Annotated in this window: 48 protein-coding genes, 1 tRNA gene and 1 pseudogene (1 of these 50 cut by a window edge); 33 read left to right on the plus strand and 17 right to left on the minus strand. The window is 69.5% G+C overall.

Annotated features, from left to right (window positions below; genetic code table 11):
• Positions 1-47: 47 nt before the first annotated feature.
• The 4 genes from EOD42_RS20910 to leuB are packed head-to-tail and all read right to left on the minus strand — an operon-like array spanning position 48 to position 4,140.
• Positions 48-1,028, minus strand: a complete 981-nt coding sequence (locus EOD42_RS20910; RefSeq protein ID WP_127789528.1) for a Bug family tripartite tricarboxylate transporter substrate binding protein — start codon at positions 1,026-1,028, stop codon at positions 48-50.
• A 22-nt stretch (positions 1,029-1,050) separates the two neighbouring features.
• Complete coding sequence (gene leuD / locus EOD42_RS20915) at positions 1,051-1,635, minus strand: 3-isopropylmalate dehydratase small subunit (protein ID WP_127789529.1); 585 nt, start codon at positions 1,633-1,635, stop codon at positions 1,051-1,053.
• A gap of 1 nt (position 1,636) precedes the next feature.
• Positions 1,637-3,043 carry a 3-isopropylmalate dehydratase large subunit gene (gene leuC, locus EOD42_RS20920; RefSeq protein WP_127789530.1) on the minus strand — a complete coding sequence of 469 codons (1,407 nt, stop codon included), beginning with the start codon at positions 3,041-3,043 and terminating at the stop codon, positions 1,637-1,639.
• 5 nt (positions 3,044-3,048) lie between these two features.
• Positions 3,049-4,140: a 3-isopropylmalate dehydrogenase gene (leuB, locus tag EOD42_RS20925; protein ID WP_240655238.1), complete on the minus strand. Its 1,092-nt coding sequence runs from the start codon at positions 4,138-4,140 to the stop codon at positions 3,049-3,051.
• A gap of 157 nt (positions 4,141-4,297) precedes the next feature.
• On the opposite strand from leuB, the gene EOD42_RS20930 reads away from it, so the two are divergent.
• Both EOD42_RS20930 and EOD42_RS20935 read left to right on the plus strand, forming a co-directional pair.
• Positions 4,298-5,191 (plus strand): LysR family transcriptional regulator, encoded by an 894-nt coding sequence (locus EOD42_RS20930; RefSeq protein ID WP_164868055.1) that lies wholly within the window; start codon positions 4,298-4,300, stop codon positions 5,189-5,191.
• Positions 5,192-5,352: 161 nt separating this feature from the next.
• Positions 5,353-5,861: pseudogene (locus EOD42_RS20935) on the plus strand (transposase); the annotation flags it as partial.
• 274 nt (positions 5,862-6,135) lie between these two features.
• On the opposite strand, the gene EOD42_RS20940 reads toward EOD42_RS20935, so the two are convergent.
• The 3 genes from EOD42_RS20940 to EOD42_RS20950 form a co-directional block, all read right to left on the minus strand.
• Positions 6,136-6,225, minus strand: a tRNA-Ser gene (locus tag EOD42_RS20940).
• Positions 6,226-6,299: 74 nt separating this feature from the next.
• Positions 6,300-6,911, minus strand: coding sequence for a DedA family protein (locus EOD42_RS20945; RefSeq protein WP_127789532.1), 612 nt, complete (start codon positions 6,909-6,911; stop codon positions 6,300-6,302).
• Positions 6,908-8,575 carry an ArnT family glycosyltransferase gene (locus EOD42_RS20950; RefSeq protein ID WP_127789533.1) on the minus strand — a complete coding sequence of 556 codons (1,668 nt, stop codon included), beginning with the start codon at positions 8,573-8,575 and terminating at the stop codon, positions 6,908-6,910. Before EOD42_RS20950 ends, EOD42_RS20945 begins: the two co-directional genes overlap by 4 nt.
• A gap of 152 nt (positions 8,576-8,727) precedes the next feature.
• On the opposite strand from EOD42_RS20950, the gene EOD42_RS20955 reads away from it, so the two are divergent.
• From EOD42_RS20955 to EOD42_RS20965, 3 genes are read left to right on the plus strand one after another with little or no spacing between them, the layout of a single operon-like run.
• Positions 8,728-9,951, plus strand: a complete 1,224-nt coding sequence (locus EOD42_RS20955) for an ABC transporter substrate-binding protein (protein WP_127789534.1) — start codon at positions 8,728-8,730, stop codon at positions 9,949-9,951.
• A complete protein-coding gene (locus EOD42_RS20960; RefSeq protein ID WP_206020422.1) occupies positions 9,948-10,310 on the plus strand; it encodes a hypothetical protein in 363 nt (120 codons plus the stop codon). The genes EOD42_RS20955 and EOD42_RS20960 overlap by 4 nt, the downstream gene beginning before the upstream one ends.
• Positions 10,307-11,149: an alpha/beta fold hydrolase gene (locus EOD42_RS20965; RefSeq protein WP_127789535.1), complete on the plus strand. Its 843-nt coding sequence runs from the start codon at positions 10,307-10,309 to the stop codon at positions 11,147-11,149. The genes EOD42_RS20960 and EOD42_RS20965 overlap by 4 nt, the downstream gene beginning before the upstream one ends.
• Positions 11,150-11,399: 250 nt before the next feature.
• Here the strand turns inward: EOD42_RS20965 and EOD42_RS20970 are convergent, their stop codons facing one another.
• The 3 genes from EOD42_RS20970 to EOD42_RS20980 all read right to left on the minus strand — a co-directional run bounded on the left by EOD42_RS20970 (position 11,400) and on the right by EOD42_RS20980 (position 18,257).
• Positions 11,400-12,281 (minus strand): transglutaminase family protein, encoded by an 882-nt coding sequence (locus EOD42_RS20970; protein WP_127789536.1) that lies wholly within the window; start codon positions 12,279-12,281, stop codon positions 11,400-11,402.
• Positions 12,278-14,755, minus strand: coding sequence for a circularly permuted type 2 ATP-grasp protein (locus EOD42_RS20975; RefSeq protein WP_127789537.1), 2,478 nt, complete (start codon positions 14,753-14,755; stop codon positions 12,278-12,280). The genes EOD42_RS20970 and EOD42_RS20975 overlap by 4 nt, the downstream gene beginning before the upstream one ends.
• 115 nt (positions 14,756-14,870) lie before the next feature.
• The gene (locus EOD42_RS20980) at positions 14,871-18,257 is read right to left on the minus strand and encodes a transglutaminase family protein (protein WP_127789538.1); all 3,387 of its coding nucleotides are present in this window, start codon (positions 18,255-18,257) and stop codon (positions 14,871-14,873) included.
• Positions 18,258-18,456: 199 nt separating this feature from the next.
• Here EOD42_RS20980 and EOD42_RS20985 point away from each other — a divergent pair, with 199 nt between their 5' ends.
• From EOD42_RS20985 to EOD42_RS20995, 3 genes are read left to right on the plus strand one after another with little or no spacing between them, the layout of a single operon-like run.
• Positions 18,457-19,710: a phytanoyl-CoA dioxygenase family protein gene (locus EOD42_RS20985; RefSeq protein WP_127789539.1), complete on the plus strand. Its 1,254-nt coding sequence runs from the start codon at positions 18,457-18,459 to the stop codon at positions 19,708-19,710.
• A 4-nt stretch (positions 19,711-19,714) separates the two neighbouring features.
• Complete coding sequence (locus EOD42_RS20990; protein WP_127789540.1) at positions 19,715-20,770, plus strand: malate/lactate/ureidoglycolate dehydrogenase; 1,056 nt, start codon at positions 19,715-19,717, stop codon at positions 20,768-20,770.
• Positions 20,767-21,849, plus strand: coding sequence for an aminotransferase class V-fold PLP-dependent enzyme (locus tag EOD42_RS20995; protein WP_164868056.1), 1,083 nt, complete (start codon positions 20,767-20,769; stop codon positions 21,847-21,849). The genes EOD42_RS20990 and EOD42_RS20995 overlap by 4 nt, the downstream gene beginning before the upstream one ends.
• A gap of 261 nt (positions 21,850-22,110) precedes the next feature.
• On the opposite strand, the gene EOD42_RS21000 is transcribed toward EOD42_RS20995, so the two are convergent.
• On the minus strand, positions 22,111-24,096 hold the full coding sequence (locus EOD42_RS21000; protein ID WP_164868057.1) for a molybdopterin-containing oxidoreductase family protein: 1,986 nt from the start codon (positions 24,094-24,096) through the stop codon (positions 22,111-22,113).
• 123 nt (positions 24,097-24,219) lie between these two features.
• Between EOD42_RS21000 and EOD42_RS21005 the strand changes: the two genes are divergently transcribed.
• The 3 genes from EOD42_RS21005 to EOD42_RS21015 all read left to right on the plus strand — a co-directional run bounded on the left by EOD42_RS21005 (position 24,220) and on the right by EOD42_RS21015 (position 27,100).
• On the plus strand, positions 24,220-25,404 hold the full coding sequence (locus EOD42_RS21005) for an LLM class flavin-dependent oxidoreductase (RefSeq protein WP_127789543.1): 1,185 nt from the start codon (positions 24,220-24,222) through the stop codon (positions 25,402-25,404).
• 81 nt (positions 25,405-25,485) lie between these two features.
• Positions 25,486-26,319, plus strand: coding sequence for an ABC transporter permease (locus EOD42_RS21010; protein ID WP_127789544.1), 834 nt, complete (start codon positions 25,486-25,488; stop codon positions 26,317-26,319).
• A gap of 4 nt (positions 26,320-26,323) precedes the next feature.
• Positions 26,324-27,100: an ABC transporter ATP-binding protein gene (locus EOD42_RS21015; RefSeq protein WP_127789545.1), complete on the plus strand. Its 777-nt coding sequence runs from the start codon at positions 26,324-26,326 to the stop codon at positions 27,098-27,100.
• Here the strand turns inward: EOD42_RS21015 and EOD42_RS21020 are convergent, their stop codons facing one another.
• A complete protein-coding gene (locus EOD42_RS21020) occupies positions 27,101-27,706 on the minus strand; it encodes a TetR/AcrR family transcriptional regulator (RefSeq protein ID WP_127789546.1) in 606 nt (201 codons plus the stop codon).
• 144 nt (positions 27,707-27,850) lie between these two features.
• On the opposite strand from EOD42_RS21020, the gene EOD42_RS21025 reads away from it, so the two are divergent.
• Together EOD42_RS21025 and EOD42_RS21030 are read left to right on the plus strand one after the other, a co-directional pair.
• Positions 27,851-29,014, plus strand: coding sequence for an efflux RND transporter periplasmic adaptor subunit (locus EOD42_RS21025; RefSeq protein ID WP_127789547.1), 1,164 nt, complete (start codon positions 27,851-27,853; stop codon positions 29,012-29,014).
• An 81-nt stretch (positions 29,015-29,095) separates the two neighbouring features.
• On the plus strand, positions 29,096-32,269 hold the full coding sequence (locus tag EOD42_RS21030) for an efflux RND transporter permease subunit (protein ID WP_127789548.1): 3,174 nt from the start codon (positions 29,096-29,098) through the stop codon (positions 32,267-32,269).
• A gap of 256 nt (positions 32,270-32,525) precedes the next feature.
• On the opposite strand, the gene EOD42_RS21035 is transcribed toward EOD42_RS21030, so the two are convergent.
• Both EOD42_RS21035 and EOD42_RS21040 read right to left on the minus strand, forming a co-directional pair.
• The gene (locus EOD42_RS21035) at positions 32,526-32,972 is read right to left on the minus strand and encodes a hypothetical protein (RefSeq protein WP_127789549.1); all 447 of its coding nucleotides are present in this window, start codon (positions 32,970-32,972) and stop codon (positions 32,526-32,528) included.
• 96 nt (positions 32,973-33,068) lie between these two features.
• Positions 33,069-33,341: a hypothetical protein gene (locus EOD42_RS21040; protein ID WP_127789550.1), complete on the minus strand. Its 273-nt coding sequence runs from the start codon at positions 33,339-33,341 to the stop codon at positions 33,069-33,071.
• A 169-nt stretch (positions 33,342-33,510) separates the two neighbouring features.
• Between EOD42_RS21040 and EOD42_RS21045 the strand changes: the two genes are divergently transcribed.
• Entirely contained in the window at positions 33,511-34,821 is a 1,311-nt protein-coding gene (locus EOD42_RS21045) for a hemolysin family protein (protein WP_127789551.1), read from the plus strand.
• A gap of 124 nt (positions 34,822-34,945) precedes the next feature.
• Positions 34,946-35,248: a 50S ribosomal protein L28 gene (rpmB, locus tag EOD42_RS21050; protein WP_127789552.1), complete on the plus strand. Its 303-nt coding sequence runs from the start codon at positions 34,946-34,948 to the stop codon at positions 35,246-35,248.
• 99 nt (positions 35,249-35,347) lie between these two features.
• Here rpmB and EOD42_RS21055 read toward each other — a convergent pair whose 3' ends face one another.
• Together EOD42_RS21055 and EOD42_RS21060 are read right to left on the minus strand one after the other, a co-directional pair.
• The gene (locus EOD42_RS21055; RefSeq protein ID WP_127789553.1) at positions 35,348-36,850 is read right to left on the minus strand and encodes a hypothetical protein; all 1,503 of its coding nucleotides are present in this window, start codon (positions 36,848-36,850) and stop codon (positions 35,348-35,350) included.
• Between the two features lie 30 nt (positions 36,851-36,880).
• On the minus strand, positions 36,881-37,360 hold the full coding sequence (locus EOD42_RS21060; RefSeq protein WP_127789554.1) for a GlcG/HbpS family heme-binding protein: 480 nt from the start codon (positions 37,358-37,360) through the stop codon (positions 36,881-36,883).
• 68 nt (positions 37,361-37,428) lie between these two features.
• Here EOD42_RS21060 and EOD42_RS21065 point away from each other — a divergent pair, with 68 nt between their 5' ends.
• The 13 genes from EOD42_RS21065 to serS all read left to right on the plus strand — a co-directional run bounded on the left by EOD42_RS21065 (position 37,429) and on the right by serS (position 49,411).
• A complete protein-coding gene (locus tag EOD42_RS21065) occupies positions 37,429-38,085 on the plus strand; it encodes a GntR family transcriptional regulator (RefSeq protein ID WP_240655239.1) in 657 nt (218 codons plus the stop codon).
• Positions 38,086-38,318: 233 nt separating this feature from the next.
• Complete coding sequence (gene rpiB, locus EOD42_RS21070; protein ID WP_127789555.1) at positions 38,319-38,765, plus strand: ribose 5-phosphate isomerase B; 447 nt, start codon at positions 38,319-38,321, stop codon at positions 38,763-38,765.
• Positions 38,762-40,060 carry a serine hydroxymethyltransferase gene (glyA, locus tag EOD42_RS21075; protein ID WP_127789556.1) on the plus strand — a complete coding sequence of 433 codons (1,299 nt, stop codon included), beginning with the start codon at positions 38,762-38,764 and terminating at the stop codon, positions 40,058-40,060. The genes rpiB and glyA overlap by 4 nt, the downstream gene beginning before the upstream one ends.
• Before the next feature lie 125 nt (positions 40,061-40,185).
• Entirely contained in the window at positions 40,186-40,638 is a 453-nt protein-coding gene (nrdR, locus tag EOD42_RS21080; protein WP_127789557.1) for a transcriptional regulator NrdR, read from the plus strand.
• 33 nt (positions 40,639-40,671) lie between these two features.
• Entirely contained in the window at positions 40,672-41,745 is a 1,074-nt protein-coding gene (ribD, locus tag EOD42_RS21085; protein WP_127789558.1) for a bifunctional diaminohydroxyphosphoribosylaminopyrimidine deaminase/5-amino-6-(5-phosphoribosylamino)uracil reductase RibD, read from the plus strand.
• Positions 41,745-42,353 carry a riboflavin synthase gene (locus tag EOD42_RS21090; RefSeq protein ID WP_127789559.1) on the plus strand — a complete coding sequence of 203 codons (609 nt, stop codon included), beginning with the start codon at positions 41,745-41,747 and terminating at the stop codon, positions 42,351-42,353. The genes ribD and EOD42_RS21090 overlap by 1 nt, the downstream gene beginning before the upstream one ends.
• Positions 42,350-43,471 carry a 3,4-dihydroxy-2-butanone-4-phosphate synthase gene (gene ribB / locus EOD42_RS21095; protein ID WP_127789560.1) on the plus strand — a complete coding sequence of 374 codons (1,122 nt, stop codon included), beginning with the start codon at positions 42,350-42,352 and terminating at the stop codon, positions 43,469-43,471. The genes EOD42_RS21090 and ribB overlap by 4 nt, the downstream gene beginning before the upstream one ends.
• Before the next feature lie 229 nt (positions 43,472-43,700).
• Positions 43,701-43,988: a hypothetical protein gene (locus tag EOD42_RS21100; protein WP_127789561.1), complete on the plus strand. Its 288-nt coding sequence runs from the start codon at positions 43,701-43,703 to the stop codon at positions 43,986-43,988.
• A 108-nt stretch (positions 43,989-44,096) separates the two neighbouring features.
• Positions 44,097-45,314 carry a 3-sulfinopropanoyl-CoA desulfinase gene (acdA, locus tag EOD42_RS21105; protein ID WP_127789562.1) on the plus strand — a complete coding sequence of 406 codons (1,218 nt, stop codon included), beginning with the start codon at positions 44,097-44,099 and terminating at the stop codon, positions 45,312-45,314.
• Between the two features lie 205 nt (positions 45,315-45,519).
• Positions 45,520-46,578, plus strand: a complete 1,059-nt coding sequence (locus tag EOD42_RS21110) for an ABC transporter ATP-binding protein (RefSeq protein WP_127789563.1) — start codon at positions 45,520-45,522, stop codon at positions 46,576-46,578.
• Between the two features lie 87 nt (positions 46,579-46,665).
• Positions 46,666-47,340, plus strand: a complete 675-nt coding sequence (tatB, locus tag EOD42_RS21115) for a Sec-independent protein translocase protein TatB (protein ID WP_127789564.1) — start codon at positions 46,666-46,668, stop codon at positions 47,338-47,340.
• 54 nt (positions 47,341-47,394) lie between these two features.
• The gene (tatC, locus tag EOD42_RS21120; protein ID WP_127789617.1) at positions 47,395-48,162 is read left to right on the plus strand and encodes a twin-arginine translocase subunit TatC; all 768 of its coding nucleotides are present in this window, start codon (positions 47,395-47,397) and stop codon (positions 48,160-48,162) included.
• Position 48,163: 1 nt separating this feature from the next.
• Positions 48,164-49,411 carry a serine--tRNA ligase gene (gene serS / locus EOD42_RS21125; RefSeq protein WP_127789565.1) on the plus strand — a complete coding sequence of 416 codons (1,248 nt, stop codon included), beginning with the start codon at positions 48,164-48,166 and terminating at the stop codon, positions 49,409-49,411.
• Between the two features lie 263 nt (positions 49,412-49,674).
• On the opposite strand, the gene EOD42_RS21130 is transcribed toward serS, so the two are convergent.
• Entirely contained in the window at positions 49,675-50,958 is a 1,284-nt protein-coding gene (locus tag EOD42_RS21130; RefSeq protein WP_127789566.1) for a M20 family metallo-hydrolase, read from the minus strand.
• Between the two features lie 112 nt (positions 50,959-51,070).
• On the opposite strand from EOD42_RS21130, the gene uraH reads away from it, so the two are divergent.
• The 5 genes from uraH to EOD42_RS21155 form a co-directional block, all read left to right on the plus strand.
• Positions 51,071-51,427, plus strand: a complete 357-nt coding sequence (gene uraH, locus EOD42_RS21135) for a hydroxyisourate hydrolase (protein ID WP_127789567.1) — start codon at positions 51,071-51,073, stop codon at positions 51,425-51,427.
• Complete coding sequence (locus EOD42_RS21140) at positions 51,427-52,605, plus strand: urate hydroxylase PuuD (protein ID WP_127789568.1); 1,179 nt, start codon at positions 51,427-51,429, stop codon at positions 52,603-52,605. The genes uraH and EOD42_RS21140 overlap by 1 nt, the downstream gene beginning before the upstream one ends.
• Positions 52,602-53,756: a YcaO-like family protein gene (locus EOD42_RS21145; protein WP_127789569.1), complete on the plus strand. Its 1,155-nt coding sequence runs from the start codon at positions 52,602-52,604 to the stop codon at positions 53,754-53,756. The genes EOD42_RS21140 and EOD42_RS21145 overlap by 4 nt, the downstream gene beginning before the upstream one ends.
• Before the next feature lie 91 nt (positions 53,757-53,847).
• Positions 53,848-55,809, plus strand: coding sequence for a BTAD domain-containing putative transcriptional regulator (locus EOD42_RS21150; protein WP_164868058.1), 1,962 nt, complete (start codon positions 53,848-53,850; stop codon positions 55,807-55,809).
• Positions 55,799-56,152: the 5' end (the start) of an NAD(P)-dependent oxidoreductase gene (locus EOD42_RS21155; protein ID WP_206020424.1), read on the plus strand. The gene runs 561 nt beyond the window's last position; the window shows 354 of its 915 coding nt (coding positions 1-354); it begins with the start codon at positions 55,799-55,801; its stop codon lies off the right edge, out of view. Before EOD42_RS21150 ends, EOD42_RS21155 begins: the two co-directional genes overlap by 11 nt.

Consider the following 56,152-nt stretch of genomic DNA (forward strand, 5'->3'; position numbering starts at 1 on the left):
GTCCAGGTGCCGCGTCGGCGGGTGAACTCGGCAGCGCGCTGTCCTGGTCAGCGCCGCGATGTGCGCTGCCAGTTCCGAATGGATTCCGTCAGCACCACACGCTCATGCGCGATCTTGGCCGCGAATTCCGCGGGGGTGGTGGGGTCGGTCTCGAAGCCGGAGGCGGTCAGGCGCTGCTTTACCGTCTCATCGCGCAGTGCCACCCCCATGGCGGCATTGGCCTTCTCGATCACCTCGGGCGCCAGCCCGGCCGGGCCGAACAGGCCGACCCAGCTGGTGACATCGAAGCCCGGGAAGCCGCTTTCGGCAAAGGTCGGCAGATCCGGCAGGGCGACGGACCGCCGTGCGCCGGTACTGGCGATATAGCGCGCCTTGCCCGCATTCACCGCCGGCTGCGCGGAGGATACCGTGATGCAGGCCACCTGCAGATTGCCCGCCGCCACGTCGTTGGAGGCCTCGGCGCCGCTGCGATAGGGCACATGTTCCACCGGCACGCCGCTGCGCTGGCCCAGCAATTCCCCGGAGAGATGCCCGGCACTGCCGATGCCGGAAGAACCGAAGATCACCGGCCGCCCGCTCTCCCGCGCCTCATCCACGAAGCCCGGCAGGGTGGTGGCGCGATACTGGTCGGAGACGATCCAGACCCAGGGCTGAATGGTCACACCCGAGATGTAGCTGAACGCGGTCTCATAGTTGATCGGAATGTTGGGCTGAAGCAGCGGGTTGATCAGGTGGTTCGGGCTGTCGAACATCAGCGTGTAGCCATCCGCCTCCGACCGTGCGACGGCCACGGCGCCGATGGTGCCGCCCGCGCCCGTGCGGTTCTCGATGACGACGGACTGGCCCAGTGCTTCCGACATCTTCGGCTGGATCAGCCGCGCCACCGTGTCGGCGGCGCCGCCCGCGCCGAAGTTGACGATCAGCCGCACCGTGCGGTTCGGGTAGGCACCCTGGGCCAGCGCGGGCGCGGCCAGGCAGGTGGACGCGGTAACCCCCAGCAGCGCCTGGCGCCGCGAAATCCTTATCATGACGTTTCCCTCGTTTTTCTTGTCAGCGGGCGGCTTCGAAAGCCGCGATCTTGTCCTCGAAGCTCAGCGTGAGATCGATCTCGTCCACCCCCTGCAGCAGCAGGCGCTTGCGGAAGGGGTCGATCTCGAAGCGGTGCGCCACGCCATCCACCCCGGTCACGGTCTGGGCCGCCAGGTCGATGGTGAAGGGCGCCCCCTGCATGGTGCCGGCCTGGGCGCGCAGCGTGGCCACCTGCTCGGCTGGCAGGACGATGGGCAGCAAGCCGTTCTTGAAGCAGTTGTTGTGGAAGATGTCCCCGAAGCTGGGCGCGATGACGCAGCGGAACCCATAGTCGTGCAGCGCGAAGACGGCCGATTCACGGGATGAACCGCAGCCGAAATTCTCATCCGCCACCAGGATCTGCGCGCCCCGGAAGGCCGGCTGGTTAAGGACGAATTCGTCGTTCTCGCTGCCATCCTCGTGAAAGCGCAGATCGTGGAACAGGCAGGTGCCGAACCCCTCCTCGCGCTTGCGGCGCAGGAAGCGGCCGGGGATCACGGCATCTGTGTTCACGTCGCGCTGGTTCATCGGTGCCGCGGTCGCGACCAGCGTGTCGAACTTCGCCATCTCAGCCTCCCAGCGCGCGATGGTCGGCGAAGCGGCCGGCGATGGCGGTCGCCGCCGCCGTCGCCGGGCTCACCAGATGGGTGCGGGCATCGGGGCCTTGCCGGCCCACGAAGTTGCGGTTGGAGGTGGAGGCGCTGCGCTTGCCCGGCGGCACCGTGTCGCCATTCACCGCCAGGCACATGGAACAGCCGGAGAAGCGCCACTCGAACCCCGCCTCGGTGAAGACGCGGTCCAGCCCCTCGGCTTCGGCCTGGGCGCGCACGAGGCCTGAGCCCGGCACGGCGATGGCCTTGACCCCGGGCGCTACCTGACGGCCGCGCAGCACGGCGGCGGCGGCGCGGAAATCCTCGATCCGGCCATTGGTGCAGGAGCCGATGAAGACGTAGTCGACCGGCACATCGGCGAGCTTCGTGCCTGCCTTCAGCCCCATATAGTCCAGCGCCGCCAGCAACATGCCGCGCTGGGTGGGGTCTTCCACGGCCGCGACGTCCGGGATGGCGGCAGTGACCGGCACGGCCTCGGAGGGGCGGTTGCCCCAGGTGACCATGGGCTCGATCGTCGTGGCGTCCAGGAACACCTCGCGGTCGAAGATGGCGCCGGGGTCGGTCACGATGCCGCGCCAGCGTTCCAACGCCGCCTCCCATGCCTCGCCCTTCGGCGCGTGCGGCCGCTCGCGCAGATAGGCGAAGGTCTTGTCGTCCGGGGCCACCATGCCGGCGCGCGCGCCGGCTTCGATCGCCATGTTGCACACGGTCAACCGGCCCTCGACGGACAACGCCTCCATGGTCGAGCCCGCGAACTCGATGACATGGCCAGTGGCGCCGTTCACCCCGATCTGCGCGATCAGCGCCAGCACGACATCCTTGCCGGACACGCCCGGCGCCAGCTCGCCCTCGATCAGCACCCGCATGGTGCGCGGCTTGCGCTGCCACAGGGTCTGGGTGGCCAGCACATGCCCGACCTCGGAGGCGCCGATGCCGAAGGCCAGCGCCCCCACCGCGCCGTGGGTGGAGGTATGGCTGTCCCCGCACAGGATAAGCATGCCAGGCAGGCTCAGCCCCTGCTCAGGGCCCATGACATGCACGATGCCGTGGCGTTCATCCTGCAAGCCGTACTCCACCACGCCGGAGGCCGCGGCGTTTCGCGTCAGCGACGCCACCATGTCCTTGCGGTCCTCGCCATCCACATCCGCGAAGTCCCGGCTGGTGGTGGCGACATAGTGGTCGGGCACCGCGAAGGTCAGGTCCGGCCGCCGCACCTTCAGCCCGCGATCCGCGAGCTGCTTGTAGGGTGTGCGGGAGCCCTCATGGATAAAGTGCCGATCGACATAGAGCAGGCTTTGCCCATCCTCGTCGCGATGCACCTCATGGGCGGCCCAGATCTTTTCGAACAGGGTCAGGGGTTTCATGGCGCTCACCCGGCGGCGATGGCCTTCGCCACCGCCTCCCCCATCTCCTGCGTGCCGACGCGGGTCGCGCCCTTCTCCATGATGTCGCCGGTGCGCAGGCCACGGGCCAGCACCTGGCGCACGGCCCCCTCGATGCGCTGGGCTTCCTCCTCCAGCTCGAAGCCATAGCGCAGCATCAGCGCGGCCGAGAGGATGGCGGCCAGAGGGTTCGCGATGTCCTTGCCGGCAATGTCGGGCGCGGAGCCGTGGATCGGCTCGAACAGCCCCTTGGCGCCGGTGCCGATGGAGGCCGAAGGCAGCATGCCGAGGGAGCCCGTCAGCATCGCCGCCTCATCGGACAGGATGTCGCCGAACATGTTGCCTGTGACGATCACGTCGAAATGGGTGGGGCGGCGGATCAGCTCCATCGCGGCCGCATCCACGAACAGGTGCGTCAGCTCCACATCGGGGTATTCGCGCCCGACCTCGGTCACCACGTCGCGCCACAGCAGCATGGTCTCCAGCACATTGGCCTTGTCGACCGAGCACAGCTTCTTCCGCCGGCGCCGGGCGGCCTTGAAGCCGGCATGCGCCACCTGGCGGATCTGCGCCTCGGTGTAGCGCATGGTATTGATGGACTCGCGCTGACCCGGCGTGTCGGAGACCATGCCGCGCGGTTCGCCGAAATAGATGTCGCCGTTCAGCTCGCGGATGATCAACAGGTCGAGACCCTGGATCAGTTCGGCCTTGATGGGCGAGGCATTGATCAGCTCCGGGAACAGGGTGATCGGGCGGTAGTTGGCGAACAGCTTCATGTCCTGCCGCAGCCGCAGCAGCGGCGACCCGCGCGGGTTCTTCCGCTTCCAGTCCTCGTATTCCGGCCCGCCGATGGCGCCGAACAGGATGGCGTCGGAGCGGTCGATGAGGTCGATGGTCGATTGGGGCAGCGCCTCGCCGGACGCCACGACCGAAGTCCAGCCGATCTCGCCCTGGTTGAGGTCGAGCGGCAGGTGCCCGCCCGCGGCCTTCAACGCCTTCACGGCCTGGGGGATGATTTCCTGGCCGATGCCATCGCCCGGCAGAACGGCAATCTTCAGGCTGCGGTTAGTGAGTGACACCCGACATTTTCCTCTTCCTTGCTTGCGCAGAGGGTGCGGGGCAAGGCGGTCACGGGCAAATGGTAAGGGGTCAAAGGGGTTTCTCCGACGGAGAAAGCCATGGCCGGGTTCCGAGTGGTTCTGGACAAGGGCCTTCGGCAAGTGAACCATGTGTGGCATGGACCTCAAGACCCTCAGCCTGTTCGTCGCGGTGATGGAGACCGGCTCGATCAGCAAGGCGGCACAGCGTGAGAACATCGCGATTTCCGCCGTCAGCAAGCGGCTGGCGGCGCTGGAGGCGCGGCTGGGCAGCAAACTGTTCCAGCGCCAGCCCGAGGGGCTGGAACCGCTGCCCGCCGCCGCCGTGCTGCTGCGCAACGCGCACACCGTGCTGCGCAACCTGTCGCAGTTGCAGCTGGAAATGGCGGAGTTCGGCGAGGGCGTGCGCGGCACCGTGACGATCGCCGCCAGTACGGCAGTGGCGGCCAGCTACCTGCCCGAGGAGTTGCGCGCCTTCTCCCTGCTGCACCCGGCCATCACCATCACGGTGCGGGACGCGTTGAGCCGGGAGGCGGTGCAGATGGCGACCGAAGGCACTGCCGATTTCTCGATCTTCGCGGAGCCCTATTCGGCCGGCGCGCTGCGCACCTTGCCCTACAAGACCGAAAAGCTGGTGGCGGTGCTGCCGGCGGGCCACCCGCTCGCGGCCTGCCGCCTGCTGCGGCTGAGCGACATGCTGCCTTATGATTTTGTTGTCGGCAGGCCGGGCAGTTCGCTCAACACCATCCTGAGCCGCGCGGCGGCGGCGGCGCATCTTGAAATCCGGTCCCGCATCCAGGTCGTCGGCAGCGAGACCATCGCGCGGATGGTGGAGGCCGGGCATGGGGTGTCCATCCTGCCGGCCTCGCTGGCCAGGCCGCGCCGGTCGGGGGGCATGGTGGCGCGGCCGCTGCGGGAGGCATGGGCCGCGCGGCATCTGCGGCTGTGCTTCCCGCAAAGCGAGATCATGACCAAGCCCGCACAGCTGCTGGTGGAGCATCTGTCGGCCCTGAACCGGACGGTGGATATCTGACGCCCGGGCGTCAGCCGCGGGTGAGCGGTTTGGCCACGCCCTTCACGCTCAGCCCATGGATCTCGAACAGCGCGCCGGCCATCGGCTGTTTCGCCAGTCGTCTGCCCCCTGAAAAGTGGCCCTCGCGGAAGCAGGTTTTTGAGCCTTGGAGGATGCCGATTATGCCGCATAAAAAGCACAAGCCCGAAGGGATCGTCGCAAAGCCGCGCCAGGTTGACGTGCTGTTGTCTCAAGGGCGCCCGGTCGCGGAAGCGATCAGGGCCATCAGCGTGACAGCATTCACCTATCATCGCTGGCGCAAGGAGTTTGGCGGGCTGAAAACCGATCAGGTGAAGCGGCTGAAGGATCTGGCGAAGGAGAACGCGCGGCTGCGCAAAGCCCTCTCGGATCTGACGTTGGAGAAGCTCATTCTCAAGGAAGCAGCGTCGGGAAACTAATGAGCGCCGCCCGTCGCCGTCGCTGCATCGACTACGTCATCGAGAAGTTCGACGTGTCGGAGCGGTTGGCATGCCGGGTTCCGGGGCAGCATCGATCTACGCAACGCAAGGTTCCGAAGGACCGCACTGACGACGCGGCGCTGACCGCCGACATTGTCGCGCTCGCAAGGGAGTATGGCCGTTACGGCTACCGCCGGATCGCGGCCATGTTGGAGATCGCTGGCTGGGCGGTGATGCCGGTATCCTTTGTAGGGCCAGGCTGCCGCCATTCCGACTCAGCCGGCCTCACGTCGTCAGGGAGCGAACTGCACTCCGCTCCTTATCGAAATCGTAGTGGCCCTCATGGCCTCCAAGGACGATTCCGCCCTGCATCGGCGCATCCGGGGCCAAAGACAGTCTTAGACAGGTCTTAGGACTGACCCCCGAAGCCGCAAACCCACGCAAGTCCACGACTTTCAGCGGCATGTGCGAATGACTGAAAATTCAAAATTTTCAATGGCATATCACTGGCGGACAGGGTGGGATTCGAACCCACGGTACGCTTGCACGTACTCCGGTTTTCGAGACCGGCGCGTTCGACCACTCCGCCACCTGTCCAGCCGCGCCCCCTTTAGCCAGCCGGGCCGCGTCGCGCAATCCTGCCGGTCAGCCTTTCCGCACGCGCGGGCGCATCAGCCCTTGCGGCGGCGCCGGCGCCAGGCGTGAAAGATCGGCCACAGGCACACCAGCGCCATCAGCACCAGCAGCGGCTTGCTCAACGGCTCCAGCCAGGTCTCGACCACGCCGAACCGGTCCTCCAGCCACCAGCCGATCAGCGTCAGCGCCGCGATCCACAGGCTGCTGCCCAGCGTGGTCAGCACATAGAACTGCAGGCGCGGCATCTCGATGATGCCGGCCGGCACCGAGATCAGCGTGCGGATGCCGGGCATCATGCGGCCCAGGAACACCGCCCAGGGGCCCATGCGCTGCAGGGTGGCCTGGGCCTCGTCCAAGTCCTGCTCCTCGATGCCGATATACTTGCCGAAGCGCGCCAGCAGGGCGCGCGTGCGGCGCAGGCCGAAGGCGCGCGCGCCCTCGAACCAGATCGCATTGCCGATGACCGTGCCCAGCACGCCCGCGATGATCGCCCCCACCAGCGACATCTGCCCGCGCGCTGCCGAAAAGCCCGCGAAAGGCATGATCATCTCAGAGGGGATGGGCGGGAACACGTTCTCCGCGAACATGAGGAAGAACACCCCCGCCAGACCCATATTGGCGATGGTGTCGGTAATCCAGTTGATCATGGAGCCTTCCGATACAGCAGCAGCGTCACCGGACGCCCGCGGGAATAATTATAGCCATCGAGGTTGGCGATCTCGCTCAGCCGCAGGCCGCGCCGCGCGGCCTCCGCCTGGAAGGCGGCCTCCTGCCGGTGGGCCACGGCCACGACGCGGCCGTCGGTCAGGAAATCCACCGCGGCAGCCGCGTCGGGCAGCAGGCGCACCTCCGCCCCCACGCGGAACAGCACGGAGGGCTCGGCATGGCCCAGCATGCCGAAGTCGCGCGCGGGCAGGCCGGGGGCCACCCGTTCCAGCGTGTCGCCCAGGCGGGGCGAGATCCACATCGCCTCGATGCGCGGCAGGGTCAGTTCCAGCACCGAGACATAGACCGGCACCGCCAGCACCACGCCCAGCACGGCGCCGCGCGCCCAGTTGCCGTTCCGGGTGGCGGCCAGCACCGCCCAGGCCAGCAGCAGCCCGGCCGGCAACGCGAACAGCGAGGTCCGCACGACGTAGCCGCCCATCAGATAGCCCGCGACAGGCGCCACGATCCCGAGGCCCAGCGCCACGCCCACCAGCAGGGCGCGCATGGCCCACAGCATCCAGCGCGGCGGGGCCAGGCGCAGCGGGTCCAGGGCCCAATGCGCGATCAGCAGCATCAGGGCAGGGAACAGGGGCAGGGTATAATGCGGCAGCTTGGTCTGCACCGCCTCGAACAGCAGCCAGCTGGGCACGAGCCAGGCGAGCAGGAAGCGCGTCGCGGGCAGGCTGCGCTGCAGCCAGGCATGGCGCAGCGCCGGCATGGCCAGCCAGGCGGTGGGGAAGGCCGCAATGATGAAGGTCAGGATGTAGAAGCCGGGTGGGCCCCAGTGCTTCTCCTCGCCTGAGCCCACCTTGGCGATCATGTCGTTGCCCACGGCCTCGGCGAAGAAGCGGCCTTCGGTCGCGATGCCGATCGCCACCATCCAGGGGGCGGCGATGGCGATCATCAGCGGGATGCCCCAGGCCAGGCGCAGCGCGCGCAGCCAGGGCGCGCCCCGGTCCATGACGGCCAGGGTGATGCCCGTCAGCAGCGGCACCATGGGCCCGATCGGCCCCTTCAGCAGGATGGAGACGCCGAGCACCGCCCAGAACCCCGCCGCCTGCCGCGCCGTGAAGGCGCCTGGCCGCAGATAGGCCATGCCGAACAGGCCCATGGCGGCGGCGACGGTGGCCAGCAGCGCGGCATCGGTCTTGGCGATATGGGTCTCGACCACCAGCACCATGCAGCCCGCGAGCAGGGCGCCGGCCAGAAGGGCCGCGCGCCTGCCCACCAGGGCACGCCCCAGCTGGAAGGTCGCCAGCACCGCCAGGATGGCCCCCAGCATGGAGGGGATGCGATAGGCCCAGATCTGCCGCCGTGCCTCGGGGACGCCCACGGCCTCCAGCGCGTGCACGGCCGCCGTCTGCGCCCAGTGGATGCCCACGGGCTTCTTGTTGCGGTCTTCCTCGCCCACGCGCATGCGCACGTAGTCGCCGCTGTCCAGCATCTGGCGGCTGGCCTGGGCGAAGCGCGCCTCGTCCCGGTCCAGCGCGGGAATGGTGAAGAAGCCCGGCAGATAGAGGCACAGGCACAGCAGGATGAGCGCCAGCCGGGGCCGCCGGGTGGCCAGGGCCTCGCCCCGCGCGAAGGTATCGGAGAGCTGCATGTCGCGCCGGGTGGTAGCCCGGATGGGCCCCGCGCGCCAGCGGCCATCTTCCCGGACTGCGGCAACGCTTGCGCAGGGCGCGCCGCCGCGCCAACCTGTCCGCACAACAAGTCAGGTGGGCATAGACCCGCCTGGATCGGGAAGGATCATCCATGACCATCGCGCGACGGCCCTTGCTGGCCGCTGCGGGTGCTGCCGCCTTCGGCCGCGCCCATGCCCAGACCGCCCCCACCATCCGCATCGGCGTGCTGACCGACATGAACGGTCCCTATGCCGCCAATACCGGCCCGGGCTCCGTCGTCGGTGCCCGGCTGGCGGCCGAGGACATGATGCGCGCCCATCCCGGCCTGAAGGTCGAGGTTATCCAGGGCGATTTCCAGAACCGACCCGATGTCGGCACCACCATGGCCCGCAGCTGGCTGGACCAGCAGGGGGTGGATGTGATCCTGGACGTGCCCGTCTCCTCCGTGGCCCTGGCCGTGGCGGATCTGGTGCGCGAGAAGGACAAGGTGGCGCTGTTCACCGGCCCCGCCGCCGCCAACCTCTCGGGCGACAAGTGCGGGCCCAACCACGCGCACTGGACCTATGACACCTGGGCGCTGGCCTCGGGCACCGGGCGGGCGCTGGTGGCCGATGGCGGCGACAGCTGGTTCTTCATCACCGCCGACTACGCCTTCGGCCATGCGCTGGAGCGCGATACGGCCGAATTCGTCCGCGCGGCCGGCGGGCGCGTGGTGGGGCAGGCGCGCACGCCGTTCCCCGGCACGACCGACTTTTCCTCCTTCCTGCTGCAGGCCCAGTCCAGCCGCGCCAAGATCGTGGGCCTGGCCAATGCCGGGGCGGACACGGTGAACTGCATCAAGCAGGCCGCCGAATTCGGCCTGACCCGGCGCGGGGTGCGCCTCGCGGGGCTGCTGTTCCAGATCGCGGATGTGCATGCCGTGGGCCTCGCCGCTGCGCAGGGGCTGGTGCTGACCGAGGCCTTCTACTGGGACATGAACGAGGCGAGCCGCGCCTTCTCCGCCCGCGTGGCCCCGGCGTTGGGCGGCCAGAAGCCCTCCATGATCCACGCCGGCGCCTATTCGGCCGTGACCCATTACCTGAAAGCCGCGGCCGCCCTGGGGGCCGAGCGCGTGAAGGCCAGCGGCCGTGCCGCCATGGAATGGATGAAGGCCAACCCCACCGAGGACCCGCTGTTCGGCCGGGGCACCCTGCGCGCCGATGGCCGCAAGCTGCATGACATGTACCTGTTCCAGGTGAAGTCGCCCGAGGAGAGCCGCCACCCCTGGGACTACTACGCGCTGCGCCAGACCATCCCGGCCGCGCAGGCCTTCCGCCCGCTCGACCAGGGCGGCTGCTCGCTGGTCCGCCCGTGACCCCGCTGGACCTGCCCGCCGTGGTGAATGCCGACCCCGTGCTGCGGCGCTGGGGCCGGAACCTCTCGGCCGAGGTGCTGCTGGAGGTCGGGCCGCAATCCTGGTTGCTCTCCATCGTGAAGGGGGCCGTGGAGGCACGCCCCGGCCCCTTCCTGATGCCGCGCTGGGATGTGGCGCTGCGCATCGACCCCGACGCCTGGGCCGACTACCTGCGCCCCGAGCCGCCACCCGGCCGGCATGACCTGTTCGCCCTGATCCGCTTCGGCAAGTTGAAGCTGGAAGGCAACCTGCACCCCTTCATGAGCCATATCCTGTGGTTCAAGGGCGCGCTGGCCACGCTGCGGGGGGCCGCCGCATGATGGAGGACATCATCGGCCGCTACATGCGGCTCGACCTCGATGGCGTGGCGCACCGGATCTACGTGGAGGAAGCCGGGCAGGGCATTCCCCTGCTGTGCCTGCACACCGCCGGCTCCGACACCCGCCAGTGGCGCGGGCTGCTGAACGACCCGGCCGTGACGCGCCATTTCCGCTGCATCGCCTTCGACCTGCCCTGGCACGGCAAGTCCTCGCCGCCCGAGGGCTGGTGGAAGGACGAATACAAGCTGACCACGGCAGACTACGCCGGTGCGGTGATGGGCGTCTCGCGCGCGCTGGGCCTGGAAAAGCCCATCGTCATGGGCTGCTCCATCGGCGGGCGCATCGTGCTGGAACTGGCCGCCGCCTATGGCGCGGAGCTTGGCGGGGTGATCGGGCTGCAAAGCTCCTCCCATGTCGTGCCCTATTACGATGTCTCCTGGACGCACCGGGCCGATGTGCATGGCAGCGAGGCCTGCGCGGGCGTCGTCAGCGGGCTGATGGCCCCGCAATCGCCCGAGGGCGAGCGATGGGAAACCCTGTGGCACTACATGCAGGGCGGCCCCGGCGTGTTCCGCGGCGACCTGCATTTCTACAAGGAGGAAGGCGACCTGCGCGGCCGCCTGGCCCGCATCGACACACGCCAATGCCCCGTCTGGCTGCTGACCGGCGAGTACGACTACTCCTGCACGCCGGAGGCCACGATGGAGGTGGCGGCCGCCGTGCCGGGCGCGAAGGCCCGTATCATGGAAAAGCTGGGGCATTTCCCGATGAGCGAGCATTACGCGCAGTTCGCGGCAGCGCTGGGGCCGGTGCTGGAGGAGGTTCGGGGAAGGCAGTGATGCGGGGGCGTTGCCCCCGGAGCCCCCAGCCAGGGGCTCTGCCCCTGACCACCCCGCCAGGAGATAATATCTCCTGGACCTGATAGGAGTTTGGCGCCGTCGCTGGGTAAGCGGGGCGTCAATTTTATTAGAATAATCAATGCTATCAGGGTGTGGCGCCAACGCCCCGGGGTCCAGGGCCGCTACGGTCCTGGCGGGGTCCAGGGGCAGCGCCCCTGGTCTGGGTGTCGGGGGCGAAGCCCCTGACCTCTCAGTTCCCGCCTTCCGGCTCCAGATCCACGCTGACGCTCAGCCGGTGCTGCCCGCCGCCCAGTATCACGCCCCGCACCGGCGAGATGTCCTGGAAGTCCCGCCCATGCGCCAGCACGACGTGTTCTTCCTTCACGATCAGGCTGTTGGTCGGGTCCAGGTCCACCCAGCCATGGTCCGGGCCGATCCATGCGCCCACCCAGGCGTGGGACTGGTCGGCGCCCCGCCGGCGTTCCTGCCCCGGCGGCGGCCGGGTGCGGATATAGCCCGAGACATAGCGCGCCGGCAGGCCGAGGCCGCGCAGCGCCGACAGCATCAGATGGGTGAAGTCCTGGCACACGCCGCGGCGGATGCGCAGCACCTCGGCCACCGGCGTCGAGATGCTGGTCACACCCGCCTGGAAGGTGAACTCGCGCATGATGCGGTTGTTCAGGTCCACCAGCGCCGCCAGGATCGGCCGGCCGGGCGGGAAGGACGGGCGGGCGAACTCGGTGGCCGCCGCCAGCACCGGCGCATGGGCGCTGCCGAAGGAGAATTCGGCCGCCAGCGCGCAGTCGCCCGTGCCCTCGACCGCGAGGCGCGCGACCTCCTCCCAGGGCAGGGTGGTCTCGGCCGGGGGCGGGGTGGGCAGGTCCACCTCGACCAGCGCCTCGGCATGCACCTCGAAATGCATGTGCGGCCGCGCGATGAACAGGCGCGTGGCGGCATTGCCGAAATGGTCGTGGGTTTCCGTCACGTGGTCGGGCGCGGGCAGGGCGCGGATGCGCGCCTGGATCACCCGCTGGCCCGGCAGCGCGCGCGGCTTCAGGTGCAGCAGGTGCGAGGAAAGGTCCACCGGGTCGGCGTAGGAATAGGCGGTGACATGCCGCACCCAGTACATCATGGCAGCACATCCGCGGGCTCGGTGGCCTCGTCCAGGCCCAGCGCGCGGGCGGGCGGCAGCAGCGCGAAATAGCGCCGGGTCATGGCATCCGACAGGGCGCGCAGCGTCTCGGCCATGGCGGTCAGCCGCGGCGGCAGCGCGGCGGCGGCCACGGGCTGGTCATGCGCGCCCAGCACGTCATGCACCAGCGCATCGGCCTGGCGGGTCAGGGTCGCGGCTTCCTCGGCCAGGTCATCCTCGGCGTCGCCCGACACCTCGGTCAGTGCGGTCTGGATGGCGGCCAGCTGGAAGGCGAGGCCGCGCGGGTTGGACGGGTCGGCCAGCACCAGGTCCAGCACGGGCGCCGGCTGCACCACGGCCAGATAGCGCGAGCGATAGGTGATGACGCTGTCGCACAGCTCCAGGATCAGCTTCAGGCCGGGCTCGACGCGCGCGGGCGGCACCTTCAGCAGCACTTCGATCTCGGCCAGCACGGACTGCCCGCGCTCGACCCGGCGGCCCAGGTCCAGGAACAGCCAGGCGCCGCCGCGCACCATGTTCTCGGCGGCGACCCCCGCCAGCACGGTGGCGAAGCGCATGTTGGCCACCATCGCGCGGGAGAGCATGTCGAGCCCGCCGGGTGCTGCCTCGCCGGCCGCGCGGGCCTTGCGCAGCGCATGGGTGAAGGCCGCGTGCATGTCGGCCGTCAACCGGTCGCGCACCATGCCCGCCAGCCCCGCGACGCGGGACTGCAGCTGGCCCACGGCACCCTCGGGCGAGGCCGCGCGGCCGAGGGCCCCGACCAGGCCGGTGGCGCCCGCCAGCGTCGGCATCGCCTCCTCGCCGATCAGGCCCGCGTCGCGCAGGCAGCGCGCCAGCGCCAGCACCTCGGCGCTTTCATGCGGCAGGGCGGAACCGCGACGCAGCCGCGCCAGCACGGCCCGGATCAGCCGCGCCGCGCGGTCCAGCCGCTCCACATAGCGCCCGAGCCAGAACAGATTGTCCGCGACGCGGGAGGGCAGGGCGCCCGCGCTGCGGCGGATGGGCAGGGGCGGCAGCGCCTGCGGGCCGGGGCCGCGCAGCGGGGCCTCGTCCTCGGCCAGCACCCAGACATCCTTGGACAGGCCGTATTGCGGCAGCCGGCCGCTGACGGGGTGATCGGCTTCCAGCGCGCGGGCGAAGCCGCCGGGCAGGGCGTGCCAGTCCTCGCCGTCGCTGATCGCGAACAGGCGCAGCATGACGGGCATGGGCGCCAGTCCCTTCCGGCCGAAGCTCGGCGCCTGGCTGCCGATCGGCCAGCGGGTGGCGGCCAGATTGCCGGGCCGGGCCGCGGCCTCGATGCCCGGCATGGGCAGGGCGCCGGCAGCGCCGTCGGTGGCCGGGCGCAGCAGCCAGTCATCGCCCGAGGCCGCCACCGCATCCCGGGCGCCTGGGGTGGACAGCCAATGGGTCTCCAGGCTTTCCAGCAGCAGTTCCTCGCCCAGCAGGCGGCGGCACAGGGCGGGCAGGAAGGCCATCAGCGCAGGGCTTTCGGCCAGCCCCGCGCCGGGCGCGTTCAGCACCGTCAGCGCGCCGTGGCGGGCGGCGTCCAGCAGGCCGGGAACACCCGCCGTCGCCTGGGCCGCCGGAAACTCCATGGGGTCAAGCTGCGCGGCCTCGGCCCGGTTCAGCAGCACATCCACCTGCTGCAGCCCGGCGAGCGTCTTGAGGTACAGCCCGCCGCCGCGCACCGTCAGGTCCCCGGCCTCGACCAGCGCGGCCGAGATCTCCCGGCCCAGCACCACATGCTCGAACCAGTGCGGCTGCATGTGGCCGGGCGAGAGCAGGGCCACGGCGGGGGCCGTGCGGCCATGCGGGGCCAGGCGCTGCAGCGATTCCTGCCATAGCTCGAAGAAGCTGCTGAGCGCGCGGGGCTTCACCACCACCAGCGCCTCGGCCATCGCCTGGTTCATCAGGCGGCGATTTTCCAGCGCGTAGCCCAGCCCGCTAACCATGGCCGTCCGGTCGCTGACGACGCGCCAGATGCCGTCCGGGCAGCGGATGACGTCCATGCCCGCCAGATGCAGCATGGGCCGGTGGGGCGGGTTGGTCGCGTGCCGCCCGGGGCGCAGGAAATGCGGGTTGGCGAAGACCAGCGCCGCCGGCAGCAGCCCTTCCTTCAGAAGATGCTGCGGGCCGTAGATGTCGGCCAGCACAGCCTCCAGCAGCCGCGCGCGCTGGGTCAGCCCGGCTTCCAGCGCGGCGAATTCACGGGCTGTGATGGGCAGGGGGATGGGGTCGCAGCGCCAGCCGGTCTCGGTGCTGGTGATGCCGGGCAGCAGCGAGGCCACGCCCTCATCCTCGGCGGCGCGGGCGAGGCGGCCCGCCCGTTCATCGAGCTGCGGCTTGCCCAGCCCGCCCACCGCCCCGATCAGCGCGCGCCAGTGCGGGCGGATCTGGCCATTGCCATCCACCATTTCGTCCAGCACGGGCGTGTCGCCTGCAGCGGTACGCACTGAGATTTTACAGCCCCACAAAATAGAAGCGGTCGTTTAGCGAAACCGGCCCGGTTCCGCCATCCTCCCTCGATTCGGCATAAGAGGCGGCCAGGATAGCCGCCTCTCCGGCTGCTCAGGAATAGGCGCGCAGGTCGAGCGTGAGCGGATGTTCGGCGCTGCGGCTGGAGGGGCGCGGCACCATCGGGCCCGGCGTGTGGCCGAAGGCGAAGAAGCGCGCCCGGCGGCGGGCCTCCGCCTCATTGGCGTTCACCGGGAAGGTGTCGTAGTTGCGCCCGCCCGGATGGGCCACGTGATGGGTCAGCCCCCCGATGCTGCGGCCGTTCCAGCTGTCGATCACGTCCACCACCAGCGGCGTCTGCGGCCGGATGGTGGGATGCAGGGCGGAGTAGGGGCCCCAGGCCTTGAAGCGGATGCCGGCGACGAACTCGCCCACCTGCTCGGTGGCCGTCAGCGGCACCTCGATCCCGTTGACCGCCACCTTGTAGCGCTGGTCGGAGAAGTTGCTGAGGCGCAGCTGCACGCGCTCCGCGCTGCTGTCCACATAGCGCGCGGTGCCGCTGCCGGTGGCTTCCTCACCCAGCACATGCCAGGGTTCGAGGGCCGCGCGCAGCTCCACGCCCATGTCGCGCACCGTAGTCTCGCCGATCTTGGGGAAGCGGAACTCCACATGCGGCGCGAACCAGGCGGGGTCCAGCCGGAAGCCGAACTGGGCCAGGTCCTCCAGCGCGTCGTGGAAATCGGCCTCGCAGTAATGCGGCAGCATGAAGCCGTCATGCAGGCGCGTGCCCCAGCGGATCAGCCGCCGCTCATAGGGCTTGTTCCAGAAGGCGGCGACGGCGGCACGCGCGATCAGCATCTGGGCCGCGCTCATTTCCGCATGCGGCGGCATCTCGAAGCCGCGGAACTCCACCAGGCCCCGGCGGCCCGAGGATGAGTCGGGGCTGTAGAGCTTGTCGATGCAGAACTCGGTCCGGTGGGTGTTGCCCGTCATGTCCACCAGGATGTTGCGGAACAGCCGGTCCACCATCCAGGGCGGCGTGGGGCTGTGCTTGTCCGCCTCGGCGAAGGCGATCTCGAGCTCCCGCACGCTGTCCTGCCGGGCCTCGTCGATGCGCGGGTGCTGGCTGGTGGGGCCGATGAACAGGCCGGAGAACAGGTAGGAGAAGCTCGGGTGGTTGTGCCAGAAGCCGAGCAGGGACTTCAGCAGGTCCGGACGGCGCAGGAAGGGGCTTTCGGCCACGCTCTCGCCGCCCATCACCACATGGTTGCCGCCGCCGGTGCCGACATGCTTGCCGTCCAGCATGAACTTCTCGGCCGTCAGCCCCACCTGGCGCGCTTCCTCGTAGAGCTGGCCGGTGCGGGTGACCATGTCCTCCCATTTGGTGGCGGGATGGATGTTCACCTCGATCACGCCGGGGTCGGGCGTGATGGAGAAATGCGGCAGGCGCTCGTCATCCGGCGGCAGATAGCCTTCGAGGATGACCTTGCGGCCGGTCTCGGCGGCCGTGCCCTCGATGGCGGCCACCAGGTCCAGCCAGTCCTCGGCCGCGTAGACCGGCGGCAGGAACAGGTGGATGATGCCGTTGCGGGGTTCGACGCACAGCGCGGTGCGCACCAGCCCGGGGTCCAGCGCGCCGTCGGGGATGGGCTGGGCCACGGGGCGGAAGCCCTCGATGCTGCCCTGGCCATAGCCTTCGGTCAGCGCGTCGGTCATGGCTTTGCGCAGCGCCATCTGGCGGCGATGCGTCACTTCGTCGGAGGTCGGGAACTCACCGCGCTTGCCGGCGAGCTCGGCGTCGGAGGGCAGGTCGGCGCGGGGCGCGAAGGGGTCGGCCTCGCTCTCGGCCTCCAGCGCCAGCAGGGCGGGGTCCACCCAGGGCAGGGAGTTCAGGGGCAGGCGCAGGCCCATCGGGCTGTCGCCCGGGATCAGGAACAGAATGTCGTCGCGGAAGAACCAGCGGCCGGACTGCCAGCGCCGCGTGCCGCCTTCCATCACGCGCCGCAGCGGCAAAACCGAGCCGGTGGGGGTGGACAGGCCGCCGCGGAACAGCCGCGCCATGCGCGCGCGCTCCAGCTTGTTGCCCAGCTTGCTGTCCTCGGCGACGACATTCGCCGGCAGGCGGTTTTCCTTCCACAGATAGTAGTGGATGTCCTCATGCGCCGGGCGCACCAGCCCGGGGTCCACCTGCAGGCGCTCGGCCAGGATCTGCGCGAAGCGGGCCGCATCCTCCTGCGTCGCGTCGTCGGTGTCGTCGTCGGAGGCCAGCAGCGACTGGTCCTGCCAAACCGGCACGCCATCCGCGCGCCAGTGGCAATACAGCGCGAAGCGCGGCAGCGGCTCACCGGGGTACTGCTTGCCCTGCGCATAGGTGAAGGCCGCACCCGGCGACCACAGCGGCGCCACCCGGCGCAGCAGCCGCCCGGCATAGGCGCGCTTGGTGGGGCCGAGGGCGGCGGTGTTCCATTCCGCGGCGTCACGGTCGGTATCGGCCACGAAGGTGGGCTCGCCGCCCATCGTCATGCGCACGTCGCCCGCCTTCAGCACCTCGTCCACGCGCTGGCCCAGCGCGTCGATCGCGGCCCATTGCTCGGGGGTATAGGGCTTGGTCACGCGCGGGGTCTCGCGCAGGCGCCTGACCTCCATCTCGAAGCCGAACTCCACCTCGGCCTTTTCCACCAGGCCCGAGATGGGGGCGGCCGATTGCGGCTCCGGGGTTGCGGCCAGGGGGATATGGCCTTCGCCCGCCAGCAGGCCGGAGGTGGCGTCGAGTCCCACCCAGCCGGCGCCGGGCAGATAGACCTCGGCCCAGGCGTGCAGGTCCGTGAAGTCGGCGGCGGGGCCCTCGGGCCCGTCCACCGGCTTCTGGTCGGCCACCAGCTGGATCAGGTAGCCAGACACGAAGCGCGCGGCCAGACCCAGGTTGCGCAGCAGCTGCACCAGCAGCCAGGCGCTGTCGCGGCAGGAACCCTTGCATTCGGTCAGCGTCTGCTCGGGGGTCCAGACGCCGGGCTCCATGCGCACGATGTAGCCGATGCGCGACTGCACCATCTGGTTGATGGCGACCAGGAAGTTGACGGTGGGCGTTTCCTCGCGCGGGACCTCGGCCAGCAGCGCCTTCAGCAGGGGGCCGGGTTCCTGGGCCTTGCGGAAGGGGGCCAGTTCCTCATCCAGCACATGGTCGTAGGCGAAGGGGATGTGCTCTGCGTCGGGTTCCAGGAAGAAGTCGAACGGGTTCTGCGTGGCCATGTCCGCCACCAGGTCCACCTCGACCGAGAACTCCTTCACTTTCTCGGGAAAGACCACCCGCGCCTGGAAGTTGCCCTGCGGGTCCTGCTGCCAGTTGATGAAGTGCTTGGCCGGCGTGATCTTCAGCGAATAGGCCAGGATCGGCGTGCGCGCATGCGGGGCGGGGCGCAGCCGGATGACCTGCGGACCGAGTGCCACCGGCTTCTCATAGGTATAGGTGGTCCGGTGGCGCAGCGCGGCGTGGATGGACATGAGTTCTTCCCTGGCCCCTGGGCTGTTGCAACGCAATGCTATACCTGATCCCATGCCTGTCTGGGATAGGACAACGCCTTAAGCTGTTGCGATGAATTGACCCTTTCGCGACTGGCCGCCTAGTTTGCGGGCGGGCTGCCTCTCCCCCGGCAGGCGGTGCCCATTCTGGTCTGACGAGAACGCTGGAGTTTGCCCCCGCATGCTGTTCGACATCGAGAACGCGACCCGCCAGACCCGGTTCAGGGGCCGTTTCGATGCCTTCAGCGACCTGCATCTGGGCGGCTGGGCCATCGATCCGCTGCATCCGACGCGCCGGCGCCGCGTCAGGCTTGAGATCGACCGCCAGCCCGTGGTCGAGATCGAGGCGGACCAGTTCCGCCAGGACCTGCTGGATGCGGGGCTGGGGGATGGCCGCTGCGGCTTCACCTTCGTCATGCCTGAAGCGGTGCGCGACGGCCGCCAGCATGTGGTGCGCGTGGTGGATGTCGAGCTGGGCCTGGACGTTCCGGGCTCCCCCTACCTGATCGGCACCGCGCCCTTCCTGGATGCCGCGGGGCTGGAGGAAGGCGGAAGCTGGGTCGATTCCCCCGATGCCGAGGCAGCCATCGATACGGCGCTTGAGATCGGCGAGCTGAGCGAGCGGCTGGGCATCGCGCTGATGAGCTGGCGGCGCGAGGGCTTCCTGCTGCTGCGTGCTGCCTTCGCCGCGCCGCTGGCGCAGGCGGCGCTGCGGCACCTGACCGCGTGCTGGACGCACCGCATGCCCGTGTCGGTGCGCCCGCCGGTGGGGCCCCAGATGCCGCTCTCGGACTGGCTGGCGCGCGGGCCCGCGCATGATCTCGCCTTCCGGGACCTGCACGCGGCCTCGGCCGCGGTGGCCGAGATCGCGATGGCCGCCCCCGTCACGCAGTTCCTGCGCCAGCTCTATCAGGAGGAGGCGGGGCTGCTGGACGCCGAGCTGACCCTGGCGGCGCGCCCGGAAGGGGCAAGGCAGGGCTTTCCCTTCCATCATGGCCCGCGCGCCGGCAGCGTGGTGCGCGCCTTCGCCGCCCTGCAGGACATGGCGCCCGAGGCCGGCGCGCTGACGATCTTCCCCCGTTCCCACCGGATGGCACCGATCGACCTCGGCCTGCGCAACCTGCTGGTGCTGGGCGAGGGGCCGCATGTGACCAATTACGGCGAGACGCTGGTCGCGCTGGCCCATGCATCGGGCGCGCAGCGCGCGACCATGACGCTGTCCTGCGGGGATGTGCTGCTGGTGCACCCCCGGCTCGTGGTCGAGCAGCTGCCGCCTCAGAATCGCGAAGCGCAGCGCGCCCTGCTCACCACCCGCTTCCTGCCGGCATCCGCCCTGCAGGGCGACGGCGAAGCGGTGCCGGGCCGCAACGGCGCCGTCTTCATCCCGCCCGCCCTGGCGGGCTTCCCGCATTCTCTCTTTCCGCTCGAAGGCTGATCGCATGCCCCGTATCGTCGATGCCGACCTCATCGCCCTGGTTGCCGCCCTGCTGGAAAAGGTGGGCAGCGCGCCCGCCGAGGCGAAGCAGGTGGCGACGGACCTCGTCGCGGCCAATCTGAAGGGCCATGACAGCCACGGCGTGCAGCTGGTGCCGCGCTACGTGCTGAACACGGAGGCCGGGGAGATCAACCCCAACGCCACCGTCAGCCGCGCCTTCGGCGAGGGCGCGATCGGCGTGTTCGACGGCCATATGGGCTTCGGCCAGTCCACCGGCCGCCAGGTCACGGCCTGGGCGATCGAGACGGCCAAGGCCAATGGGATGGCCATGCTCGGCATCCGCAATACCCACCACCTGGGGCGCATCGGCGCCTATGCCGAACAGGCGGCGGCCGCCGGGCTGATCTCATTCTTCTTCGTCAATGCGGTCTCCGGCGTGCCGGTCGTGGCCCCCTTCGGCGGCGCGGACGGCCGCATGGGCACCAACCCGGTCTGCATCGGCATCCCGAAAGGCGATGCGCCCCTGATCCTGGATTTCGCGACGAGCGCCATCGCCGTGGGCAAGGTGAAGGTGGCCTACAACGCCGGCAAGCAGGTGCCCCCGGGCGCGCTGATCACGCATCTGGGTGAGCCCAGCACGGACCCCGCCGTGATCTATGGCGGCGGGCCGCGCGGCGCGCTCGGCCCCTTCGGCGCGCATAAGGGATACGGCCTCGCGCTGATCTGCGAGATCCTGGGCGGCGTGCTGACCGGCGGCGGCAGCAACCCGCCGGCCGACACGGCCCGCAAGGCCATCGTGAACGGCATGTTCGGCTTCGTGGTGGACCCCGCGCGGCTCGGCAGCCTGCCGGCCTTCGCTGCCGGGGTGGAGGACATCTGCCGCTATGTGCAGGACAGCGCCTTCGGCCATGTGCTGCTGCCCGGCGACCCCGAGCGCCGCAGCGCCCACCGCCGCCACGATGACGGCATTCCGCTGGACGACGTGACCTGGGGCGACCTGGTCGCCACCGCCGAGCGGCTGGGCGTGCCGGTGCCGGCCGTGACGGAAGGTGTTGCGTGACGCCGCTCTACCCGCCCGCCGCCTTCGGCGTGCCCGAGGGCGTGGCGCATCTCTGCGCGGGCGGGGAGCCGCCGTTCCTCGAAAGCCATGCCCAGGCCTTCGCGCTCTACGCGAAGCACAAATCCGCGGGCTATGCCGGGCGCGACGCCCAGGGTGAGGAGATCACCCGCGTCCGCCGCCTGCTGGCCGAGGATTGGGCGGTGCCGCTGGAGGAGATCGGCTTCGTCTCCTCCGTGGCCGAGGGCGTCTCGATGCTGGCCGAGAGCATGGACCTCGCGGGCGGCAATGTGGTCGCGGCCGACATCGAATACCCCTCCATGATCGGGCCCTTCGCGCGCCTGCCGGGGGTGGAACTGCGCCTGGCCGACGGGCTGGGCGGCATCGCCCAGATGGTGGACGCCAACACCCGGGTCATCCTGGCCTCCGACATCTCCAACTTGACAGGCGAGGCCGCGGACCTCGAAGGGCTGCGCGCCCTGGCCGATCGCGTGGGCGCGGCGCTGGTGGTGGACCACACCCAGGCGGCGGGCTGGAAGCGCATCCGCGCGGACCTGGCCGATTTCGCCTTCAGCGCCTGCTATAAATGGCTGCTGGGTACGACTGGCATCGCGGTGGCCTATTGGAACCGCCGGCGCCAGCCCGGCTGGGCGCCGCGCACCCAGGGCTGGTTCAGCGTGCAGACCCCCACCGACTGGTCCGCGCCGCAGCTGAAGCCCGACGCCATGCGCTTCTGCCGGGGCAACCCGTCCTTCCTGCCGCTGTACGTGCTGGGCAACGCGCTGGATTTCGCCCGGGCCTATGACCCCGCGCAGGTCGAGGCCCATGTGCACCAGCTCTCCGTCGACCTGCGCGAGGGCCTGATCGCCGCCGGCATCACCCCCACCACGCCACCCCATCACGGCGCCAATGTCTGCCTGGCCCACCCGGACTCCGACGCCGTCGTGGCCGCCATGGCCGAGGACGGCGTGATGGCCTGGGGCGGCCGAGGCCGGCTGCGCTTCTCGCTGCACGCCTATAATGGGTCAGCCGACGTGGCCCAGGCCGTGGCGGCGCTGAAGAAGGCATTGGCGCGAGGGTAGGGGGAGCCGGGGGTTTCACCCCCGGACCCCTGACCGGGGCTTTGCCCCTGGACCCCACCAAAGGCCGGGAGGCCTTTGGAAACCGGGAGCTGAAAGTGTGGGGAAGGGGCACCAAGCACGCTCTTGGCCCGAAGCGCCTTTTCAGCCCCTTCCCCACACTTTCAGAAGACTCGAGGGGGTCCAGGGGCCACAGGCTCCTGGCGGGGTGCAGGGGCAGCGCCCCTGCCCGGGTCCGGGGCGGAGCCCCGGCCCGCCTCACCCTCACGCCATCGCCTGCTCCGGTGCTGCCCCGGCCAGGGTCGGCAGTGGTTCCAGGCGCACGCGGGTGTCGCCATAGGCGGCCATCTGGCCGAAGTTGCTCATCACGTCCTCGGTCAGCACGTTGGCGCCGCCGCCGCGCTTGATCCAGGTGCCCACGGGCATCAGCACGATGCCGGGACCGATGCGGTGGTCGATCTTCACCTCTACTTCCAGTGTGCCGACGGCCGAGCGCAGCAGGGCGTGCTGGCCGTCCGCGATGCCGGCCTCGGCGGCGGAGGCAGGGTCAACGCGCACGGTGGCGGAGGCGGGGTGTTCGTCCTGTGTCATCTGCGACAGCAGCCATCGCTTGCTGAAATTGGTGACGAAGGTCAGCGGGTAGTCGGGGTTGCCGGCGGGCGGGCGGGCCATGGCGGTGATGAACTCGAAGCGGCCGGAGGCGGTGGGAAACTTCCGATCCGCGAAGGGCACCATGGGCGCGATGGGGCAGCGGACGGGGCCCGCCATCACCTGGTCCAGCGTCACGCCGTGCCGGGCGAGGGGCGCCATCAGCCGTTCCAGCCATTCGCGCGGGGTGCCGGCCATCTCGGCGCCGATGCCCAGCCGCCCGGCCAGCTGCTGGAAGATCCAGAGGTCCGAGCGTGCCTCGCCCACCGGCGGGATGGCCTGGTTCACCCCGCCCACGATGTTGTGGCCCCAGGAGACGAGGACGTCCTCCTCCTCAAGGAAGGTGGTCGTGGGCAGGAACAGGTGGGCGTAATCGGCCGTGTCGGTCATGAAGGCATCGACGAGCACGGTGAAGTCCAGCCGGCGGAAGGCCTCGGCCACCAGAAGGGAGTTGGGCGACTGGTTGATGGGGTTGCCGCCGGTGACGAACATCATCCGCACGGGCGGGTCCTGCGCCTCCAGCAGGCCGCGCCCCAGCATGGGCTCGGGGATGGAGCGGCGATGGGTCGCGCGGTCCGCGGCCTCGACGGATTTGTCGAACAGGCGCTGGGTGTTGAAGCCGTGGCTGGCCCCGCCGCCTGGAATGCCGATCTGGCCCGTGAGTGCCGCCAGCGCATCCACGCAGCGAAAGATCTCGGCGCTGTGGCGGTACTTGTTCAGGCCCCAGCCGAACAGGATCGCGGCCGGGCCCTGGGTGGCATAGGCGCGGGCGAGGCGGCGGATATCTTCCTCCGCGATGCCGCAGGCCGCACTCAGGGCGGGCAGGGAATGGCCTTCCAGCATCGCCAGGAAGCCGGCGAGGCCATGGGTGTGGCTGTCCAGGAAGTCCTGGTCCTGCAGCCCTTCCTCCAGGATCACCTTGGCCATTGCCATGGCCAGTTCCGCATCGGCGGCGACGCGGGGCTGGATGTGTTCGTCGCAGACGGTGGCTGATTCGCTGCGCACGGGGTCGATCAGGACGACGCGGCCGCCGTCGGCGCGCAACTGCTTCAGCAGCGGCACCAGGTGCAGGTTGGTCGCCATGGGGTTGCGCCCCCACAGCAGCACCAGCCGGCTGTTCAGCAGGTCCATCGGGTCATGCCCGTTGCGGGTGCCGAAATCCATCGTCTGCCCGGCACGCGAGGCGCCGCTGCACAGGGAGCCCGAGGGCGTCGTGACACCGCCCAGCAGGTTCCAGAAGCGGTGGTTCAGCTTCTTGCTGGCCCCCCAGGAGCCGGTGCGCTGGTAGTGCATGATGGAGAGCGGGCCCTCCGCCTCCAGCCGCTCCCGGATCCTGGCGGCGGCCAGGTCCAGCGCCTCCTCCCAGCCGATGCGCGTCCAGGCGCCGGCCAGCGTGCCGCCCTCGCGCTTCATCGGGTGCAGGATGCGCTCCGCGCTGTAGAGCCGGTTCGGGAAGCGATAGGTCTTGGCGCAGAGGTAGCCCCGGGTGAACTCGTGTTCCGCATGGCCCTCCAGCCGCGTGATGCGGCCGTCCACCACCTCGGCGACGATGCCGCAGCCATCGGGACAGTCGAGCGTGCAGGAGGTGTAGATCCGGGTCATCGGGGGAGGATGCTGGCTGCAAATCTTGGATGCAAGATGGAAATATCCGAGTCCAAGAAGCGCGACTTGACCGACCGGTCGGGTCATTCCACGCTCGGTCATATAACGTGAGAGCGTTTCACCATGCCGCATGCCGGGCTGCGTTTCGGGATTTTCCTCGCCCCCTTCCACCGCGTGGGCGACAACCCGACGCTGGCGATCCACCGCGACATCGAGCTGATCGAGCATCTCGACCGGCTTGGCTATGACGAGGCCTGGGTCGGTGAGCATCACTCGGCCGGGTGGGAGATCATCGCCTCGCCCGAACTCATCATCGCGGCCGCGATCGAGCGCACCCGGCACATCCGCATCGGCACGGGTGTGACGAGCCTGCCCTATCATCACCCCCTGCTGGTGGCGCAGCGTTTCGTGCAGCTGGACCACATGTCGCGCGGGCGCACCATGCTGGGCTGCGGCCCCGGCGCGCTGGCTTCCGATGCCTATATGATGGGCATCCCGGCCGAGGCGCAGCGCCGGCGGATGGATGAATCGCTCTCGGCCATCATGGCGTTGCTGGCCTGCGACGCGCCGGTGACGATGGAGACCGACTGGTTCACCCTGCGCGACGCGCGGCTGCACCTGGCCCCCTACACCCATCCGCATTTCCCGATCGCGGTCGCCACTTCCACCACGCCTTCCGGCGTCATGGCCGCGGCCAAGCAGGGTGTGGGGATGCTGTCGCTCGGCGCGGGCCTGCCGGGCGGGCCGCAGAAGCTGGCCGAGCAATGGCGCCTGGCCGAGGAGGTCTCGGCGCAGAACGGCAAGACCATGAACCGCTCCGACTGGCGGCTGGTGGTCAACATGCACTGCGCCGACACCGATGAGCGCGCGATCGAGGACGTGAAGCGCGGCGAGCGGATGGAGACCGAGGACTATTTCGGCGAGGTCCTGGCCCGCCCGCCCACGCGCAGCGAGGACCCGCTGGGCGACGGCCTGCGCGCCGGCACCACGCTGGTGGGCTCGCCCGAGACGGTGGCCCACGGCATCGAGCGCCTGCTGGGCTTCACCGAGGGGGGCGCGGGGGCCGTGCTGTTCCGCGCCCATGAATGGGCCGACCGCGAGGCCACCTGGCGCAGCTTCGAGCTGTTCGCGCGCTGGGTGATGCCGCGCTTCCAGGGCAGCCTGGTGATGCCGCAGCGCAGCCGCGACTGGTGCGTGGAAAACCGCGCCGGCATCTTCGCGCCCAACATGGCGGCGCTGCACAAGGCCTTCACCGATGCCGGCCAGGCGGTGCCCGAGAGCCCGCGCCTCAAGATCAGGGAAAAATGAGAGCGGTTCTCAGCATCATCACAATTCGTTAAGTGACGTGCTGTGGCGTAACGCACACCGGACCGCTAAAGCCAGCCCAGCATGTTCACTTCCCATCAGGCTCCCGCCGTGCGGGACGCCGCCGACCCGCGCCATCTGGCGCGGGCGCTCGATGATCTCGCACTCGGTTTCTCCCGCTGGCGGCTGCCGCTGGGGCTGGCGCGGCTCGACCTGCGCAACCGGTACCGGGGCAGCGTGCTGGGCCCGTTCTGGATCACGCTTTCCACCTCCATCATGCTGGCGGCGCTGGGCTTTCTCTATGCCCGGCTGTTCCGCATCGATGTGGCGGACTACCTGCCGTTCCTGGCGACCAGCCTGGTGTTGTGGAACCTGATCTCGGGGCTGGTGAATGACGGCACGCAATGCCTGACCGACCGTGAGGATGTGATCAGGCAGATGCCGCAGCCCTATTCGGTGCATGTGCTGCGCTGCGTGCTGCGCCACGCGCTGGCGGCGGCCCATGTGCTGCCGCTGGTGCCGATCGTGTTCCTGCTCTGCGGGCGCTGGCCGGGCTGGGGCTTGCTCGGCACCATCCCCGGCCTGTTCCTGTTTCTGGTCAACGGTGTGTTCGTCTGCACGCTGCTGGGCATGGTCGCCGCCCGCTTCCGGGACATGGGGCCGATCATGCAGTCGGGCATGCAACTGCTGTTCTTCGTCACCCCCATCATCTGGAAGCCCGAATTGCTGGGCGACCGGGTGGGCTTCCTGGCGCTGAACCCCGTTTATGCCATGATCGAACTGGTCCGCGCGCCCATGCTGGGGCAGATGCCCGGCCTGCTGATCATGGCCGCGGCGCTGTTCTACACGGCCGTTCTCGGCGGGCTCGCCTTCACCATCTTCGTCCGCTGGCGCGGGCGCATCGCGTTCTGGGTCTAGTCGCATGGCAGAGATCATCGCCGATGCGCTGACCATCGAGTTCCCGCTCTATCACCTGGGCGCGCGCAGCCTGAAGAAGCGGCTGATGGCGCAGGCGCTGCGCCGCATCCGCGAGGATTCCGACAGCCGCGTCGTCGTCTCGGCCCTCAGGGACCTGACCTTCCGCATCGGCAGCGGTGAGCGCGTGGCGCTGATCGGGCGCAATGGCGCGGGCAAGTCGACCCTGCTGCGCACCCTGGCCGGCATCTATGACCCCGTGGGCGGCCGGCTGTCGGTGCAGGGCACGGTGGGCAGCCTGATCGACCCCGGTGCGGGGATGGATTTCTGGGCCACGGGGCGCGAGAACATCCGCCTGCGCGCCTGGTATGCCGGGCTGAACGAGGCCCAGGCCCAGGCGCTGAGCGAGGCGGTCACCAGCTTCTCGGGGCTGGGCGAGTTCCTGGAACTGCCGGTGCGCAACTATTCCTCGGGCATGCAGCTGCGCCTGGCCTTCGCGATGGCCACCGCCTCGCGCCCCGACATCCTGCTGATGGACGAGTGGTTCTTCACCGCCGATGCCAGCTTCATGGCCCAGGCCGAGGCCCGTCTTCAGGAAATGGTGGCCAGCGCCAAGATCCTGGTCATCGCGACCCATTCCATGCGGGTGGTGCGGCGGCTTTGCAACCGGGTGATCCGGCTTGAGGCCGGGCGCGTCGTGGATGACGGCCCGACCGAGGAAGTGCTCTCCCGCCTGCCGGAGGAAATGCGGCTGGAACTGGAGACGCTGCAGCCGGGCGGCTGATCAGTCCGGCAGATGGGCCTTGAACAGCGCGGCCGCGGCCGCGCGCAGCCCGGCCTCCGTGCGTTCCGCGCCCATGAAGGGCAGGGTGAACCAGGCGCCTTCCATCATGATGCCCAGCGCATCGGCGAACACCACGGGTTCCTGCGCGCCGGCATCGGCGGCCATCTGGGCCATGCGGGCGCGCTTGCGGGCCTTCACATCCGCGACGATCCGGTGGGCGGGGTGATGGGGCTCGGGGAATTCGGATTGGGCCAGCAGCAGCGGGCAGCCGCGCTGGCCGGGCTGGCGCGCCATGTCGCACACCATGTCGATCATCCGCTCCAGCTTCTGGCGGGGCGTGGCGTTGCACTGACAGACATCGTCCATCAGGCACTCCATCTCCTGGCCGTCTTCTTCCAGGATGGCGGCGATCAGCGCGTCCTTGCTTGAAAAGGCGCGATACAGGCTCATCTTGGTCGCATCCGCCGCACGGCAGACTTCCTCGATGCCCGTGGCCCTGATGCCGTTCTTGTAGAAAAGCTCCTTGGCCGCCTCCTGGATGCGCTGGGCGGCACGGGGGCGTTTTTCCCGGCTCTCCGTGGCTTCCGTTTCGACTGAGGCGGACATGGCTGGCTCCTTCAGGTTGGCGAACTCTCAACGCCGTGACGATAAAACGGTTCGCGGCTGCAAAAAACCCACTTGATGTTACTGACCGGTCACTCTACATGGCGTTTTGTGACTGACCGGTCACATCCTGTCCCGGAGATAATCATGCCGACCGCGAATCGCAAGCCTCTTGAGGGCTTCTGGACCGAATGGCTGTCGCGCCTCGGCGGCGTATCCGTGCCCGTGCTGGCCGCCAGCCTGCTGGCCGGTAACGTCCATGCCCAGACGCCCCCCGCCCCCGCCGTGACCGTCGCCACCCCGCTGTCGCGCGAAGTGCCGGACAGCATGGAGCACACGGCCCGCATCCTTCCTTCCGCCCGTGTCGAGATCCGCCCCCGCGTGTCGGGGCAGGTGGCCCAGGTGCACTTCACCGACGGCGCGCTGGTGCGCCCTGGCGACCTGCTCTTCACCATCGACCAGCGCCCCTTCCGCATCGCCGTGGAGCAGGCGCGCGCCGAGCTGGGCCGCGCCGAGGCCCGGCTGACCCTCGCGGGCCAGCAGCTGGCCCGCTCGGCACCCCTGGTGCGCGAACGCTATGCCCCCGAGGCCGAGCTCGACACCCGCCGCAGCGCCCGGCAGGAAGCCGAGGCCGGCCTGGCCGGCGCCCGCGCCGCCCTGCGCCAGGCTGAGCTGTCGCTGGAATGGACCGAGATCCGCGCGCCCCGCGCGGGCCGGGTTTCCGACCGCCGCGTGGATGCCGGCAACCTGGTGCGGGAGGGCGACACGCTGCTGACGACCCTGCTGGCGCTGGACCCGATCTACATCTCCTTCGACATGAGCGAGGCGGAGCAGCTTCGCCTCGCCCGCCGTGGGCAGGGCCGGGCAGGGGGGCTCCAGGCCAATCTGCGCCTGCTGGACGAGAACGAGTTCAGCCGCGAGGGCACCGTCGACTTCACCGACAGCGCCTTCGACAACCGCTCCGGCACCATCCGCGCCCGCGCGGTGTTCCCGAACGCCGACCTGTTCCTGACCCCCGGCGCCTTCGCCCGGCTGCGGGTGACGACCGGCGGCAGCCCCGCGCTGCTGATCCCGGACGCGGCCGTGGTGGCCGACCAGGCGGGCCGCGTGGTGCTGACGGTGCAGGCCGACGGCACGGTGGTGCCCAAGCCCGTGCGCCTCGGCCCGCTGGTGGATGGGCTGCGTGTGGTGCAGTCGGGCCTGGCCCCGGATGAGCGCGTGATCATCGCGGGCCTGCATCGGGCACGCCCCGGCGCGCGGGTCACGGCCGAGCCCGGCCGGATCGGTCCCTCGCCCTTCGCCGCCCGCTGATCCTCCTTTCTTTCTGAAACCTGCCGCCGGACGGGCCATTCGCCCCGTCCGAACGGCGTCCCCAACCCGGAGACCGGGCCCATGAAGCTCGCACGCTTCTTCATCGACAGGCCCGTCTTCGCGGCTGTCATCTCCATCGCGATCACGCTGGTGGGCGCCATCGCCGCCTTCCGCCTGCCGATCGCGGAATACCCCGACATCGCGCCGCCCACGGTGCAGATCACCGCCAACTACCCCGGCGCCTCCGCCGACACGGTGGCCGAGACTGTCGCCGGCCCCATCGAGCAGGAGGTGAACGGCGTCGACGGCATGCTGTACCTGTCCTCCCAGGCGACGGGCGACGGGCGCGTGACCATCAGCGTGGTGTTCCGCCAGGGCATCAACGTGGATCAGGCACAGGTGCTGGTGCAGAACCGCGTGGCGGTGGCCGAGCCCCGCCTGCCGGAGGAAGTCCGGCGCCTGGGCATCACGGTCCGCAAGGCCAGCCCCGACCTGCTGATGGTGGTTCACATGTCCTCGCCGGACGGCTCGCGTTCGGGCGAATACGTGTCCAACTACGCCACGCTGAACATCAAGGACCGCCTCGCCCGCCTGGAAGGGCTGGGCGACGTGCAGATCTTCGGTGGCCGAGACTACGCCATGCGCATCTGGCTCGACCCCGACCGCGTCGCGGCCCGCGGCCTGACGGCGGGTGAGGTGGTGCAGGCGTTGCAGCGCGCCAACGTCCAGGTCGCCGCCGGCGCCGTGGGCCAGGCCCCCCGCCTTGCCGAGGCCGGCGCCTTCGAGCTGACGGTGCGCGCGCTCGGCCGCCTGACCACGCCCGAGCAGTTCGACGAGCAGATCATCGCCACCGGCACCGACGGCGCGCCGATCCGTCTGCGCGACGTGGCCCGCACCGAGATCGGCGCCGCCGACTATACGGTGAACGCGCTGCTGAACGGCGATACCGCGACGGCCCTCGCGCTGTTCCAGCGCCCTGGCTCCAACGCGCTGGACACGGCCGCCGGCGTGCGCGCGGTGATGGAGGATGCGTCCCGGCAATTCCCGCCCGGCATCGCCTACAGCATTGTCTACGACCCGACGCGCTTCATCGCGCAGTCCATGGATGCGGTGGCGCATACCTTCATCGAGGCCGTGGTCCTCGTTGTGCTGGTGGTGATCCTGTTCCTGCAGAGCTGGCGCGCGGCCATCATCCCGCTGCTGGCCATCCCGGTCTCCATCATCGGCACTTTCGCGCTGCTGCTGGCGATGGGCTTCACGCTGAACACGCTGACCATGTTCGGCCTGATCCTGGCCATCGGCATCGTGGTGGATGACGCCATCGTGGTGGTCGAGAACGTGGAACGCCACATGGCCGCCGGCATGTCCGCCAAGGAGGCCGCGCGGCGCACCATGGATGAGGTGGGCTTCGCGCTGATCGCCATCGCCCTGGTGCTGGTCGCGGTGTTCGTGCCGACGGCGATGATCTCGGGCCTGGCGGGCGCCTTCTACCGGCAGTTCGCCGTGACCATCGCGGTGGCGACGCTGCTCTCGGCGCTGGTGTCTCTGACGCTGTCGCCGGCCCTGGCCGCGCTGCTGCTGAAGCCTCACGCCCATGCACATGGCAAGAAGGGCTTCATCCTGTTCCGCCCGATCGGTGCCTTCTTCCGCGGCTTCAACTGGATCTTCGACAGGCTCTCCATCGGCTATGGCGCGGTCACGCGCCGGCTGCTGCGGGTCGGCGCGCTGATGCTGGTGCTCTATGCCGGGCTGCTGGCGGGCACGGGCTGGATGGTGAACTCCACCCCCACCGGCCTGATCCCGCCGCTGGACCGCGGCTATCTGATCGTGGCCTTCCAGCTGCCGCCGGGTGCCAGCCTGTCGCGCACCGATGAGGTGATCCGTCGTGCCTCCGAGACCATCCGGGCCACGCCGGGGGTGCAGGACGCCATCGCCTTCGTGGGCTTCGATGGCGCCACCTTCACCAATGCGCCCAACAGCGGCGTGATCTTCGCTGGCCTGAAGCCCTTCGAGGAGCGCATCGCCACCGGCCGCAGCATGTTCGCCATCCTGGGCGACCTGCAGGCGCGCCTGTCGGCCGACCGCGAGGCCAATGTGCTCGTCATCCCGCCGCCGCCGGTTCCCGGCATCGGCACGGGCGGCGGCTTCAAGCTGATGCTCCAGGACCGCGCGGGCCGTGGCCCGCAGGAGCTGGAGCGCGTGCTGCACCAGGTGCTGGGCCGGGCCAACGGCACGCCGGGCATCGCCTTCGCCTTCAGCCTGTTCAATACCTCCACCCCGCAGATCCGCGCCGACATCGACCGCAACCGCGCCGAGATGCTGGGCGTGCCGGTCAGCCGCGTGCATGAGGCGCTGAGCATCTACCTGGGCTCCGCCTTCGTGAATGACTTCAACCTGCTGGGTCGCACCTGGCGCGTGACGGCGCAGGCCGACATGAGCCACCGCGCGACGCTGGACGATATCGCCCGCCTGCGCACGCGCTCCGACGAGGGCGGCATGGTGCCGATCGGCACGCTGGCCACCTTCCGTGAGAGTGCCGGCCCCTATCGCGTGCCGCGCTACAACCTGTTCCCCGCCGCCGAGGTGCAGGGCGCGGCTGCCCCGGGTGTCTCCACCGGCCAGGCCATCGCCGCCATGCAGGCCGTGCTGGGCGAGGTGCTGACCGATGGCTGGGGCTATGAGTGGACGGAACTCGCGCTGCAGGAGACGACGCAGGGCAACACCGCGCCCATCGCCTTCGGCCTGGCGGTCGTGTTCGTCTTCCTGCTGCTGGCGGCCATGTATGAAAGCTGGCTGCTGCCACTGGCCGTGGTGCTGATCGCGCCGATGTCGGTATTGGCCGCGCTGTGGGGCGTGCGGCATGCCGGGCTCGACAACAACATCCTGGTCCAGGTGGGCCTGGTGGTGCTGGTGGGCCTGGCAGCGAAGAACGCGATCCTGATCGTGGAATTCGCCCGCGCCGCCGAGGATGAAGGGATGAGCCGGCGCGACGCCGCCATCGCCGCCGCCAAGACCCGGCTGCGCCCCATCCTGATGACGAGCCTGGCCTTCATCCTGGGCGTGCTGCCACTGACGGTGGCCACCGGCGCCGGCGCCGAGATGCGCCAGAGCCTGGGCACCGCGGTGTTCTGGGGCATGCTGGGGGTGACGGTGTTCGGCCTGCTGTTCACGCCGGTGTTCTACGTCGCGGCACGCTGGTTGGCGGGGCTGGGGCGCAGGAAGGCGCAGGTAGTCAGGGCGGTGGAGGCGGATTGAACGGGGGCGTTGCCCCCGGAGACCCCCAGCAAGAGGCTCTGCCCCTTGCATCCCCGCCAGGACCGTAGCGGCCCTGGACCCCGGGGAGTTGGCACTGACCTTGACGATGCTTATCTAATTGATTTTAAAAATAAAAATGGCGCCCCGCTTATCCAGCGTGGGCGCCAAACTTCTATCAGGTCCAGGAGATATTATCTCCTGGCGGGGAGCCGAGGGGCAGGGCCCCTCGGTGGGGTCTGGCGCAACGCCCCGGCCTTTACTGCCCCAGCGCGCGCCGTGCGTTATCCGCGCGCTCGGCCAGCGCCTGGCCTTCGGCGCCGTTCAGGAAGGTATCGGCGCGTTCCACGTCCAGCCGTTTCTGGCCGCAATACTGCGACCGGTCCTGCCCGCGCCGGGCCGGGTCGAAGGCCGGCGGCTGGACGGAGGCGAGGTACTGGTTGCGCGCCGCCTCGCCGCCCTGGCGGGCGAAGGCTAGCAGGGCGCCGGCCTCGATGCGGGCCGCGCGGTCCTGCGCGGTCAGCGAGACGGGCATCTGGCAGACCGCGGCCGCCCGGATGATCTCACCGAAGATGGGGGAGCTGACCGTCAGCTCCTGAAGGTCATACCCCCGCGCGCCGGAGGACCGCCCCGGCATCAGCGAGGAGACACGGGAGCAGCCCGCGAGGGCCGGCAGGATCAGCAGCAGGGGCAGGATGCGACGCATGCCGCAACCTAGCTGAGCGTTTCGCGCAACGGAATGTCCCTTGCGCCAATTCGGTGCGAAGTTTTCGGGATACTTCGCAATAAATGCGACGTCTGCTCAGTGCTTGGTCATGTCGCAGTTGCGCATGACCTCCAGCGCCGTCTCATGCGCGTCCTGCACGTCCAGGGCCAGATTGTCGAGCGAGCCGCGATAATCCTCGAGGCTGCCCTGCAGCCCGTTCACCGCCGTGCCCAGCACGGCCATGTTGGCACGGAATTCCTGGAAGGCGAGGGCCTGTTCCTCCAGCGCGCGCTCCAGCTCGCGCAGGGCGACCCGCAGGCGGTCCTCGGGACGCTGGGGGAAGGGGACGAGGGTCGGATCTTCGGTCATGTGCGCTCCTGATGCCTGCACCGTCGCGGTTAGCGAAGTGTTAACGCCGTGGCCGATTCCTACGCTGTCTCAAAAACTGATACAAGTATAAAAAATGGTTAACGGCGCAGGGCGCCTCACGCCAGGGGGTGCCTTTCCGGCCGCCTCACCTTACAAGACGGCCATGGGCATGAGCTTCGAAATCGGCGTCATCCTTTTCCTCGTGGCGCTGAACGGCGTCTTCGCCATGACGGAACTGGCCATCGTTTCCTCACGGCGGATCAGGCTGCAGGCGATCGAGAAACGGGGCAGCCCCGGAGCTGCCGCCGCGCTCGCCCTGCAGGAAGACCCCGAGCGCTTCCTGCCCACCGTCCAGGTGGGCATCACCATGGTGGGCATCATCTCGGGCATGTTCTCGGGGGCGGCGCTCGCGGGGCCTTTGGGCGCCCAGCTCGCGCAGATCCCCGGCCTGAAGCCGTTTTCCGAGGAAGTGGCCTTCACCCTGGTGGTGCTGATCGTCACCATCCTCAACATCGTCCTCGGTGAGCTGGTGCCCAAGCGCCTGGCCCTGCGGGAGCCTGAGCGCATCGCGGTGCTGATGTCGCGGCCCATCACCTGGCTCTCACGCGCGACCACGCCGCTGGTCTGGGTGCTGTCCTCGCTCACCTCCGCCATGCTGAAGCTGCTGCGCCTGGACACGCCGGTCGAAAGCGGCGTGACCGAGGAGGAGGTGAAGGCGATGGTCGCCGAGGGCACCGAGGCCGGCGCCCTCGTGGTCGAGGAACGCCACATGATCGAGCGCGTGCTGCGCCTGGCCGACAAGCCGGTGCGCGCGCTGATGACCCCCCGGCCCGAGGTTGCCTGGATCGACCGCAACGCCGCCCCTGCGGATATCGCGGCCGCCCTGCGCGCCGACGGCGTGACGCGATTCGTGGTCTGCGACGGCTCCGTCGACCAGGTGGTGGGCGTGGTCGCCGTGAAGGACCTGCTGGACCAGATGCTGGGCGGCGCGCCGCTTGTGCTGGCGCCGCTGCTGCGCCAGCCCCTGGTCCTGCCCGACAGCATCACCGCCCTGGACGCCATGGAGCGCCTGCGCGCCGACACCATCGGCCTGGCGCTGGTGCTGGATGAATACGGCAGCTTCGAGGGGGTGGTCACGGCCTCCGACGTGCTGGAGGCCATCGTGGGTGAGCTGGGCCCGGCGCCCGAGAGCCCCAAGCCCGGCGTGGCGACCCGCAGCGACGGCTCGCTGCTGCTGGACGGCATGATGGCCAGCGACGAGCTGCGCGCGCGCCTGGACCTGCCGGAGCTGCCGCACCCCGGCACCTATCACACGGTGGGCGGGCTGATGCTGTCGCTGCTCGGCCGAGTCCCGCGCGAGGGCGACCGGATCGTCTGGGGCGGCTGGCGATTCGAGGTGCTGGACATGGATGGAAGGCGCGTGGACAAGGTGCTGGCCACCAAGGAAGACCCCGCCATGCCGCCGGCTGCCAATATATAAGGATGCGCCGGCGCCGACCTGCTATTCGTGGGTTGACCTGACCGGCGGGCTGGGCCAAAAGCGCGGCTCTTGAATTAACTTGCCTGGGCCATCCGGCTCGGCGTCGTCGTTTGAGGTTATGATCATGGCTCGCCGCTGCAGCATTACCGGCAAGGGCGTTCTGACGGGCAACAACGTCAGCCACGCGAACAACAAGTCCCGCCGTCGCTACCTGCCGAACCTGCAGGAGCAGTCCTTCTTCTCCGACGTTCTGGGCACCTCGATCCAGATCCGCCTGACGACGAACGGCATCCGCACCATTGAGCACAATGGCGGCCTGGACTCCTTCCTGCTCGGCACGCCCGACCGTCGCCTGCCGGAGCCCGCGATGGTTCTGAAGCGCCGCATCCTGCGCGCCAAGGCCAAGAAGGAAGCCGCCGCGGCCTGAGGCCACGGTAGCACCGACAAATCAGCGCCGCGCGGACCCCGCGCGGCGCTTTTTGCGTTTCCGGTTGCAGGGGCGGGTGGTGCCCACCCCATGCCGCCCTCACCAGATCAGCACGGCCAGCACCGTCGATACCGCGAGCCCCGCCAGCACGGGCAGCATCATCAGCTGCACCAGCTTCAGCACCGGCACGCGGGCGAATCCGGCCACGGCGATCAGTGATGACCAGGCGATCAGCGTGCCGCCGCCGGTCCAGACAGCGCCCATCTGGCCGATGGCAGCTAGCGTCGCCGGGTCCAGCCCCACCTGCGCCCCCAGCGCCCCCGACAGCGCGCCCGTCAGCGGCAGGCCCGAGAAGCCCGAGCCGTCGATGCCCGTGACCATGCCCACGATCAGCACGCCGAAGCCCACCAGGATGTGGTTGTGCGGAATCCAGGACTCGGCCGCCCGCACCAGGTCGAACAGCAGGGAAGGGGTGCTGGCGGCGCTGCCACCGAACACGGAGGCCGCCGTCTCGCCCGCGCCCAGGAAGAAGAAGCCCGCGATGGGCAGCACGCTGCCCATGGCGCGGAAGGCGAAGACGAAGCCGTCCGTCACATGGTCGGCCGAGGTCTCCAGCATCTGGCGCGCGCCGCATTTGGCCAGCGTCGCCCCCAGCATCAGCAGGGCGGCGGCACCGCCGATCAGCGCCGCCGCGTCGCCGCCGCGCAGCGTGGGCAGCGGCAGGCCCAGGCGCGGCAGCACCATCAGCGCCACCACGATGCCGAAGACGATGGGCGTCAGGATGGCGAACAGCCGCCCGGCGCTGCCCACCGTCACGGGTTCCGGCTCCTCATGCAGCGTGCCGCGCGCCAGTTCCGCCTTGTCGAAGCTGCCCTGTTCCTCGATGGCATGCAGTTCCGCGTCGTTGGAGGCGCGGGCCTGCCAGCGCACCAGATGCAGGGAGGAAGGCGGCATGATGGTGCCGCGGATCTTCCAGTAGGTCAGCGCCAGCGCGATCAGGCCGGTGACGAGAGACAGCACCAGGGCGCGGTCCGCGACGGTCGCGGCCTGTACCGCGGCACCGGCCGCGCGCGCGCTGATGCCGGGCGCCACGCCGATCACGTAATCCGAGGACAGCGCCATGCCCTGGCCCGCGATCGCGATGACGGCGGCCGAGGCCAATGGCGGCAGGCCCGCCGCGATCGCCGCCGGCAGCAGCACTGCCGAGACCAACGGGATGGCGGGCGTCGGCCAGAAGAACAGCGAGATCAGGTAGGTGACCAGCGCCAGCACCAGGAAGCCGCTGCGCCCGTCCTTCATCACGGCCTTGAAGGGCCGCACCATCAGGATGTCGGCCTCCAGCACTTTCAACGAGTTGAGTAGCGCGGTCATCAGCGCGATGACGAGGAAGATGTTGAACAGCTCCTTCGCGGCCACGAAGCTCGCGTTGAACACGCTGCTGACGGCGCCGATGCCGCTGCCGGTCCAGGCCAGCCCTACCAGGAAGGTGGCCAGGATGGAGGGCACCACCACATTGGCGCGGAAGATCATGGTCACGATGATGGCCGCGACGCCCAGAAGGTACATCCAATGGGCGGCGGTGAGGGTGACGGCCTGGCTCATGCGGGCTGGGTCTCTCTTCCGGTTGAAGGGCTATTTCTTGATGTCGGCGGCGACCAGCACCTGGCGGCCCGTGGGGGCCAGCAGGTCGGCCAGCGCCTGGAGGGCGGCCACGCCGCAGACGGTGTCCTGCTCGCCATTGCCGCCCGAGAGGCCCACGCCGCCCACCACCTCCCCATCCACCACGATGGGGAAGCCGCCGACGAAGACGGCGAATTTCCCCTCGAAGCTCCATTGGATGCCGAAGGCCTCGTTGCCGGGCAGGGCGGGGCCGTTGGGGGGCGTGTTGAACAGGTGGGTGGACCGCTTGTGGCCGGCGGCGGTGAAGGCCTTGTTCCAGGCGATCTGCGGGCCGGTCACGCGCGCGCCGTCCATGCGCTCGATGATGAGGGGAAAGCCGCCCTCGTCACTGATGCAGCAGGTCTCGGGCACGTTCAACTCGGCGGCCTTCCTGAGCGCGGCGTCGATCATCGCCCGCGCCTCCGTCAGTTCGAGCTTGAGGGCAGTCTTCATGGGATCAGTCCGTCTGAGTGGCAGTGAGGCGCTGGCGCGCGGCTTTGCTTGGGTTTAGGAAGCCGGGCGTGACGCAAGACAGCAGCAAACCTTTGCCTCTCGGCGCCGCCCACCTGCCCCTGGGGGAGATGGTGCGGCAGGCGCTGCAACGGGAAATCACCTCGGGCGCGCTGCGCGCGGGCGATCGTCTGGTCGAGGAGGAGCTGGCCAAGCGCTACGGCGTGTCGCGCAGCCCGATCCGAGAGGCGATCCGGGCCCTGGCCTCCGAGGGGCTGGTCGAGGTCAATGCGCGCCGCGGGGCCATGGTGGCCGGCGTCAGCGCGGATGAGGCACGGGAATTCGTCGAGGTTCGCGCGCTGCTCGAAGGCTACAATGCGCGGCTGGCGGCGCGTTACCGCAGGCCCGATGTGCTGAGCCGCGCCGAGGCGATCCTGCGTGAGGGCTCGACCGGGCAGGGCAGCCCGGAGCGCCTGCTGGAGCTGAACGCCCGCTTCCATGACACGCTGGCCGAGGCCGGCGGCAACCGCACCCTGCGGGAGATGATGGACGGGCTGCGCAAGCGCACCGCGAGCATCTTCACCGCCGAGGGCGAGGAGGCGAGCCGCGCCACCTGGCGCGAGCATGCCTCGATCCTGGAGGCGGTGCTGGCGGGTGACGAGACGCGCGCAGCCGAGCTGGCCGAGGCGCATGTGCGTCGTGCCGGCGCCAACGCCCTGGCCCGCTGATAACGGGCGCCTGGCACCCCTCATTGCCCCATCTGCCTTCCCGATCGGCCTTGTGGGGCTGCCCCGGCGGCCGCCCCGGGGCCTTCTGATGGCCCATATTGTGTACAGTATGCTGTGCGCGGATTTCGTCGCAATCGAAATGACAGGCCGATGCACGCAGCGCCGCCCAGCCCTGCCCAGGATTTGGGCGATGCGCGGTTTTGCGGGGTGAACAACCGTGCTATGCGCCGCCCATGACGGAACTGCGCATCGCCATCGGCGCCGATCACGGCGGCGTCGAGCTGAAATCCCAACTGATCGCCGCCATGCAGGCAGCGGGTCACCAGGTGCGGGATTTCGGCACCGACGGCACCGCCAGCGTCGATTACCCCGATTACGCCGCCCCGGTGACATCCGCGGTGCTGGCCGGTGAGGCCGATTTCGGCGTGCTGGTCTGCGGCAGCGGCATCGGCATGCAGATCTCGGCCAACCGCCGCCCCGGCATCCGCGCCACCGTGCTGCACAACGGCACCGAGGCCCGCCTGACCCGCGCGCACAACAACGCCAATGTCGCCTGCTTCGGCGGCCGCACCATCGGTGTGGAAGTGGCGCTGGATGCGTTGAAACTGTTCCTCAGCACTCCTTATGAGGGGGGCCGGCACGACCGGCGCCTCGAGAAGATCGAAAGGCCCGTCGCATGAACGAATCCACGCAACGCTTCGTCCCGGCGCGATTCTTCCAGGCGGGCCTGGCCGAATCCGATCCCGCCATCGCGGAGGCCATCGGCAAGGAGCTGGTCCGTCAGCAGGACGGCATCGAACTGATCGCGAGCGAGAACATCGTCTCCCGCGCGGTGCTGGAGGCCCAGGGCTCCGTGCTGACCAACAAGTACGCGGAAGGCTATCCGGGCCGCCGCTACTATGGCGGCTGCGAGTACGTGGACGTGGCCGAGGCGCTGGCGATCGAGCGCGCGAAGGAGCTGTTCGGCGCCCAGTTCGCCAATGTGCAGGCCCATTCCGGCGCCAGCGCGAACATGGCGGTGTTCTTCGCCCTGCTGCAGCCGGGCGACACCTTCATGGGCCTGGATCTGGCGGCCGGTGGCCACCTGACCCACGGCGCGACGGTCAATTACTCCGGCAAGTGGTTCAAGGTGGCGCCCTATACGGTGCGCCGCGAGGACCAGATGATCGACATGGAGGAAGTGGCCCGCATCGCGCGTGAGACCCGCCCCAAGCTGATCGTGGCCGGCGGTTCCGCCTATGCCCGCTTCTGGGATTTCGCCCGTTTCCGTGAGATCGCGGACGAGGTCGGCGCCTATTTCATGGTCGACATGGCGCATTTCGCCGGGCTGGTCGCCGGTGGCGTGCACCCCTCGCCGGTGCCGCATGCCCATGTGACCACCAGCACCACCCACAAGACCCTGCGCGGCCCGCGCGGCGGCCTGATCCTCACGAACGACGAGGCGATCGCGAAGAAGATCAACTCCGCGATCTTCCCCGGCCTGCAGGGCGGCCCGCTGATGCATGTCGTCGCGGCCAAGGCCGTCGCCTTTGGTGAGGCGCTGCGCCCTGAGTTCCGTGCCTACGCCAAGCAGGTGGTGCTCAACGCCGCCGCCCTGTCCGACACACTGAAGGGCCTGGGCTTCGGCATCGTCACCGGCGGCACCGACAACCACCTGATGCTGGTGGACCTGCGCCCCAAATCCGTGACCGGCAAGGCCGCCGAGGGCGCGCTGGGCCGCGCCCACCTGACCTGCAACAAGAACGCCATCCCCTTCGACCCCGAGAAGCCGATGGTGACGTCGGGCATCCGCCTGGGCAGCCCCGCCGCCACCACGCGCGGCTTCGGTGAGGCCGAGTTCGTCCAGATCGGCCAGATGATCGGCCGCGTGCTGGAGGGCCTGGCGGGCGCGAACAATCCCGAGGGCAATTCCGCCATCGAGGCCACGGTGGGCGCCGAGGTTCAGGAGCTCTGCCGGCGTTTTCCGGTTTATTGATAGCTTAAGCGCCGGCGGCGGCATCCGCCGCCATGGCTTGCGCCGCGCCGCTGGTGCGCCCGGCCAACAAGCCTTATGGGCGGCGGGGGCGGCCTTGCCGCCCCGAGAATCCAGAAAGGTGATGAATGCGCTGCCCCTATTGCGGCCATGATGAGACCCAGGTGAAGGACAGCCGCCCGGCCGAGGACGCAGCCGCGATCCGCCGCCGCCGCTTCTGCCCGTCCTGCGGCGCGCGCTTCACCACCTTCGAGCGCGTTCAGCTGCGCGAGATCACCATCGTCAAGACCGATGGCCGGCGCGTGCCCTTCGACCGCGACAAGCTCGCGCGCTCCATCCGCATCGCCATGCGCAAGCGCCCGGTCGATGAGGACCGGATCGAGCGCATCGTGAACGGCATCCAGCGCCGGCTGGAGACGGAGGCCGAGGCCGAGATCTCCTCTCGCCGCGTGGGTGAGATCGTGATGGAGACGCTGCGCAGCATCGACGAGATCGCTTACGTCCGCTTCGCCTCGGTCTATCGCAACTTCACCGAGGCGAAGGACTTCCAGGCCTTCCTCGGGCAGATGGAAAAGCCGTGACTTCCGGTGCCGGACGCAGCTGATCTCGCCCATATGCGGGCGGCACTTCAGATGGCGTCCCGCGGCCTTGGCCGTACCTGGCCCAACCCCGCCGTCGGCTGCGTGCTGGTCAAGGACGGCCAGGTGGTGGGCCGGGGCTTCACCCAGCCGGGCGGCCGCCCCCATGCGGAGGTGGATGCGCTGGCCCGCGCGGGCCAGGCGGCCCAGGGCGCCACCGCCTATGTCACTCTCGAACCCTGCAGCCATTGGGGCCGCACGCCGCCCTGCTGCGACGCGCTGATCCGGGCCGGCGTCTCCCGCGTCGTGGTCGCCATGCGCGACCCCGACAAGCGAGTGGACGGGCGCGGCTTCCAGCGCCTGCGCGATGCCGGGATCGTGGTCGAGGAAGGGCTGCTGGAGGCCGAGGCCCGTGCCTTCCAGGAAGGCTTCCTGCGCCGCGTCACGCGCGGTCTGCCGCTGGTCACGCTCAAGCTGGCGGGCACGCTCGACGGACGCATCGCGACCGCCCGCGGCGAAAGCCGCTGGATCACCGGCCCGGCGGCCCGGCGGGAGGTGCATGCCGCCCGCGCCCGGCATGACGTGATGCTGGTGGGCAGCGGCACCGTGCTGGCCGATGACCCGGAGCTGACCATCCGCGACCTCGGCCTGCCGAGCATTCCCCGCGTGGTGTTCGATGCCCGGCTGCGCACGCCGCTCGGCGCGCGGCTGGTGCGCACGGCGCGCGAGACCCCCACCTGGATCGTCACCCGCACCGGCCATCGGCCCGATGCGCTGACGCCCTTTCTGGAGGCGGGTGTGGAGATCATCCAGAGCCCGGCCAGGCCGGGCAGGGGGCTTGAGCCCCGCGCCGCCCTGGGCGCCCTGGCGCAGCGCGGCGTGACGCGCGTGTTCTGCGAGGGCGGCGCGAGCCTCGCCGGCGCCCTGCTGGGGGCGGGGCTGGTGCAGCGGGTGATGTGGTTCCAGGCTCCGGGGATCATGGGCGGCGACGGATTGCCGGCCGTGTCCGGGTTCGGGGTGGAAGCGCTGGCCGCCATGCCCAGATACAGGCGGGCAAGCACCCGTGTTCTTGGTCCAGATGTGTTGAGCGAGTTCGAGGAGATGCCCTGATGTTCACCGGGATCGTCACCGCCCTGGGCACGGTGCGGGAAGTGCAGCCCATCGGCGGCGGGCACGACATGCGGGTCGTGATCGGGGTGGCCCCCGAATTCCTGGCCCAGCCCGAGACCGCGCTCGGCGCCTCCATCTGCTGTTCGGGCGTGTGCCTGACGGTGGTTCGGCTGGCCGATGACGAGTTCCTGGTCGATGCCAGCGCCGAGACGCTGTCCAAGACCAGCCTGGGGCGCTGGCGCCAGGGCAGCCGGGTGAACCTGGAACGCAGCCTGCGCCTGGGCGACGAGCTGGGCGGGCATATTGTCAGCGGCCATGTCGATGGCCTGGCGAAGGTCATCTCGGCGACGCCCGAGAATGCCTCTGTCCGCTGGCGGTTCCGCGCGCCGGAAGGCTTCGAGAAATACGTAGCTCAGAAAGGCAGTGTTGCGCTCGACGGCGTTTCCCTTACGGTGAACGAGGTGGAGGGCTGCGAATTCGGGGTGAACATCATTCCCCATACCGCCGCCCACACCACATTCGGGATGTTGCAGCCGGGTGATCCGGTGAATTTCGAGGCCGATACGCTGGCGCGCTATGTCGCCCGGCAACTGGAGTTCCGCGTATGAAGACCGTCACGAGCAGCCTGCAGGAATTCCTGGCGCCGACCGAGGAACTGCTCGACGAGGCCCGCCAGGGCCGCATGTTCATCCTGGTGGATGACGAGGACCGCGAGAATGAGGGTGACCTAGTCATCCCCGCGCAGTTCGCCACGCCGGACGCCATCAACTTCATGGCCAAGCACGCGCGCGGCCTGATCTGCCTGGCCATGACGCGCCAGCGCGTGGACCAGCTGGGCCTGCCCCTGATGGCCCAGCGCAACGGCACCCGCCACCAGACCGCCTTCACCGTCTCGATCGAGGCGCGCGAGGGTGTCACCACCGGCATCTCCGCCGCCGACCGCGCCAAGACCGTCGCCGTGGCCGTGAACCCCGAGGCCGGGCGCGACGACATCGTGACCCCGGGCCATGTCTTCCCGCTGGTCGCGCGTGAGGGCGGCACGCTGGTGCGCGCCGGCCATACCGAGGCCGCGGTGGATTTCGCCCGCCTCGCGGGCCTCAACCCCTCCGGCGTGATCTGTGAGATCATGAACGAGGACGGCACCATGGCCCGCCTGCCGGACCTGGTGAGCTTCGCGCAGAAGCACGGCCTCAAGCTCGGCACCATCGCGGACCTCATCGGCTATCGCCGCCGCACGGAACGGCTGGTGACGCGCGTGGAGGAGGGCGAGATCGCCCATGCCGTGGGCGGGGCCTGGAAGGTCATCGTTTATTCCACCAAGCTGGAGCCGGGTGAGCATGTGGCGCTCGTGAAGGGCGACATCTCGGGCCCCGAGCCGGTGCTGACCCGCATGCACGCGGCCAATCTGCTGCATGATTCGGTGGAAGGCGCTGGAAGCCGCGAACTGCACGCCGCCATGCGCGTGATCGAGGCCGAGGGGCGCGGCGTGGTGGTGCTGCTGCGCGACTATCGCCCCGACGGCATCAGCCAGCAGATCCGCGGCCGGCGGGAGCGGGTGCCCAGCCCCTCCCTGCGCGACTACGGCATCGGTGCCCAGATCCTGGCCGATCTGGGGCTGAAGGACATCATCCGCCTGTCCAACAACCCGCGCCCCGTGGTGGGGCTTGAGGGCTATGGGCTGAAGGTGCTGGAGACCCGGCCGGTGGCGCCGGAAGGCAAGCCCTGAGCGGCGCCTGAGGGCCCATCCGATCACCGATCCTGACACGGCGCGTCCCTCGCGGGGCGCGCCGTTTCTGTGTCGTGCGTGACGTAAAAAATTACAATCCAGAACGTGGACAAAAGATTACGGAAAAGCCATGTATCCCGTCGTGCCGGTTGGACGAAAGCCAAAGCAGAGATCGAGCGGTGCCACGGGGCACCGCGCTGCCGGATCTGAATGCATGAAGGATACAAAGATGAAGAATATCGTCAGGGTTTCTCTGGTCGCCGCTGCGGTGGCCATTGTCGGTTTCACGGGCAATGCTCGTGCCGAGGGTGAGTATGTGAACGATTACCCGCGCGTGACCAGCAACAACCTGGTGGGCGGTGGTCCTGTACTGGTGCTGAACACCGGCAACAGCGGCATGCCGACCGAGACGCGCGCGCTGAGCAACGTTCCGCTGCATGCCCAGGCAGAGCCTGGCCCCGCCGTGCAGGCCGCGCACAGCCCGGCCACCCTCGGTTCCCAGTCCGCCGGCGGTTGATCCTGCCGCGTGACTGAACGGAGGCGGCAAGGGGGTTCCATGCCCCCCTTGCCGCCTTCTGTCGTTTTGGGTCCTATGGACGGCAAGAAATCCAGAGAGACGTCCGATATGACCCTTGGGACCATTCCCGCCCTGAACCTGGAACTGCGCGCCCGCGCGGCGGAATTCGCCCGCACCCATGTGGCGCCGCGTTCGGCCGAGATCGACCAGAGCCGCGAATACCCCTGGGACATCGTGGAGAAGCTGGCCGAGGCGGGCTTCATGGGCATGTCCATTCCCACCGAATGGGGCGGCAAGGGCGCCAGCTTCCTCGACGTGTGCCTGGTGGTCGAGGAAATGGCCAAGGCCTGCACCGTGACCGCGCGCATCGTGGTCGAGGGCAATATGGGCGCCATCTCCACCATCATGGCCTATGGCAGCGACGCCCAGAAGGCCTGGGCCTCGAAGCTGGTCCTGGCCGGCGACAAGCCTGCCATCTGCATCACGGAGCCCGAGGCCGGCAGCGACGCCACCGGCATGCACACCCGCGCCGACAAGCGCGGCGACCGCTGGGTGGTGAACGGCGTGAAGCACTGGATCACCGGCGCCTCCGTCTCCAAGGTTCATCTGATCTTTGCCCGCGCGCATGATGAGCGCGGCAATTTCCTGGGCATCGGCGGCTTCCTGGCGGAGCGTGGCCAGAAGGGCCTGGAGATGACCCGCCGTGAGCCCACCATGGGCCTGTGCGGCATCCCGGAGGGGGAGCTGACCTTCACCAACCTCGAAGTGCCCGACGACATGGTGCTGCGTGCGCCGGGCGGCTTCGAGCGCGGCTTCGCGCAGCTGATCAACGCCTACAACTCCCAGCGCGTGGGCGCCGGCACGGTGGCCATGGGCATTGCCGCCGGCGCGCTGGACCATGCGCTGGCCTGGGTGAAGGAACGCGAGCAGTTCGGCCGCCCGATCGCCGAGTTCCAGGGCCTGCAATGGATGCTGGCGGATATGGGCACGCAGCTGACCGCCGCCCGGCTGATGCTGCATGCCGCTGCTTCCTCACGCGGGCCGAACGGCAGCCTGTTCCCTGACCCGGAGCTGGCGGCGCAGGCCAAGATCTTTGCCTCGGAGGCGTCGATCAAGATCGTGAACGACGCCCTGCAGCTGTTCGGCGCGCGCGGCTATTCGCGGAACTGCCCGGTGGAGCGCATGGCGCGCGACGTGCGCATGTTCACCATCGGCGGCGGCACGGCGCAGGTGCTGCGCACGCTGGTGGCCAGCAAGCTGCTGGGGTGGAAGCTGCCGCAGACGCGCGGGGAAGCGCCGCTCGCGCCGCGTGCGGCGGCGGAGTGATTCTTCTTTTTCTGAAGAAAAAGAAGCAAAAAGACTTTCTCCGTTAGTGATGGTCTGATCGATGTATGGCGTCCTCCAAGGCGCCATACAGAACAGACAAAAATTTTTTGGTTCTTTTTTATAAAAAAGAACAATGACTTTTTCGATGCCTTCGGCTGCCTCCATGGGCTGGCGCTCACCGCCCCGCTGGGCGACAAGCGCATCCATGGCGCTTCTTCTTGAGGACATTCACCACGCCTTCGGGGCCAGGCAGATCCTGCGCGGCATCTCGCTGGAGGTCCGCCCGGGCGAGATCCTCTGCATCCTGGGCCCTTCGGGTGACGGCAAGACCACGCTGCTGCGCCTGGTGGCGGGGCTGGAAGCCGTGCAGGCGGGGCGGATCAGCCTCGACGGCCGGCTGCTGGCCGAGGCAGGGCGCGAAGCCCCGCCCGAGCAGCGCCGCGTCGGCTTCGTCTTCCAGGACTACGCGCTGTTTCCCCACCTGACGGTGGCCGAGAATGTCGGCTTCGGCCTCAACGGCCTGTCGCGGGCCGAGCGCGACGCCCGCGTGGCTGAGGCGCTGGGCCGGGTCAGGCTGGCCGAGAAGGCGGGGGCCTGGCCGCATCAGCTCTCGGGCGGGCAGCAGCAGCGCGTGGCGCTGGCCCGCGCGCTGGCGCCGCGCCCGGCCGTGCTGCTGCTGGACGAGGCCTTCGCCAGCCTGGATGCCCGGCTGCGTGAGGAAGTGCGCGACGACACGCTGCATGTCCTGCAGGAGGCAGGCATCCCGGCGCTGATCGTCACCCATGATGCGGAGGAAGCCATGTTCATGGCCGACCGCATCGCCCTGATGAAGGATGGCCTGGTCGAGCAGCTGGGCCCACCCGAGACGCTGTACCTGCGCCCGCGCACGCCCTTCGTCGCGCGATTCCTGGGCGAGGTGAACCAACTGCCGGCCGAGGTGTCGGGCGGCGTCGCGCGCAGCGCGCTGGGTGAAATGCAGGCCGGCCTGCCGGATGGCCCGGCCATGCTGCTGATCCGCCCCGAGGGGCTTCGCCTGGCGCCCCTGGGCACGCCGGGCGGCGTGCCCGCCTGCGTGGAGGCAAGCAGATTGCTGGGCGCGACCTCGCTCGTGCATCTCTCGCTGACCGAGGCGGGGGGCATGCACCTGCACGCCCGGCTGCCGCCCGGCGCCCGGCTGTCGCGCGGTGAGATGGTGGCCGTCATTCCGGACCCGGAGCGCGCTTTCCTCTTTCCGCCCGAACAGCCCCCTCCGAGCGCGGGGTGACTTCCGGCCGAAGGCTTCCTAGATCACAGGCTTGCTGCTAACCAAACCATTCCGGAGAAAGCGGGGTTTCCCGCCGCGAGAGGGACAATGTTATTCGACCTGGCTTGGTCCGAGATCGCGCTGATCGGGGTGGTGGCGGTTGTCGTCATCGGCCCCAAGGAATTGCCGAACGCCATCAAGGGCATCGCCTCCGGCATCAATAAGGCCAAGAAGTCGCTGCGCGATTTCCAGTCCCAGGCCGATGAGCTGGTGCGCGAGGCGAACCTGACGGATGTGCGCGACAAGATCCACGAGGTCCGCAACACCATCAGCGATATCCGCCGCTTCGATATCAAGGGCATGGTGGAGAAGACCGTCGATGGCGACGGCACCATCCGCAATGCCATGGACGGCATGTCCGGCAGCAGCAGCACGCCTTCCTGGACGCCGCCTGCCACCGCCGCCACCACGCCGGGCGCGCCCGACTGCATCCCGCCCGCGACGCTCGCCCCCTATATCCCGCCGCCGCCGCCCGCCACCGCCGCCACCACGGACAACGCGCCCGAGTTCCTGCCGCCGACGACCCTGACGCCGCAGGAATGGCTGGCGCCCAAGGAGGAAGCGAAGGCCGAGGAGCCCGCGCCCGAAGTGACCTCCACCGAGGCTACGCCCGCCGGCGCGACTCCGGCCGCGGAAGCGCCCTCGGTCATTCCGCCTGACGCGGCCGTCCCCGAAGTCGTGGCCCAGCCGGCGGAAACCCGCCCGGCCAACACCCAAGCCTGAGAAGAGATCATCGTGGCCACCGAGCAGGTTGAAGACCCGATCGACGACAAGCCCATGCCGCTGATGGACCACCTGATGGAGCTGCGCACGCGGCTTCTCTGGTCGGTGGTCACCTTCGGTATCGCCTTCGGCATCTGCTATTATTTCTCCGGGAAGATCTACGGCTTCCTGGCGCAGCCGCTGGCCGACATCCTGGCCGAGCAGGCGCGCGAGCACGGCACCGCCGGCGTCGACCGCCGCATGATCTTCACCCAGCTGTACGAGGCCTTCTTCACCTATCTGAAGGTGGCGTTCTTCGGCGCGGTGTTCTTCAGCTTCCCGATGTGGGCCACGCAGCTGTGGCTGTTCATCGCCCCCGGCCTGTACCGCAGCGAGAAGCGGGCCATCCGGCCCTTCCTGCTGGCATCCCCCGTGTTGTTCGTGGCGGGTGCGGCGCTGGCCTACTACTTCATCTTCCCGCTGGCCTGGAAGTTCTTCATCAGCTTCGAGACGCCCCCGGGCTCCGGCGGCATTCCGATCCAGCTGGAAGCCAAGGTCAGCGAATACCTGTCCCTGGTCATGCAGATGATCCTGGCCTTCGGTCTGGCCTTCCAGATGCCGGTGGCGCTGACCCTGCTGTGCAAGGTGGGCATCCTGCAGGTGTCCTCCCTGCGCAAGGGCCGTCGCTATGCCATCGTCGGCATGTTCGTGGTGGCCGCCGTCATCACGCCGCCCGACATCATCAGCCAGGTCGGTTTGGCCCTGCCGCTGATCCTGCTCTATGAGCTGTCGATCATCGCGGCCAGCATCATGGCGCCCAAGCCCGACCCCGTGGAAGAGTAAGATGCACGACATCCGCGCCATCCGCGCCAACCCGGCCGATTTCGACGCCGCGTTGGCCCGCCGGGGCATGGCCCCCGTCACGGCCGATATCCTGGCGCTCGACGCCGAGCGCCGCGCCTTCCAGACCCGCCAGCAGGAAGCCCTGTCCCGCCGCAACGCCCTGGCCAAGGAGATCGGCCAGAAGAAGCGCGGCGGCGAGGACACCACCGCACTCGAGAACGAGGCGCGCGACCTGCGCAACCTGATCGAGGCCACGGACGAGCTGGGCCCGAAGCTGGAAGACCTGCTCGCCCGCCTGCCCAACATCCTGGACGCCGAGGTACCCGACGGCGCCGACGAGACCGCCAATGTCGTGCTGAAGCAGCATGGCGAGGCGATCGAGCTGCCCGGCGCCCGCGAGCATTACGAGCTGGGCGAGGCGCTCGGCCTGATGGATTTCGAGGCCGCGGCCCGTGTGGCGGGCTCTCGATTCGTGATCCTGAAGGGCGCGCTGGCGCGGCTGGAACGCGCGCTCGGCCAGTTCATGCTGAACCTGCACACCACCGAGCACGGCTACACCGAATGCGCCGTGCCGCTGATGGTGAACGACGCGGCTGCCTATGGCACCGACAAGCTGCCGAAATTCTCGGAAGACCTGTTCCGCACGACCGACGGCCGCTGGCTGATCCCGACCGCCGAAGTGCCGCTGACGGCCCTCTCCCTCGGCGAGATCATCCCCGAGCCCACGGAGCCGCTGCGCTACACGGCGCTGACCCCCTGCTTCCGCTCCGAGGCCGGCAGCGCCGGGCGCGACACGCGCGGCATGCTGCGCCAGCACCAGTTCCAGAAGGTCGAGATGGTCTCCATCTGCCGGCCCGAGGACAGCGCCGCCGAGCATGAGCGCATGACCGGCTGCGCCGAACGCGTGCTGACCGAACTCGGCCTGAACTGGCGCCGCGTCTTCCTGTGCAGCGGCGACACCGGCTTCGGCGCCGCCCGCACCTATGACCTGGAAGTCTGGCTGCCCGGGCAGAAGGCCTGGCGCGAAATCTCCTCCTGCTCCAACACCCGGGACTTCCAGGGGCGGCGCATGAACACCCGCTTCAAGCGCGGCAAGGAAACGGTGTTCATCCACTCCCTCAACGGTTCCGGCACGGCCGTCGGCCGTGCCCTGATCGCGGTGATGGAAACCTGGCAGCAGCCGGACGGCTCCATCACCATCCCGCCCGTGCTGCGCCCGTATATGGGCGGGGCTGAGACGATCGGGTAGGGCGCGCTTCGGGGGCCTTGCCCCCGAACCCCCGCGCAGGGGCGCCGCCCCTGCACCCCGCCAGGAGCCTGTGGCCCCTGGACCCCCACGAGTCTTCTGAAAGTTTGAGGAAGGGGCGCCGAGCGCGCCTCGGGCCAGGGGACCGTCACAGCCCCTTCCTCAAACTTTCAGCCCCCGGTTTCCAAAGGCCTTTCGGCCTTTGGCGGGGTCCAAGGGCAGAGCCCTTGGTCGGGGTCCGGGGGTGAAACCCCCGGAGTGCAACCTTACCCGTTCGCCAGCTCCGCCAATACCTGCGCCAGCACGCGCGTGCCGGCGGCGAGTTGCGGTGCCGTCGAGTATTCGGCCGGGTTGTGGGAGACGCCGTTGCGGCAGGGCACGAAGATCATGCCGGTCGGGCAGAGCGGCACCATGAACTGGGCGTCGTGGAAGGCGCCGGAGGGCATGCGCAGCCAGCCCAGCCCCTGCGCTTCGGCCGCGCGTTGCACGGCATCCGTTACCAGCGGCGCGAACTGCGCGGGTGTCGCGTGGAAGCGTTCGGAAAGCGTGGCGGTGCAGGTGGTCAGTGCCGCCTGGATCACGCCCTCGATGGCATTGCCGCGCGCCTGCAGCACCGCGTTGTCCGGATGGCGGAAGTCGATGGAGAAGCGCACGAGGTCGGCGACCGAGTTGGAGGCGTTGGGGAACACCTCCATGCGGGCCACGGTGAAGCGCAGCACGTCGGTCGGGTCGCGCATCAGCGTGTTCAGCGCGGTGATGGCGCGGATGGCGTCCTGCATGGCGTCGCGGCGCACCGACAGCGGCGTGGTGCCCGCGTGGTCCGAGCGGCCGCGGATCTCGACCGAGAACCAGCGGCTGCCCTGAATGCCGGTGACGACGCCGACGTCCAGGCCCTTCTGTTCCAGCACGGGGCCCTGCTCGATGTGCGCTTCGACATAGGCATGGGGCGTCTGGCCTTCGACCACGCCGAGCGGCCGGCGGGTGATGTCGGCCTCGGCGGCCTGGTGTTCGGCCAGCGCGTCGGCCCAGCTGATGCCGGCATTGTCGCGGATGCCGTCCCAGGTATTGGGGGGCGCGTAGCCGGCATAGGCCATGCTGCCCATGCAGCCGGGGGCGAAGCGGCCGCCTTCCTCATTGGTCCAGGCCACGACCTCGATGGGGCGCCTGGTGGCCACGCCGGCCTCACGCAGGGCCTGCACCGCCTCGAAGGCCGCGATCACGCCGTAGATGCCGTCGAAGCGGCCGCCCTTGGGCTGGCTGTCCATGTGGCTGCCGGAGACGACGGGGGCGGCGCCGGCCTCGGTGCCTTCATGGCGGAAGAACAAATTGCCCAGCTGGTCGACGCTGACGGCCAGGCCGATCTGTTCCGCCCAGCCGATGATCAGGCGGCGGGCCTGGCGGTCCTCCGGGCTCAGGCAGGGGCGGTTCACGCCGCGGTCCTCCGGGCTGTCGCCGGGGATGGCGCCGATGGCTGCCATTTCCATCAGCCTGTCCCATTGCCGGGCCTCGCTCACCGCCGCGACCAGATTGGGGGCAACCGCCTGCACCATCGCCAGTACCTTTCCTGCTGGTTCCAGGCGTTACGGCCAATGAGGGGTTGGATCAAGGCTTGCCCGGCGACGGCTGCTTCGGGAATCCTGGGCACGGCAAGGGGGCAATCCGATGGGTCTTTCCACACATGTGCTGGACACGGCGCGGGGCTGCCCGGCGGCGGGCATGGGCTGGGCGCTGTACCGGCTGGGCGCCGACGGCGCGCGCGGCCTGCTGAAGCAGGGCACCACCAACGCCGACGGCCGGAATGGCGACGGCCATCTGCTGTCCTATGAGGAGCTGGAGGTCGGGCGCTATCAGCTCGTCTACCAGGTGGCGGCCTATTACCGCGCGGCCGGGGTGGAACTGCCTGAGCCGCCCTTCCTGGATGAGGTGACGCTCGCCTTCGGCATCTGGGACGTGACGAAGCACTACCATGTGCCGCTGCTGTGCTCGCCCTATGGCTACACCACCTATCGGGGCAGCTGATGGACACCGCCTATCTGGCTGAATGGGCAGCACTTCTGCTGCGCTGGCTGCATGTCTTGACGGCCATGTGCTGGATCGGCGCCAGTTTCTACTTCATGGGCCTGGACCAGTCCCTGCGGCCGCCCGCGGATAAGGACCCGCTGGTGCGCGGCGAGCAATGGGCGGTGCATGGCGGCGGCTTCTATCACAAGCGCAAGTTCCTGGGCGGGCCGGGCTTCGTGCCGGAGCCCCTGCACTGGTCCAAGTGGGAAGCCTACTGGACCTGGATCAGCGGCTTCTCGCTGTTCTTGCTGCTGTACTGGATGCAGGCCGACACCTACCTGATCGATCCCGATGTGATGGAGCTGGCGCCCTGGCAGGCCATCTGCATCTCCATCGGCCTGATTTTGCTGGCCTGGGGTGTCTATGACCTGCTGTGCCGCCTGCCGGTGGGCGAGAACGGCCAGGCCATGGCGGTGCTGGGCGTGATCGGGCTCGCTGCCTCGGCCTGGGTCTGCACGCATGTGTTTTCGGGGCGCGGTGCCTATCTGCAGGTCGGCGCCATGATCGGCACCATCATGGCGGCGAACGTCATGGCGGTGATCATTCCCGGCCAGAAGAAGATGGTGGCGGCGGTGGCCGAGGGCCGCGAGATCGACCCGCGCTGGGGCGGTTGGGGCAAGCAGCGCAGCGTTCACAACAACTACATGACGCTGCCGGTCATCTTCCTGATGATCAGCCCGCATTACCCGATGTTCTGGCAGCACCCGCAGGCCTGGGCGTTGCTGGTGGCGATGGCGCTGGCGGGCGCGCTGGTGCGGCAGTTCTTCAACCTGCGGCACCAGGGCCTGTCGGTCTATGATTTCTGGCTGTTCGGCATCGTCATCGTCTGTGTGGTCGCAGCCTTCATCGCGCCACCGCATCGGGCCGTGACGGCAGAGGTGCCGAGCTTCGCCCGCGTGCAGCAGATCACGGCCGAGCGCTGTGCCGAATGCCATGCGCCGCGCCCGAGCAATGCGGCTTTCCCCGCCCCGCCCAAGGGCATCCTGCTGCACAGCCCCGCGCAGCTGCGCCGCAACGCCCGCCTGATGGAGCCGCAATTGCGCAGCGAGGCCATGCCGCCGGGCAATGCCACCGGGCTGACGCCCGAGGAACGCGCGGCCCTTCTGGCCTGGATCGGCGCGGGCGCCCCCCGGTGATCCCGCCCGAGATCCTGCTCGATGCCGCGCTGGCGCTGGAAGGCGAGCGCATGCCAGGCCCCGACGCGGCGGAGCTGCTGGGCTTCCTGGGCGGTGAGGCCGCGCTCGCGCCCTTCCTGCGCCATGCAGCGACCCTGCGCCGGATCTTCGCGCTGGCCTCGCCCTGGGCGCCCGGCCTGTGTGCCTGGGGGGCGGAGGTCGAGACGCCCCTGGGCTTTTCCTTTGCCTCCGGCGTGGGCACGGCGCATGGGCCCGCCTTCATGGCCTGCGTGGCGGAGGCGATGGAGCGCGCGGCGCTCGCCGCCGCCCCGCCCGTGGCGCTGCGCGGCGCGGCCCCGGACTGGGCGCCCCGCCTGCCTGGAATGCCGGCCGAGGTCGATTGCGTGGCCCCGGGCCTGCCGCTGGACCTGACGCATCGCCGGGCGTCGCCCGAGTTCCGCCCGCCCTGGCCGCTCTCGGCCGGCTGCGCGGTGGCCGGCGACGCTGCCGGCGCCTGCCTCTCGGCCCTGATGGAGCTGCTGGAGCGCGACGCGCTGGCGCGCTGGTATGAGGGGGGCAGGCCGCCCGCGCCGCTGGCGCTGGAACACGCGGCCGGCGCCGCGAGCGCCCTGGCGGAACTGCGCGAGGGCTCGACCGCCCGCTCCACCTGGCTGCTGGACGTGACGACGGAGCTCGGCATTCCGGTCGTGGTGGCGGCATCAGCCGACAGCGTAACGAGCGGACGGGTGTGCCTGGGTTTCGCGGCCCGCGCGACTCCGGCCGCCGCCGCACGCGCCGCCGTGCTCGAAATGGCCCAGATGGAGCTGGCCCTGGCCGTCATCGGGCGCAAGGCGGATGAGAAAGGGCAGGGGGGGCTCAACCCCTCGGACCGGGCGCATCTGGCGCGGGCTGACGCCCTGCGGGCCGGCATGCCGGGGCTGGTCCCGCAGGGGGGCGCACGCCCGCACCTGCCGCCGCTGGAATTGGCTAGCATCCTCAAGGTGCTGGAAACGCAACATATTCGTGTGAAATTTCTGCCACTGACTGTTTCGGCCGAGGGCCTGGTCGTCATGCGCGCGCTCTCGCCAGACCTCGATCAGCCCGGGGCTTCGCCGCGTTCCGCCCGTTTCGTCACGCAGGGCCCGCCGGTCGCGACGGTATCTCTCCTGTAACAGCGGCACTTAACAGCCGTGCAGGGCGTGATAGAGAACGCGCATGCCCGACGGTCCGGAACGCAGAGGACAGGCGGCGCAGCAGGGTGGCATGTCCTTCCGCCTGCTGGGCAATTTCGATGCCCAGGTGAACGGCCAGGAACTGCGCCTGCGCGGCCGCAAGACGCAGGCGCTGCTGGCCGTGCTGGCCATGGCCGGCCAGGCGGGTGAGCTGCGCGCGCGCGTCGCGGGGCTGCTCTGGAGCGAATCCGACGAGGACCGCGCGCGCGGCACGCTGCGGCAGTCGCTGTTCGAACTGCGGGGCGCCTTGTCCGAGCTGGGCGGGGCCGAGGCCTTCGCCGCCGAGCGCGACACGCTGCGCCTGTATCCGGTGGAAACCGACCTGCGCGCCGTGCAGGACGCGCTGGCGGAGGACCGCATCCACCCCCTGCTGATCGAACGCACCGCCCTGGCCCAATCGCTGCTGGAGGGGTTCGAGGATATTGACCCCGCCATCCGCACCTGGCTGCTGGGCCTGCGCCGGGGGCTGACGCGGCAGTGGTCGCGCGCGCTTGAGGCGCTGATGCAGCGCACGGACCTGACTGCCTCGCACAGGCTTGAGGCCGCGCAGGCCCTGCTGCGCCTCGACGCCACCCATGAGGCCGCCTGCCGCGAGGTGATGCGCGCCGCCCATGCCGGGGGCGACACGGCGGGCGCCCTGCGTGCCTATGAGACGCTGTGGGACGCGCTGGCCCTCGAACATGACATGGAGCCTTCGGCCCAGACCCAGGCGCTGGTGGCCGAGATCAAGGCGGGCACCGCGCCCGCGCCTGCCCCGGTCGCCAAGGAGAGAACGCCGGTCCGCCTCGCCATCCTGGTCCCGCCCTTCATGGCGCTCGGCGTCAGCCAGGAACGCTCGCATCTGGTGGATGGCTTCCGGCATGAGCTGATCGCCTGCCTGACGCGGTTCCGCGAATGGTTCGTCGTGGATGGGCCGGTGCTGCCGCAGATCACCTCGGAGATGGTGCGCGTCGGCACGCAGATGACGCTGGAGGTGCGGGCCGAGGAGGCGGGCGGGCAGCTCGGCCTGGTGCTGCTGCTGCGCGACGAGGCGAGCCGGGTCATGGTCTGGTCGGACCGCTACACCCTCACGCTCGAGGACTGGTTCGAGACCCGGCGCAAGATCGTCTCCAACATCGCCGTCTCGCTGCTGGGCTCCATCGCGACCGCGCGGCTGGCGGAGACCAATACCATCCCTGATGTCAGCCTGGCCGCCCATGACAAATGGCTGCGCGGCCAGAAGATCATCAACATGTTCCGCCCCGAGGACTGGCGCCGGGCCGAAGCCCTGTTCACCGAGGCGATCGGCGAGGCGCCCGCCTATTCGCCGCCCTATTCGTCGCTGGCCCAGATGGACAACGCGGTCCACATCGCGCATCCCGGCCTGCGCCGCACCCGCGCGCGGGAGATCCAGGCGATCCAGCGCGCGGAGCAGGCCGTGCTGCTGGACCCCGTGGACAGCCGGGCGCATCTCTGCCTCGGCTGGTCGCTATCCATGGCCAAGCGCTATGACCGCGCCTCCACCCACATGAACGAGGCGGTGAAGCTGAACCCCCTCGACCCCTGGACGCTGATGGCCGCCGCCCTGTTCAACGCCTATGGCGGGGAGCACGACAACGCGGCGGAACTGGCGAAGGAAAGCCTGAAGCTCTCGGCCGCACCCAATGCGGCGCATTGGGTCTATCAGAGCGCCATTGCCTATCTGCGCGGTGACGACGTGCTGGCGGCCGAGGCTGCCGGGCGCACCCTGAACGCGGCCCTGCCCAGCCGCGCCTGGCATGCGGCGGCCCTGTTCAACCTTGGCCGCGAGGAGGAGGCGCGCGAGATCGCACGCGGTTTTCTGGCGGCTGCCCGGATGCAGTGGTATGGTACGGAGGAGCCGACGGACGAAGCGATCGGCTCCTGGTTCCTGCATCTGTTTCCCATCGCCAAGGAACGGGACTGGTCCCGCCTGCGCCAGGGAATAGCGGGGGCCGGCATACCATCGGCAGGGGCAAGGCATCATGGATGGTGAGGAGGCCGGCGCCACGCTGGCCGCGTTGGGTATGGCGCCGCCGGCTCGGGCGGCCTTTATCGGGCTCGGCGTCATGGGGCGGGCCATGGCCGCCAATCTGGTCAAGGCGGGCTATCGCCTGACAGTGAGCAGCCGCACCCGCAAGGATGTGGAAGGCGCGGTCTGGGCCGACAGCGCGGCGGCCGCCGCGTCCGAAGCCAGCATCATCGGCATCTGCGTGCCCGACACCCCCGATGTGGAGCGCGTGCTGTTCGGCGCGGGCGGCGTCGCGGAGACAGTGGCCGAGGGCACGGTGGTGATCGACTTCTCCACCATTTCCGCCGAGGCGACGCGCAACTTCGCG

Origin of the sequence: Rhodovarius crocodyli (assembly GCF_004005855.1) — a bacterium.
Lineage (GTDB): Bacteria > Pseudomonadota > Alphaproteobacteria > Acetobacterales > Acetobacteraceae > Rhodovarius > Rhodovarius crocodyli.

Coding starts and splice junctions, on each gene's coding strand:
- EOD42_RS20910 (WP_127789528.1), bottom strand. CDS start 1,028: ATGATAAGGATTTCGCGGCGCCAGGCGCTGCTGGGGGTTACCGCGTCC.
- leuD (WP_127789529.1), bottom strand. CDS start 1,635: ATGGCGAAGTTCGACACGCTGGTCGCGACCGCGGCACCGATGAACCAG.
- leuC (WP_127789530.1), bottom strand. CDS start 3,043: ATGAAACCCCTGACCCTGTTCGAAAAGATCTGGGCCGCCCATGAGGTG.
- EOD42_RS20930 (WP_164868055.1), top strand. CDS start 4,298: ATGGACCTCAAGACCCTCAGCCTGTTCGTCGCGGTGATGGAGACCGGC.
- EOD42_RS20945 (WP_127789532.1), bottom strand. CDS start 6,911: ATGATCAACTGGATTACCGACACCATCGCCAATATGGGTCTGGCGGGG.
- EOD42_RS20950 (WP_127789533.1), bottom strand. CDS start 8,575: ATGCAGCTCTCCGATACCTTCGCGCGGGGCGAGGCCCTGGCCACCCGG.
- EOD42_RS20955 (WP_127789534.1), top strand. CDS start 8,728: ATGACCATCGCGCGACGGCCCTTGCTGGCCGCTGCGGGTGCTGCCGCC.
- EOD42_RS20965 (WP_127789535.1), top strand. CDS start 10,307: ATGATGGAGGACATCATCGGCCGCTACATGCGGCTCGACCTCGATGGC.
- EOD42_RS20970 (WP_127789536.1), bottom strand. CDS start 12,281: ATGATGTACTGGGTGCGGCATGTCACCGCCTATTCCTACGCCGACCCG.
- EOD42_RS20980 (WP_127789538.1), bottom strand. CDS start 18,257: ATGTCCATCCACGCCGCGCTGCGCCACCGGACCACCTATACCTATGAG.
- EOD42_RS20985 (WP_127789539.1), top strand. CDS start 18,457: ATGCTGTTCGACATCGAGAACGCGACCCGCCAGACCCGGTTCAGGGGC.
- EOD42_RS20990 (WP_127789540.1), top strand. CDS start 19,715: ATGCCCCGTATCGTCGATGCCGACCTCATCGCCCTGGTTGCCGCCCTG.
- EOD42_RS21000 (WP_164868057.1), bottom strand. CDS start 24,096: ATGACCCGGATCTACACCTCCTGCACGCTCGACTGTCCCGATGGCTGC.
- EOD42_RS21005 (WP_127789543.1), top strand. CDS start 24,220: ATGCCGCATGCCGGGCTGCGTTTCGGGATTTTCCTCGCCCCCTTCCAC.
- EOD42_RS21010 (WP_127789544.1), top strand. CDS start 25,486: ATGTTCACTTCCCATCAGGCTCCCGCCGTGCGGGACGCCGCCGACCCG.
- EOD42_RS21015 (WP_127789545.1), top strand. CDS start 26,324: ATGGCAGAGATCATCGCCGATGCGCTGACCATCGAGTTCCCGCTCTAT.
- EOD42_RS21020 (WP_127789546.1), bottom strand. CDS start 27,706: ATGTCCGCCTCAGTCGAAACGGAAGCCACGGAGAGCCGGGAAAAACGC.
- EOD42_RS21025 (WP_127789547.1), top strand. CDS start 27,851: ATGCCGACCGCGAATCGCAAGCCTCTTGAGGGCTTCTGGACCGAATGG.
- EOD42_RS21030 (WP_127789548.1), top strand. CDS start 29,096: ATGAAGCTCGCACGCTTCTTCATCGACAGGCCCGTCTTCGCGGCTGTC.
- EOD42_RS21035 (WP_127789549.1), bottom strand. CDS start 32,972: ATGCGTCGCATCCTGCCCCTGCTGCTGATCCTGCCGGCCCTCGCGGGC.
- EOD42_RS21040 (WP_127789550.1), bottom strand. CDS start 33,341: ATGACCGAAGATCCGACCCTCGTCCCCTTCCCCCAGCGTCCCGAGGAC.
- EOD42_RS21045 (WP_127789551.1), top strand. CDS start 33,511: ATGAGCTTCGAAATCGGCGTCATCCTTTTCCTCGTGGCGCTGAACGGC.
- rpmB (WP_127789552.1), top strand. CDS start 34,946: ATGGCTCGCCGCTGCAGCATTACCGGCAAGGGCGTTCTGACGGGCAAC.
- EOD42_RS21055 (WP_127789553.1), bottom strand. CDS start 36,850: ATGAGCCAGGCCGTCACCCTCACCGCCGCCCATTGGATGTACCTTCTG.
- EOD42_RS21060 (WP_127789554.1), bottom strand. CDS start 37,360: ATGAAGACTGCCCTCAAGCTCGAACTGACGGAGGCGCGGGCGATGATC.
- rpiB (WP_127789555.1), top strand. CDS start 38,319: ATGACGGAACTGCGCATCGCCATCGGCGCCGATCACGGCGGCGTCGAG.
- glyA (WP_127789556.1), top strand. CDS start 38,762: ATGAACGAATCCACGCAACGCTTCGTCCCGGCGCGATTCTTCCAGGCG.
- nrdR (WP_127789557.1), top strand. CDS start 40,186: ATGCGCTGCCCCTATTGCGGCCATGATGAGACCCAGGTGAAGGACAGC.
- ribD (WP_127789558.1), top strand. CDS start 40,672: ATGCGGGCGGCACTTCAGATGGCGTCCCGCGGCCTTGGCCGTACCTGG.
- EOD42_RS21090 (WP_127789559.1), top strand. CDS start 41,745: ATGTTCACCGGGATCGTCACCGCCCTGGGCACGGTGCGGGAAGTGCAG.
- ribB (WP_127789560.1), top strand. CDS start 42,350: ATGAAGACCGTCACGAGCAGCCTGCAGGAATTCCTGGCGCCGACCGAG.
- EOD42_RS21100 (WP_127789561.1), top strand. CDS start 43,701: ATGAAGAATATCGTCAGGGTTTCTCTGGTCGCCGCTGCGGTGGCCATT.
- acdA (WP_127789562.1), top strand. CDS start 44,097: ATGACCCTTGGGACCATTCCCGCCCTGAACCTGGAACTGCGCGCCCGC.
- EOD42_RS21110 (WP_127789563.1), top strand. CDS start 45,520: ATGGCGCTTCTTCTTGAGGACATTCACCACGCCTTCGGGGCCAGGCAG.
- tatB (WP_127789564.1), top strand. CDS start 46,666: ATGTTATTCGACCTGGCTTGGTCCGAGATCGCGCTGATCGGGGTGGTG.
- tatC (WP_127789617.1), top strand. CDS start 47,395: ATGCCGCTGATGGACCACCTGATGGAGCTGCGCACGCGGCTTCTCTGG.
- serS (WP_127789565.1), top strand. CDS start 48,164: ATGCACGACATCCGCGCCATCCGCGCCAACCCGGCCGATTTCGACGCC.
- EOD42_RS21130 (WP_127789566.1), bottom strand. CDS start 50,958: ATGGTGCAGGCGGTTGCCCCCAATCTGGTCGCGGCGGTGAGCGAGGCC.
- uraH (WP_127789567.1), top strand. CDS start 51,071: ATGGGTCTTTCCACACATGTGCTGGACACGGCGCGGGGCTGCCCGGCG.
- EOD42_RS21140 (WP_127789568.1), top strand. CDS start 51,427: ATGGACACCGCCTATCTGGCTGAATGGGCAGCACTTCTGCTGCGCTGG.
- EOD42_RS21150 (WP_164868058.1), top strand. CDS start 53,848: ATGTCCTTCCGCCTGCTGGGCAATTTCGATGCCCAGGTGAACGGCCAG.